The organism is Pseudonocardia sp. ICBG1142 (assembly GCF_020496255.1).
In the GTDB taxonomy this organism is placed as follows: domain Bacteria; phylum Actinomycetota; class Actinomycetes; order Mycobacteriales; family Pseudonocardiaceae; genus Pseudonocardia.
Window position 1 is genome coordinate 170,391 of the sequence record NZ_JAHLJC010000003.1, and the last position, 56,581, is coordinate 226,971.

The window sequence follows — 56,581 nt, forward strand, 5'->3', positions numbered from 1 at the left end:
CTGCTCGACCGGATGCCCCACCCATCCGGTGCGGCTCCGCTCACCATAAGTGAGGCTGCCCTACGACAGAACACCCCCGTGCGTCACGTCGCCCGCACGGCGGGATGCTCGGCGGGTGTCCACCGAGCCCTCCGCGTCCGGTCCCCCGCCCGTCCGGCCGCGGGTCACCGCGGTCATGGTCAGCTCCGCCGACGGTGCCGTGAGCGCGGGCGGGTCCGGCTCCGGCGGCCTGTCCACCCCCGCCGACCGGGACCTGTTCCGCGCCCTGCGCCGGTCCGCCGACTGCGTGCTCGTCGGGGCGGGCACCGCACGGGACGAGGACTACCGCGGGGTCCGGCCGCGCCGTCCCGAGCCGGACGGGCGCCGGCCAGGGCCGCCACCGCCGGTCGTCGTCGTGACCGGGTCGGCCGGGCTGGACCCCGGCGCACGGCTGTTCACCGACACCGTCACCGCACCGGTCGTACTCACCACGGCCGCCGCCCCTGCCGACCGGCGGGCCGCACTCACCGCCGCGGGCGCCGACGTCGTCCTGCTCGACGACCTCTCCCCCACCACGCTGCTCACCGCCCTCGCCCGCCGCGGCCACACCTCCGTGCTGTGCGAGGGCGGGCCGACCCTGCTCGGCGCGCTGGTCGGGGCCGACGTCGTCGACGAGCTGCGCCTCACCCTGGTCCCGGTGCTGGTCGGGGGCCCCGAGAGGCGGATCGCGACCGGGCCGGACCCCCTCCCCGTACCGCGTGCGCTGCGCCTGGCCGGCCACGAGGCGGCGGCCGACGGGACCCTGCTCCTGCACTACGTCCGCGCCGCCGCCGCCATCCCGGCTGAGCCGAACGGGTGAACCGCCGTGAGGGAGGTCCGGGGACGGGCATCTCACGGGGGACATCACACGCACCGCGGCGGGCCCCCACCCGGGGCCGGCCCGTGAGAGGAGCACCGATGACCTCCGGCACCCCGACCACCACCTCCGCCTCGACACCGGCCGCGACACCCGCGGGACGCCTCGCCGAGGGCACCGGTCAGGGCCGCACCACCATCGCCCCGTCCGTCGTGCAGAAGATCGCCGGCATCGCCGCCCGCGAGGTCTCCGGGGTGTACGCGATGGGATCCGGCGCGTCGCGTGCCTTCGGTGCGCTGCGCGAGCGCATCCCCGGCCGCGGCACCAGCGGCGCCTCGACCGTCGCGGGCGTGGCGGTCGAGGTCGGCGAGAAGCAGGCCGCGATCGACCTGGACGTCGTCGTCGAGTACGGCGTCGCCATTGCCGACCTGGCCGCGGCCGTGCGCCGCAACGTCATCGGCGCCGTCGAGCGGATGACCGGGCTGGAGGTCATCGAGGTCACCATCTCGGTGAACGACATCCACCTGGCCGGCGAGGACGACAGCCGGGACGAGGCCCCTGCGGCTCCCGCCCCGACCGGCCGCGTCGTGGAGTGACGGTGCCGGAACGGAGCCCGGCCGTCCTGGCCGAGCTGGTCGCCGAGACGGTCGCCGCGCACCCGTCGGTGGTGCGGCTCGACGGCGGCGCGTTCGGCACCGTCGCGACCTGGCTGCCCGGACGACGGCTGGTCGGCGTCGGGATCGGCCGTGCCGACGATCCGGTCGAGATCGGGGTGGTGCTGCGCCTGGACCGGCCGATCCCGGCTACCGTCGCGGCGCTGCGGGCGTCGGTCGCGCCGTTGGTCGACGGGGTCCCGGTGGACGTGACGGTGACCGACGTGGAGGTCACCTGAGGTGGAGGTGGGAACGGGATGGTCGAGCCGGACCCCGGCGCGCACGGGGGCCTGACCCCCGAACAGCGGTCGGCCTACCGCTCGTTCGTCCGTACCCACCACCCCGACCGCGGGGGTGACCCGGAGGTCTTCCGCGCCGGGCTGGCCCGCTTCCGCGCCCTGGCGGCCGACCCGCGCGCCGGGGCGGCAGACCTCGACGACCCCCGCTACGACGCACCGATCGAGATCGTGCGCGACCTGCCGCTGCCGACCCGGGTCCTGGTGGCCCTGATCCGCACCGTCCGACGTCGCACGCACCCCCGGGTCGACCGGCCCGGCCGGCACTCACCCCGCCCCACCCGTCCCGGAGAGGACATCTCATGAACGCCACCCAGACCGGCCTGCTCGCGGGCCTCCTGCTGGGCGTCGCCGGTGCCACCGGCGGCTTCCTGGCCTTCGTCATCACCCTGGTGCTCGGCATCATCGGCCTGGTGGTCGGCCGGGTCCTCGACGGCGAGCTGGACCTGTCCGGCCTCGGCCGGGGCCGCGACCGGTGAGCACCCTCCCCGACCCCGCCGAGCGCGGCGTCCTGGAGATCGACCCGGCGGTGCTGCGCAAGATCGTCGAGTACGCCGCGGACACCGCACCGGCCACCCGGCACCGCGCCCGGCGGGTCGCCGGGCTCGACGTCGGCGAGTCCGGACCGACCGCCCGGGTGACCCGGCGGCCGGGTCCGGCGCGGGGCACGGTCGGGGTCACCAGCGGCGACACGACCGGCGACGCCGGCGAGGTCGACGTCCGGCTGCGGCTCACCCTGGCCCACCCCGGGTCGGTGCGGGCCGCCGTCGCCGAGGTCCGGGAGCGGATCGACGCCGACCTGCGTCGCACCACAGGGCACCGGCTGCGCGGCCTGACCGTCGAGGTCGAGGCCCTCCGATCGGGGGACGCCGGGCCGCGCCCGGCGTCCCCCCGCGTGCAGTAGACGTGCAGTAGAACCGTCGGACCCGTGACCGAGTCGGAAGAGGGAGGCCGGACCCCGTGCGTGTCCTGCTCCGCGTTCTCGCGCCGCTGCTGAGCCTGGTGGTGGCCGCGATCGGCGCGCTCGTCGTCGTCGAGGTGGTGGCGGCCTGGGTCGGCCGGGTCTCCGGCCCCGGGCTGCTCGTCCCCTGGCGGGACTGGCGCACCACCGTCCAGAACACCCTGTGGACCGCGCAGCCGGTGCTCTGGGTCGCGGTGGGGGTGATCGTCGTCGGGGCCGTGCTGCTGCTCGTCGGGTTGCTCGCCCGGCGCCACGACGTCGCACTCGACGCGCCGTCGCCCGGGCTCACCGTCGCCACCGCGCCGCGGGTGCTGGCCCGCCTGGTCGGCACCCGGGTCCGGGCCGCGGACCCGGTGACCGCAGCCTCGGTGACCGCGTCGGCCCGCTCGGTCGTGGTGAACGCCCGCGGCCGGGGGGACCTCGACGTGCTGCGCGAGGCGGCCCGCGACGCCGCCTCCGGCGTCCTCGACGCGCTTCCCCTGGCCCGGCGGCCGCGCCTGACCGTGCGCGCCACCCCGGACCAGCCGGGCTCGAAGGGAGTGCAGTGATGACCGACGACGCGAGCTCGACCGGGATCCCGGCAGGAGGCTCGCCGGCACCCGCCCTCGCGAACCCGCGCCGCGCGGCGCGGACCGCGCGGCGCGCCCAGTACCGCTCCGCGGGCGGTGCCCGCACCGGCCTCGTCCTCCTCGGCGGGCTGCTGCTCGCCGTCGGCGTGCTCACCGTGCTCCTGGTGACCGGGGTCTTCGGGCGGGGCCGCCCGCAGCGCCCGCTGCTGGAACCGGTGGTCGAGCAGTTCCTGCTGGCCAACGGCACCGCCGCCCGGGTGGTCGCCGTGCTGGCCGGGCTCGTGCTGGTGCTGCTCGGGCTCTGGTGGACCGCCCGGTCGCTGCGTCCGGAACCCCGCCCGGAGCTGGTCCTGGACGGCGGACCGGACACCGAGATCCGGATCGGCGCCTCCGCCGCGGCCGACGCCGTCGCCGACGGCGCTGCCACACTGCCCGGGGTGACCCGGGCCCGCGCCCGGATGGTCGGCAGTGCCGCCGCGCCGGCGGTGCGCGCCACCGTGTGGGTCGACGAGGACGTCGCCGACGGGGAGGTCGCCGAGATCTGCCGCCGCCTCGACGCCGAGATCCTGCCCGCGATCCGCGACGCGCTGGGGATGGCGGACCTGCCCGTCGCGGTGCGGCTGGAGCTGGACGCGGCCCGTCGCGACGACCGCCCACGGGTCTCCTGACCCACCGGCCGGGTGCGTGACCCGGCTCACAGGAGCCGGGCCGGTCGGCGTCCGTACGGTCGTCGGCATGAGTGCAGTGCTGGACGACAGGACGGCCCTCGTCACCGGGGCGGGCAGCGGGATCGGGGCCGCGGTGGCGCGCCGGCTCGTCGCCGACGGGGCGCGGGTGTACGCGGTGGACCTCGCCGAGGACCGGGTGGCCCCGCTGGCCGCCGAGAGCGACCTGGTCACGCCGCTGGGGTGCGACCTGTCCGACCTCGACGCCGTGGAGCAGCTGCCCACCGACGTCGACATCCTGGTCAACAACGCCGGCCGCCAGCACGTCTCGCGACTGGAGGAGTTCGACCGGGTGATGTTCTCGAACATCCTGCGCCTGATGCTGGAGTCGCCGTTCCGGCTGATCCGCCGGTCGCTGCCGCACATGTACGCCCATGGCTGGGGCCGGGTCGTGAACATCTCCTCCGCGCACGGCCTGCGGGCCTCGCCGTACAAGTCCGCCTACGTCTCGGCCAAGCACGGCCTCGAGGGCCTGTCGAAGGTCACCGCGCTGGAGGGTGCCGAGCACGGCGTGACCAGCAACTGCATCAACCCCGCCTACGTGCGCACCCCGCTGGTCGAGGCCCAGATCGCCGACCAGGCCCGCACACACGGGATCTCCGAGGACGAGGTCGTCACGAAGATCATGCTCACCCCGGTGGCGGTGAAGCGGCTGATCGAGCCCGCCGAGACCGCGGAGCTGGCCGCGCTGCTGTGGGGACCGGCGTCGGCGTCGATCACCGGGACCTCGCTGTCCCAGGACGGCGGCTGGACGGCGCGGTAGGAGACCGCTCACCGCGGCCACACCCCGGTGCGGGCATGATCGGTGCTCGTGCGGCGGTGGAGTGTGCTCGGGGTCCTGCTCGCCGCGGTGCTGCTCGCCGGGTGTGCGGTCGGGCCGTCGCAGCGGCCACCGGTGGCGGTACGCGGCGAACAACTGCCCGCCGCTCCCCCGACGTCGGCCGCGGGCCCGCCCGCCGACCCCGACCTGCTGCCGGACTCCGACCCGGTCCGCACCACCGGGTTCACCGACTGCACCGCCGACACGGCCGCGGCACTGACCACGGCCGGCACCCCGCTGCCCGCCGGGCGCCCCCTGACGGTCGGCTGCGCCCGGCTCACCGTGCCCGCCGACCGGGACCGGCCCGAGCTGGGCCCGGCCCGGCTCGGTCTGACCCGGGTCACCACGCCCGGCGCACCGGACGGGCGGCCGGCGCTGGTCGTGCTCGGCGACACCGGCACCGACGGGTCCGCCCGGGCCGCGGTGAGCCTCGCCGCCCGGCTGCCCGCCACGGTGCTCGACCGCTACCAGGTGATCGGCATGGACTGCCGCGGCACCGGGGAGGACCTGCTCGACTGCGCCCCGGTCGACGCGCGAGCCACCCTGCTCGGCGCCGGACCGGACCGCCGCGACGAGGCCGCCATGACGGCACTGCTGGAACGCGCCCGCGAGGTGGTGCAGGACTGCAACCTGCTGCTGTCGGGGACGCTGACCAGCTACCGCGCCGCGAGCGGCGCCGACGACCTGGAGTCGCTGCGGTCCGTGCTGGGCGCGGCCCGGCTGGACCTGCTCGCCGTCGGCGACGGCGCCGACGCCGCGGCCGCCTGGATCGGCGCGCACCCGGGCTCCGTCGGGCGGGTCGTGCTCGACGGCCCCGGTGACCCCACCCTCGACGAGCCCGCCCGGACCGAGAGCACGACCGCGGCCGCGGAGAAGGCCTTCGACGCCTTCGCCGTGGCCTGCACCGCCTCGCCGGCCTGCCCGCTGGGCCCCGACCCGCGCGGCTACGTCGACGAGCTGGTGTTCCGCCTGTCCCGCACCGCCCTGCCGGCCGGCGACGGCGACGCCGTCACCGCGGGCGCGACGCTGCGCGCGGTCCGCTCGGTCCTGTCCCAGCCCGCCCGCTGGCCGGAGCTGCAGTCCGCGCTGGTCGCAGCCGGGGACGGCGACCCGGCGGGTCTGGTCCGCATCCTGGCCCCGCTGGGAGGCCCGCAGGGCCGCTACGACGCCACCCTGGCGACCCGCTGCAACGACAGCCGGGTGCGGGTCACCCCCGGTGAGGCCGCCGACCTGGCCGGGCAGTGGGCGCAGCGCTTCCCGCTGTTCGGCGTCGCGGCGGCGCAGGACCTGGTGGCCTGCGGGCCGTGGCCCTCGGGCGGGCCGGTCACCCCGGCGGTGCCGCAGGGCGCTCCCCCGCCCCCGGTCCTCGTGATCGGGACCGCACAGGACCCGCGTTCGCCGCAGAGCGGCGCCGAGCGGACCGCCCAACAGCTCGCGACGGGGCGGCTGGTGCGCTGGCAGGGCAGCGGGACCGGGGCGTATCCGCGCACCCCGTGTGTCACCGGCCTCGTGGACCGGGCGCTGCTGACCGGCCGGGCGCCCTCCCAGCCCGTGGTCTGCCCGCCGTAACCGCGTGCTCCGGGCGGCTCACGCTGGGTGGAGCCGGACCGCGACGAAACCGGCGCAGAAGGTCACGATTGCGTATCCGCCGCTTTCCGGTGCGGTTGCGGGAACAGCGATGCCGCCCATCCCCACCTGCGACGACGGTGGCACGAAACGTTTCCGGAATGCCGACGCCATCGGCCCGGAACGGTCCGCTCGACTTACCGCCCCCACCGTTCTGCGGCTAGGCTCCGTCGGGCGAGCGGGAGGCCGCAGGTCATGCCCACCGCACCGGTGGGCGCACGCGAACTCCCGGTCACGTCGTTCGGGTGGGTGTAACGCCGAACGGACCCGACGACGAGTGGTGCGGAAGGACCGTGTCCCTGCCCCGAGCGGCGGACACGGCCCCCGGGCGGAAGGAGCACGGTGGATTTCTTCACCTATGTCGGCACCCAGCTGAACCAGTTGGTGTTCTACGGCCAGCAGCATTTCCTGCTGGTCGCGATCTCGGTCGGAATCGCGGTCGTGATCTCGTTGGTGGCGGGCACCCTGCTGCACACCAATCGTCTGACGCCCGAGTCGTGGAGCCGCCCGATCCGCGCGGGCTCCCGCGAGGCACTGCTGATCGTGTTCTCCGCCGCGCTGACGATCCCGTCCCTGGCACTGTTCGGCCTGCTGCAGCCGATCCTGGGGCTCGGCGTCACGCCGTCGCTGACGGCCCTGACGATCTACGCGATCTACCCGGTGCTGCGCAACGTCGTCGCCGGGCTCTCCTCGGTGGACGACGCCGTCCTCGAGTCCGCCCGCGGGATGGGGATGGGCTCGGTCCGCCGGATGGTCACCATCCAGCTGCCGCTGGCCTGGCCGGTGATCCTGTCCGGCATCCGGGTCGCGGTCCTGATCATCATCGGTATCGCGGTCGTCGCCGGCGCCATCAACGGCCCTGGCTTCGGCTCCTCGCTCTTCCTCGGCCTGCAACGGCTGGGATCGGTCAACTCGTTCAACCAGGTTCTGGCGGCCACGCTCGGCTGCCTCGTCGTGGCTGCGGTCTACGAGGTCGTCTTCTGGATCGTGCAGCGCTTCACCACCCCGAGGGGGATCCGTGTCTGATTCCGGCAAGCCGATGATCGCTCTCGAAGGCATCAGCAAGACCTATCCGAAGTCCACCACCCCGGCCGTGCAGGAACTCGACCTGCAGGTGCCCGAGGGCACCATCTCGATGTTCATCGGGCCGTCCGGCTGCGGCAAGACGACCACGCTCAAGATGATGAACCGGCTCATCGAGCCCACCACCGGTCGCATCCTGCTCGACGGCGACGACGTCACCGACGTCAACGCCGACGAGCTGCGCCGCCGCATCGGCTACGTCATCCAGCAGGTCGGCCTGTTCCCGCACTTCACGATCGGCGACAACATCGCCGTCGTCCCGAAGATCCTCGGGTGGGACCGCAACCGGATCGCCGCCCGGGTCGACGAGCTCCTGCACCTGGTCGGGCTGGAGCCCAAGGACTACCGCGACCGCTACCCCCGCCAGCTCTCCGGCGGCCAGCAGCAGCGTGTCGGCGTCGCCCGCGGACTCGCCGCGGACCCCTCGGTGATGCTGATGGACGAGCCGTTCGGCGCCATCGACCCGATCACCCGCGAGCGCATCCAGGACGAGTTCCTGGAGCTGCAGCAGCAGATCGCCAAGACCATCTGCTTCGTCACCCACGACCTCACCGAGGCGGTCAAGCTCGGCGACCGGATCGCGGTGTTCGGGCCCGGCGGCACGCTGCAGCAGTACGACACCCCCGACATGATCCTGACCCACCCCGCCAATGAGTTCGTCGCCGAGTTCGTCGGCGCCGGCGCCGCGGTCCGGCGGCTGTCGCTGCTGGAGCTGTCCCGCCTGGAGCTGCAGCCGGTCGACCTCGACGGCACCGCCGCCCGCAACGGCTCCCCCACCTACGAGGCCGACGCGCAGGGCCGCCCGGTGCGCTGGGCCTACCTGCCGGGCACCGCCGACCTGCCCAAGCTGGTGACGGTGCCGCGCACCGGGACCGTCTACGACGCCGTCGACGTCATGCTCGACTCCCAGACCGAGCTGGTCGGGGTGGTCGACGAGCAGCAGAAGCTGCAGGGCGCGCTGTGGTGGCGCGACCTGGTCGAGGGCCTCAAGACGAAGGCCGGTTCGTGAGCGCCCCCGCCGCCGAGGAAACCGGCGCCGGCGCGCCGTCCGGGTCGTCCTCGGCCGAGCCGGTCGTCCGCCGGACCCGGCGGCTGGACCGGTCGCTGATCGTCAATCCGCTCATCGCCGTCGTCGGTGTGGTGCTGGTGCTGCTCTACGCCGCCTCCCAGGGCCTCGACGACGTCGAGGCCTCGGTGATCAACGCGAGCGCGCTCGGGGAGCGGCTCGGGGAGCACCTGGTGCTGACCGGGCTGTCCACCCTCGTCGTGATCATCGTGGCGATCCCGGCCGGCATCGCGATCAGCCGCCCGTCCGCCCACCGGCTCCAGCGCCCGATCCTGGCGTTCACCGGGTTCATGCAGGCCCTGCCCGCGTTCGGCGTGATCGTCCTGCTCGCGTTCTCCCCGCTCGGGCTGGGCCTGCCCACCGCCGTCGTCGCGCTGGCACTGGCCGCGCTGCTGCCGGTGCTCACCAACACCGTCGTCGGGCTCCAGCAGGTCGACAAGGCGCTGATCGAGGCGTCCCGCGGCATCGGGATGTCGGCGCGGCAGACGCTGCTGCGGGTCGAGCTGCCGCTGGCGACACCGGTCATGGTCGCCGGCGTCCGCGTCGCGCTCGTGCTGAACGTCGGCACCGCGGCCCTGGCGACCTACGTCGGCGCCGGCGGTCTCGGCGAGCCGATCAAGGGGATGCTGGAGCTCGGCCGCCCCACCGGAACCCTCGTCGCCGCGACCATCGTCGCCGCGCTGGCCCTGATCGTGGACTGGCTCGCCGGTCTCGCCGAGTACGCCGTCCGCCGCAACGCCGGCTGACGCGGGCCCCCGCTCGCCCCCGAATCCCCGCAGTACCGCATTCCCTGGAGGACACGTGAAGTTCGGACGATCCCGGCGTCTCGCCCTGACGGCGATGGCCGCCGCGGCGGCGCTCGCCCTGGCGGGCTGTGGCGGCCTGAGCGGCAGCGGCCCGTCGGCCTCCGGCGGCTCGCTGGCCCAGGCCGGCGACCTGAGCGGACAGAACTACGTCGTCGGCGGCAAGAACTTCGACGAGCAGCTGGTGCTCTGCCAGATCACCGTCGCAGCGCTCGAGTCGGCCGGCGGCAACGTCACCGACCGCTGCAACACCGGTGGCACCGACGTCACCCGCCAGGCGCTGCTGGCCGGGGACATCAACATCTACTGGGAGTACACCGGTACCGCCTGGGCGTCCTTCTTCAAGGAGACCCGCCGGATCACCGACGACAACGAGCTCTACAACCTCGTCGCCCAGCGCGACCTGGAGCAGAACAAGATCCAGTGGCTGGACAAGGCCAACTTCAACAACACCTACGCCTTCGCCATGACCGAGGCGAAGTCCCAGGAGCTCGGCATCACGACGCTGTCGCAGATGGCCGACTACATCAAGTCGGGCCGGGCACCGGCGGGTTCGATGTGCGTGGAGACCGAGTACAACTCCCGTGACGACGGCCTGCGCGGCCTGGAGAAGACCTACGGCTTCACCGCCCAGAACCCGCAGGTGCTCGCCACCGGCGTGATCTACCAGGCCACCGCGGACAACAAGTGCCTGTTCGGCGAGGTCTTCACCACCGACGGCCGCATCCCCGGCCTGAAGCTCAAGGTCCTCGACGACGACAAGCGCTACCACGTCACCTACAACGCGGCACCGACCATCCGGGCCGACGTCTACAACGCCAACCCCGCCGTCCGGCAGGTGCTGGCGCCGATCGCCCAGGCCCTGGACTACAACACCATCCTGGACCTGAACGGCAAGGTGTCCTCCTTCGGCCAGAACGAACGCGACGTCGCGCGTGAGTGGCTGACCCAGAAGGGCTTCATCGGCTGAGGTGTCCCCCGGTACGCCCGCCGCGACCCCGCCCCGGCTCCACCGGGTGCGGGGTCGCGGTGTCCCGGTGTCGCGGGTCGATCACCGTGCGCGCGTGAACGTTGCGCCGGGGGACGGTTCGTGATCGGCTGACCGGACCATGCCCTCCCGGCGAACCAGGACGATCCCGTGAGCCCCTTCCCCGGCCGCAGGCTGCGGACGCTGGTCCCGGCCCTGCTCGCCGTCGCGCTGCTGGTGGGCGGTTGCACCGGCCTGGCCGGCGGCGGGCCACGGGCGTCGGCCGGGTCGCTCGCCCGGGGCGTCGACCTGTCCGGGCGGACCTACGTCGTGGGGTCGAAGAACTTCAACGAGCAGCAGATCCTGTGCCAGATCTCGATCGCGGCGCTGGAGTCCGCCGGGGCCTCGGTGACCGACCGGTGCAACATCGGCGGGTCCGACGCCACCCGGCAGGCGCTGCTGTCCGGGGACATCTCCACCTACTGGGAGTACACCGGCACGGCGTGGGCGTCGTACCTGCGCGAGACCCGCACCCTGCCCGACGACCAGGTCCTCGCCGAGCTGCGGCGGCGCGACCGTGTGCAGAACGGCGTGGTGTGGCTGGACCGCGCCCGGTTCGACAACACGTACTCCTTCGTCGTCGACGGGGCGACGGCCGCCCGGCTGAACCTGAACACGATCAGCGACATGGCCGCCTACGTCCGCTCCGGCCAGCCCGGCGACGTCTGCGTCGAGACCGAGTACGCCTCCCGCGCCGACGGCCTCGCCGGGCTCCAGCGCGCCTACGGTTTCGAGCTGCCCGGCGAGCGGCGCAAGACCCTCGACCAGGGCGTCATCTTCCAGTCGACGGCCGACGGCGTCTGCCTGTTCGGCGAGGTCGCCGCCACCGACGGCCGCATCCCGGCGCTGGGCCTGAAGGTGCTCACCGACGACCGCGGCTACCACATCACCTACAGCGCGGTCCCGGTCTTCCGGGCCGACGTGTTCGACCGGGCACCGCAGGTCGCCGACCTGTTCGCCCCGATCACCGCGGCCCTGGACCAGCAGACCGTGCAGCAGCTCAACGGCCGGGTCTCCGCAGGCGGGCAGAGCCCCCGTGATGTCGCGCGGGCCTGGCTGGCCGAGCGCGGGTTCATCGGGAGCTGAGCCGTGGCGCGCCGGCAGGTCGACGAGGTCCGCGACGGGGTGGAGCTCACCAGCCTCGACGCCGAGGCCTTCGACGGCGCCGGCGTCACCAAGCGGGCCCTGCTCGACCACCTCGACGCCGTCGCCGGGCTGCTGCTGCCCGCGCTGGCCGACCGGCCCCTGTCGGTGGTGCGGGCCCGCCCCGGCCAGGCGCCGTTCATGCAGAAGAACCTCCCGCGCGGGGCACCGGACTGGATCCCGACCGTCGACGTGTGGGCGGAGTCCTCGCAGCGCACCGTGCACTACCCGCTCTGCCACGACCGCCGCACGCTGCTGTGGTTCGGCAACCAGCGCGCCGTCGAGTTCCACCCGACCCTCGTGCCGCACGGCGCGACGACCACCGGCGAGCTCGTCATCGACCTCGACCCGCCCGACGGCGCGGGCTTCGACCGCGTCGTCGCGGCCGCGCGCCCGGTCCGGGCGGCGCTGGCCGAGCTGGGCCTCGCCGCTGCGGTCAAGACCAGCGGTGCGACCGGCCTGCACCTGGTGGTCCCGCTGTCCGAGCAGCTCCCGATCGACGACGCGTTCGCCGCGACCCGCGCGGTGTGCGCCCGCGCCGCGGCGCTGGCCCCCGACGTCGCGACGACCGAGTTCATCCGGGACGACCGCGGCGGGCGGGTCTTCCTCGACCCGACCCGGGCTGGCGGGGCCACCCTCGCCGCGCCCTACAGCCCGCGGGCCCGCCCCGGCCTGCCCCGTGTCGTTCCCCCTCACCTGGGACGAGCTGGACGGGGCCTCGCCCGCCGACTTCACGGTGGGCACCGTGGCCGGTCTGCTCGACGGGCGCCCGACCTGGTCGGAGCTGCGGCCCGCCCCCGCGTCCCTGCCGGAGGTGCTGCTCACCGAGGGCCGGGCGATCCCGGTGCCGCGGGTCGCGGCCATGCACGAGGGGAAGCGCCGCAAGCGCGCCCGCGAACGCGACGGGTGATCACCGGTCGTGGCGGATCCCGCCCGGCTCACGGACGCTGCGCTCCACGACCGTGATCACTCGTCGACGTCGTCGCGGGCGCTCCGGTAGAGCCAGCGGTCGGCGTCGGCGAGCGGTCCGATCAGCACGTAGCCCCTGGGGCCCCCGCCGGGGTCGGACAGCTCGATCGTCCGCGGCGGACGGCCGGTGGCGTCGGGGTCGATGCGCACCTGCTCGCCCGCGTAGGGACCGTCGTCCAGGACCGCGTACATGGCAGGGGATTCTGCCACCGCGCCCGGCCCCCGGGCCGGTGCGCCGACCCGGCCCCGGTGATCTGGACGGTCGTCGGCGTGGCCGCGGTGGGCTACTGCTTGCGTGCCCGGCTGGGCTGCACCCGCAGCGGCTCGCCGGGCATCTTCGGGTACTCCGGCGGGTAGGGCAGGTCCCCCAGGCCGCGCTCGGCCTCGTCCTCGGCGTACCACTCCAGCGCCCTCGCGCAGCTCCCCCGCTCGTCGGCCATCCCGGCGTGCGGGTCCCCGTGGCGTTCCAGCAGACCGGGCACGGTGCGCAGGGTGAACGCCGCGGGGTCGACCTCGCCGAGGTCGTCCCAGGTGACCGGCATGGAGACGGTCGCGGCGGGCAGGCCGCGCACCGACCAGGCCGAGGCGATGGTGCGGTCACGGGCCGCCTGGTTGTAGTCGAGGAACACCCGCTCGCCGCGTTCCTCCTTCCACCAGTCCACCGTGGCCAGCTCCGGGATACCCCGACAGACGCGCCGGGCGATCGCGATGACGGCGTGCCGGACCTGCACGAAGTCCCACTCGGGCCGGATCGGGCAGGCGACGTGCACGCCCCGCCCACCGGAGGTCTTGGCCCACCCGGTCAGTCCGGCCTCGGTGAGGACCTCGCGCAGCGTCTGCGCGACGACGACGGCGTCGCCGAAGTCGGTGCCCGGCTGCGGGTCGAGGTCGATGCGCAGCTCGTCGGGGTGGTCGGTGTCGGCGCAGCGGACCGGCCACGGGTGGAAGTCGAGGGTGTTGAGGTTGGCCGCCCAGGCGATCGTCGCCGGCTCGGTGATCGACACCGACTCGGCGGTGCGGCCGCTGGGGAAGGTCACCGTGCAGGTCCGCACCCAGTCCGGGGCGCCCTTCGGGACGCGTTTGACGAAGAACGGCTCGCCGTCCACCCCGGAGTTGAACCGCTTCAGGTTGGTGGGGCGGTCACGCAGCGCGGACGCCATCGGCTCCCCCACCGCGACGTAGTACTCGACCACCTCGCGCTTGGTGATCCCGAGCTCGCCGAACACCACCTTGTCCGGGCTGGTCAGGCGGACCTCACGCGGCCCGTCCGGCCCGTCGACCTGCAGCATCACGACCTCACGGCTCGCCACCCGGCGAACCTACCCCCGGTGACTATCGTGTGCCCATGAGTTCCGACCGGTCCCCCCGGTTCGACGACGACCTGCTGGGCCTCGACCCGGAGGACCCGGAGGCGCGGGAGTTCGCCGCGCACCTGGACCGCATGCAGCGGCTGCCGTCGTGCTCGGTGGAGGGCTACATCCGCGGTGTCGGGGACTTCGCGGAGTCGGCGAACCGGCTGCGGGGCCCCCGGCGGGCCGCCGCGGTCGCGGTGACGGTGCTGCTGCTGTTCGTCGCGGCGTGGGTCATCGCGAACGCGGCCGGGTTCGTGGTCGCCACCTGGGTCTGACGAGCCACCCGGGTCCGACGACCGGCGGCGCACGACCGATCAACGGGTTACCGTGGATGCATGGGTCTGTTCAGCCGCAACACCACCGCCTCCGGGTCCGAGCTCCCGGCCCCGAAGGTGCAGAAGTCCGACGAGGAGTGGCGGGCCCAGCTGAGCCCGGCCGAGTACCAGGTGCTCCGCAAGGCCGGGACCGAGCGCCCGTTCACCGGTGAGTACACCGACACGACCACCACCGGCGTCTACCGCTGCCGGGCCTGCGGGGCGGAGCTGTTCCGCAGCGACTCGAAGTTCGCGTCGCACTGCGGGTGGCCGTCGTTCTTCACCCCGCTCGCGGGCGACGCCGTCATCGAGCGGGTCGACTCCAGCCTGGGCATGACGCGCACCGAGGTGCTGTGCGCGAACTGCCACGGCCACCTCGGCCACGTGTTCGAGGGCGAGGGCTACGGCACCCCGACCGACCTGCGCTACTGCATCAACTCGGTCTCGCTGACCCTGGAGCCCACCGAGGGCTGACACCGGTGCGGGGCCGTCGCGCGACGGCCCCGCACCCGGCTCACGGCAAGGACGCGACGAGGTCGCCGACCTCGACCCGCGGGCCGGTGTAGAACGGGATCTCCTCGCGCACGTGGCGGCGGGCCTCGGTGCCGCGCAGGTGCCGCATGAGGTCGACGATGCGGTACAGCTCGTCGGCCTCGAAGGCGAGGATCCACTCGTAGTCGCCGAGGGCGAAGGCCGGGACGGTGTTGGCACGCACGTCCGGGTAGTCGCGGGCCTCCATGCCGTGGTCGGCCAGCATCTTCCGGCGCTCCGCGTCGGGCAGCAGGTACCACTCGTAGGACCGGACGAACGGGTAGACGCAGACGTAGCGCTTCGGGTCCTCGCCGGCCATGAACGCCGGGACGTGGCTCTTGTTGAACTCCGCCGGGCGGTGCAGCGCGGTCTGGCTCCAGACCGGCACGCTGGCCCGGCCGAGCGCGGTGGTGCGGCGCAGGTCGGAGTAGGCGGCCTGCAGCGACTCGATCTCCGAGGCGTGCCACCAGATCATGTAGTCGGCGTCGTGCCGCACACCGGCGAGGTCGTACACGCCGCGGACGGCGACGTCCTTGTTCGCGAGCGCGTCGAGGTACTCGGTGGCCTCGCGGGCGGCGGGGGCACGGTCGTCGCCGAGGCGGCCGGGCTCGACCCGGAAGACCGACCACATGGTGTAGCGGATGGTGTCGTTGATCGCTTTGACGTCCACGCGGGCCATGTCGGGCATGGTACGCGGCCGGTGAGGGTGCCCTCAGCGACCGGTCGGTGCGGGGGGCAGGGCCGCGGCGACCCGCTCGGCGGCGGACCGCGCGGTCGCCACACAGGCGGGGACCCCGACCCCGTGCAGCATCGACCCGGCGACCTCCAGGCCCCCGACGGTGGCGACGGCCGACTCCAGCGCGTCGACGACCGCGCCGTGGCCGACCCCGTACTGCGGCAGACCGCCGCCCCAGCGCTGCACGACCGACGCGACCGGGACGGCGTCGACCCCGTCGAGGACGGCCAGGTCGGCGCGGACGCGGTCGACGAGCTCGGCGTCGTCGACCTGCAGGCTCGCCTCCTCCCCGAACCGGCCGATCGAGGCCCGGATCCGGACCAGACCGTCCGCACCGAGGTGGGCCCACTTCGTCGACGCGTGGGTGACGCCCTTGACCGACAGCGGCTCGTCCGCGGCGACCAGACAGCCGGAGGTGCCGGGCAGTCCGGTGACGTCGGCCGCCCGGTAGGCGAGCGCGACGACCGCGGAGGAGGCCAGCTCGATCCGCCCGGCCGCCGCGGCCGCGGCCGGTACGACCGGCTCCAGCAGCCGACGCGCAGCGGGCGCGGGGACGGCGAGGACGACGGCGTCGACGTCGAGCGCCTCCGGCCGCGGGACCGGGCCGAGGACCAGCCGCCAGCCGTCGGGGCGGCGGTGCAGCTCCCGCACGGTGACACCGGTCCGCACCCGGGCCGCCGACGCGGCGACGAGTGCGGCGACCATCTCGCGGTAGCCCCCGCGCACGGCACCGAAGACCGGTCCGGCGGCCACCGGCTGTGGCACCGCGGCGGGATCGGCCCCGGAGCCCCCGGCGGCCGGCGTCCCGGCGGCGAGGGTGCCGCTGCGCTGGCCGGACGCGGCCATCCCGGTACTGGCCGCCTCGGTGAGCGAGCCGGCCCCCGCGTCGAGCGCGGCGGCGAGCGCCGGGACCGTGGCGCGCAGGCCGAGCCGGTCGACCCGGCCGGCGTAGACACCGCCCAGCAGCGGGTCGGCGATCCGGTCGACGACCTCCGGGCCGAACCGACGGCGCAGCAGCGCCCCGAGCGCGACGTCGGTGCCGGGCTCCCACTCCAGCGGCGTGGACGGCTCGGCGGCGACCGCGGCCCGTCCGGCGTCGGACAGCACTCCCCCGAGGTCGGCGTCCCGGCCGGGCACGCCCATCAGGGTGCCGCGGGGCAGGCCGACGGTGCGGCCCCCGGCGCGGATCGTCGCCGTCGCCGCGGTGGGGTGGGTGAGCGCGCCCGCCAGCCCGATCTCGGCGAGCAGTGCGGGGACCTCGGGGCGGCGGGCGAGGAAGGCCTCGGCGCCGACGTCGAACGGCGCGCCCGCGAGGTCGACGGTGCGCAGCACCCCGCCGAGCCGGTCACGCTGCTCCAGCACGACGATCTCGGCCGACGGGCCGAGCAGCGTCCTCAGCCGGTGCGCGCACGCCAGCCCGGAGACCCCGCCGCCGACGACGGCGACGCGGGTCATCGCGCCGGACGCTCGCCCGTCGGCCCGGACACGGGCTGGGCGTGCACCGTCTCGACGGTCCGGGTGATCACGTCCGGGTCGGTCGCCGGCAGCACACCGTGGCCGAGGTTGAACACGTGCCCGCGGGTGCGGGTGCCCTCGGCCGCGATCCGCACGACCTCGGCGTCGACGGCGTCCTGGCCGGCGAACAGCACGGCCGGGTCGAGGTTGCCCTGCACGGGCACTGCTCCCCCGGCACGGCGGGCCGCGACGTCGAGCGGGGTCCGCCAGTCGACGCCGATCACGTCGGCGCCGGCCTCGGTCATCGCGCCCAGGAGCTCCGCGGTGCCGACCCCGAAGTGGATCCGCGGCACCCCGGCCCCGGCGAGCGCACCGAGCACGGAGGCGGAGTGCGGCAGCACGAACTCGCGGTAGTCGCGCTCGGAGAGCGCGCCCGCCCAGGAGTCGAAGAGCTGGACCGCGTCCACCCCGGCGGCGACCTGCTGCTGCAGGAACGTGCCGGTGAGCACGGCGAGCTTGCCGAGCAGGGCGTGCCAGACCTCGGGGGCGGAGCGCATGAGGGACTTGGTCCGCTCGTGGTTGCGGCTCGGGCCGCCCTCGATGAGGTAGGAGGCGAGGGTGAACGGGGCGCCCGCGAACCCGATCAGCGGGACCCGGCCCAGCTCGGGCAGTAGCAGACCGATCGCCTCGGTGACGCGCGTCACTTGCTCCGGCGCCAGCTCGGGCAGGGCCGCGACGTCGGCGGCGGTGCGGACCGGCGAGTCCACGACGGGGCCGGTGCCCGGAACGATGTCGATCCCGATGCCCGCCAGGTGCAGCGGCACCACGATGTCGGAGAACAGGATGGCCGCGTCCATGTCGTGACGGCGGACCGGCTGCAGGGTGATCTCGCAGGTCAGATCCGGGGTGAGGCACGCCTCGAGCATCTCGTTGTCCCGGCGCAGGGCCCGGTACTCCGGCAGCGAGCGACCCGCCTGACGCATGAACCAGACCGGCAGCCGCGACGGCGTCGCGCCGCGCACTGCATCGAGGAACGGAGCGCCCGCGAGGTCGCGGCGGGCGGGGGGCGCGGAGACGATGCCTGCAGTCATGACCCCCGGATGATCCCACGCGGACGGGGCCGGTACGCGGGCGCCCCGGCGCGCCTGCCAGGTACGACCGGTATCGCACCCTAGAGTCCGACGCCGTGCCGGACCCGAACTCACCACCACCAGCAGCGTTCCGCAGCGCGGTCCGCTCGCTCGCGTCGGTCCGACCGCGCCCCGAGCTCGTGGTGCGGCCGCTCGAGGCCCCACCCCGGCTCGCGCCGTACAGCTGGGCGACCAGCGTCGAGGCCGACATCGGGCACCGCGGCGACGGGACCGACGACCTCGACGAGCCGGACACCTCCGGACGGCTGATCCTGCTCCACGACCCCGAGGGTCAGGAACGCTGGGAGGGCACCTTCCGGCTGGTCTGCTTCGTGCAGGCCCGGCTGGAGCCCGGCCAGCTCGGCGACGACATGCTGCCGCGCATCGGATGGTCCTGGCTGACCGACGCGCTCGACCACGCCGGGGCGGGCTTCACCGCCCTCGGCGGGACCGTCACCCAGACCTCGTCGGTCCGCTTCGGCGGGCTCAGCGCGGACGGTGGCGGCCCCGGCGACGCGCCCCCGCGGGAGGACGACGTCGAGCTGCGCGCCTCCTGGTCCCCCACGGAGAGCGACGGCGATCTGTCCCGACACGCCGTCGCGTTCGCGTCCCTGGTGTCGACCGCCGCGGGTCTGCCGCCGATCGGCGCAGTGCCGTTGAGCCGATCACCCGGCTGAACGTCGCAGGTCAGCGGCATGCGTCGGAGATCTTTCACCCGGAGGGGTGGGACCGCGCCCACACGCATGTAACTTTCCGAGCCGGAAAGACGAATGCACACCAGACGTTAGGCCGCATGGAGGGATACCATCTCTGCCATGGCACCCGCCCGGGCGGCCGAGCGCCACTCTCCGTCCCTCGGGTTCCGGTGTTGGTCGGGGGCGTACGACCGACTCCAGGAAGGTTGACGACGTGGCTGTACTTGGCCAGCAAGTGCCGGCGCAGAGTTCCGGCAACACCACCCCAGGTGGCGCTCCGATCGGTGGAGCAGTGCTCTCACCTGGGATCGTCCCGCAGCCGCGGGCGGAGCTGTTCACGGTTCTCGTCGTGGACGACCACCCGCTGCTCCGGGAGGCGATCGCCGGGCGGCTGCGCTCCATGGGAGCGGGCACCGTGCACGAGGCCGCTTCGGTGACCGAGGCGCGGGCACGCGCCCACGCGGCGGGCCCCTGCGACCTCGTGATCCTCGATCTGACGCTGCCGGACGGCAGCGGGCTGGACCTGGTCAGCGAGCTCCGCTCGCTCGGCTGGAACCGGCTGGTCGTGCTCGCCTCCTCCGACGACCCGTACGCGGTCCGCTCGGCGTTCCAGGCCGGCGCGCAGGCGTACCTGCTCAAGTCGGCGTCGCCGTCGGTCGTGACCGACGGCGTCAAGCGGGTGCTCGACGGCGGCGTCTACGCCGACCCGACGGTCGCCCCGCTGCTGGCCACCGGGTCCCGCGTGCCGGGCACCGACAACACCCCGCGGGAGCTCTCGGCCCGCGAGGTCGAGGTGCTGCAGCTCGTCGCGGACGGCCAGTCCAACAAGGAGATCGGTGAGGCCCTGAACCTCTCCGCCCTCACGGTGAAGAGCCACCTCTCCCGGATCGGCCGCAAGCTCGGCACCGGCGACCGCGCCCAGATGGTCGCGCTCGCCATGCGCGCGGGGGTCATTCGCTGAATCCCGGGACCGGCGCCGCCGGCGGTACGGACACGACCCGGCCGCCGGTCTCGGCGACTCCGGACGGTTCACCCGATCCGGTACCGCTGCTCCGTCCCGCCGACGGCCTCCCCCCGGTCACCGAGACCCCCGACGACCTCGCCCGCGTGGCGGCGGCGATCGCCGGGGGCACCGGTCCGGTCGCCGTCGACGCGGAGCGTGCCTCCGGCTTCCGGTACTCCCAGCGCGCCTACCTGGTGCAGCTGCGGCGTGCCGGGGCCGGGTCCGCGCTGGTGGACCCGATCCCGCTGCGCGGCGAGCTGGGGCCGCTCGCCGAGGCCCTCGACGGGCCGGAGTGGGTGCTCCACGCGGCCTCGCAGGACCTCCCGTGCCTGGCCGAGCTGGAGCTGCGCCCGGCGTCGCTGTTCGACACCGAGCTCGCGGGCCGGCTCGCCGGGCTCCCCCGGGTCGGGCTCGGCCCGATGGTGGAGAACCTGCTGGGCCTCGGCCTGGAGAAGGGGCACGGCGCCGCCGACTGGTCGCGTCGCCCGCGGCCCGAGGACTGGCTGGTCTACGCCGCGCTGGACGTCGAGGTCCTCATCGACCTGCGGGACGTCCTGACCCGGATGCTCGACGAGCAGGGCAAGCTGGAGTGGGCCCGCCAGGAGTTCGAGGCGGTCCGCACCGCACCGCCGCCCGCGCCGCGCGCGGAGCCCTGGCGGCGCACCTCCGGCATCCACAAGGTCCGCCGCCCCCGGCCGCTCGCCGCGGTCCGGGAGCTGTGGCTGGCCCGCGACGCGCTCGCCGCCGAGCGCGACATCGCCCCCGGCCGGGTCCTGCCCGACGCCGCGATCGTCGACGCCGCGGTGCGCAACCCCGACTCCCCGCAGGCACTGGCCGAGCTGCCGGTGTTCCGCGGACGCTCCCAGCGCAGGCTGGCCCGGTACTGGTTCGACGCGCTGCGCCGGGCCGCCGAGCTGCCCGAGTCCGAGCTGCCGCGTGGCGCCGCGACCACCGACGGCCCCCCGCCGGTGTCGCGCTGGGCCGACCGGGACCCCGACGCCGCCGCCCGGCTCGCCGCCGCCCGCGCGGCACTGGGCACGGTCTCCGAGCAGCACGACGTGCCGGTGGAGAACCTGCTGCAGCCCGACCTGCTGCGCCGGGTCTGCTGGACCCCGCCCACCGACGGCGACCTCCCGGCCGCCCTGCGCGCCGGCGGCGCCCGCCCGTGGCAGGTCGAGCTCCTGACCCCGGTGCTCGAACCGGCCCTGGCCACCCGCGCCGGCTGAGCCCGGACCGGGCCTGCCCGCCGGTCAGCGGGCCAGCGCCGGGGCGCCGCCCGAGGGCACGGGGGCCGTCGTGTCGTCGGGCAGCGCGACGTGCACCGCCAGTCCCCCGCCGGGGACCGCCTCGGCGTGCACGGTGCCGCCGTGCGCGGTCGCGACCGACCGCACGATCGACAGCCCCAGGCCGGATCCGCGGGTGTGGGCGGTACGGGCCACCGGGCCCCGCCGGAACGGCTCGAACAGCTCGGCCACCTTGTCCGGGGCCAGCTCCGGCCCCGACGACGCGACCCGCAGCACGACCTCCGACCCGGGCGTTCCGGTGCCGCAGCCGACCTCGATCCAGCCGCCGTCACGGTTGTGCCGCACCGCGTTCTCCAGCAGGTTCGCCACCATCCGGCGCATCAACGGCTCGTTGCCCCGGGTCGTCGCGGGCCGCGGGTCGGTCCGCACCACCAGTCCGCGGACGGCGACGTCCCCGGTCACCGCCGCGAGCTCCGCGGCGACGAGCGCGGCCAGGTCCACCGGCACCCGGTCCGAGTCCTGCAACGCTCCCCCGGCCTCGGTGCGGGCGAGCAGCAGCAGCCCGCTGACCAGCTCGTCGCAGCGACGGCCCGCCTCCCGGACCACCCCGGCCATCCGGCGCAGCTCCGCGGCGTCGGCGTCGGGGTCCTGGAGCGTCACGTCGATCTCGGTGCGGAGCACCGCCAGCGGGGTGCGCAGCTCGTGCCCGGCGTTGGCGACGAACCGGGACTGGGCGTCGAACGCGGCCTGCAGCCGATCGAGCATCGCGTCGACGGCGGCGGCCAGCTCGGCGACCTCGCCGCGGGCCCCGGCGAGTGCGACCCGCTCGTCGAGCGAGCTCGCCGAGAGGCGTGACGTGGTCTCGACGACCCGGCGGAGCGGGTGCAGCACCCGCCCGACCAGCACCCAGGACGCGACCGCACCGGCCGCCACGACCAGGGGGAACGCGATCAGCCCGGCCCGCAGCACCTCGGCGCGCGCCGAGGCGGCGACCGCGTCGCGGGCCGTCTCGGCAGGCACCGCGACCCCGCCCACGAACACCGTCCCGGGCAGCGCCGGGGTGCCCGCGATGACCGCACCCACCAGCATCCAGCCGAGCAGGAGCAGCAGCGCGGCGACGGCGGCGACGAGCGCCGTCGCGAGCAGCGTCAGCCGCGGCCGGAGGGCGCCCACCGCGTCACGCCGTGGGGGTCCCGTCGGCGGGCACCCGGTACCCGGCACCGACGACGGTGTCGATCAGACCCGGCGCGCCGAGCTTCTTGCGCAGGGTCATGACGGTGACCCGCACCGTGGTCGTGAACGGGTCGGCGTTCTCGTCCCAGACGCGTTCGAGCAGCTCCTCCGACGACACCACGGCACCACCGGCGGCGAGCAGGACCTCCAGCACGCCGAACTCCTTGCGGGTCAGCTCGACCGGGCGCCCGGAGCGCAGCACCGTGCGCCGGGCCGGGTCCAGCACGACGTCGCCGGCCCGCAGCGTGGGCGGCACCGCCGGGGTCGCCCGACGGCCGAGCGCCCGGACCCGGGCGACCAGCTCGGGGAAGTCGAACGGCTTGGCCAGGTAGTCGTCGGCGCCGCGGGACAGGCCCTCGACCTTGTCGGCCGGGGTGCCCGACGCGGTCAGCATCAGCACCCGGGTCAGCCCGCCCGCGGCGACGAGTTCGTCGCACAGGTCGTCGCCGCTGCGGCCGGGCAGGTCCCGGTCGAGGACGGCGACGTCGTAGCGGGTCACCGACAGCTTCTCCGAACCCTCGTCGCCGTCGTAGGCGACGTCGACGGCCATCCCGTCCCGGCGCAGGCCGCGCACGACGGCGTCGGCCATCGCCGGCTCGTCCTCGACGACGATGACGCGCGTCAGCGGGTGCGCTCCCGCCCGGGAACGGCCCCCTCGGGGGTCGAGGGAACCGCCGCGGCCGCCCACTCGGTGATCCGGCGGGCCATGTCCTGCTCGGTCAGCCCGCAGGTGGCGAGCACGTCGTCGCGGCTGCCGTGCTCCAGGTACTCCTGGGGCAGCGCGAGGTCGCGCTGACGCACGTCGACCTCGGCGGCGCGCAACGCGTCCGACAGCGCGGAGCCGAACCCGCCGTGCGTGCCGCAGTCGGAGACGGTGACCACGAGCTGGTGGTCGGCGGCCAGGGTGAGCAGCTCACGCGGAACCGGCAGGACCCACCGCGGGTCGACGACGGTGACGTCGACGCCCTGGTCGGCGAGCCGCCGGGCCACGGCGACGCCGGACTCGGCGAACGGCCCGACGCAGACGAGCAGCACCTGGGAACGCCCGTCGGACGGCTCGTGCAGCACGTCGACCCCGGCCCCGCCGTCGAGGCGGCGCAGCGCGGGGACCGAGCCGATCACCGAGCCCTTGGGGTAGCGCAGCGCGGTCGGGCCGTCGGTGACCGCGACGGCCTCCCGGAACTCCTCGCGCAGGGTCGTCTCGTCGCGCGGGGCGGCGACCCGCATGCCGGGCACGATGCCCAGCAGCGACAGGTCCCACATCCCGTTGTGCGACGGGCCGTCGCTGCCGGTGACCCCGGAGCGGTCCAGCACCAGCGTGACGCGCTCGCGGTGCAGGCCCACGTCCATCAGCAGCTGGTCGAAGCCCCGGTTGAGGAACGTCGAGTACAGCGCGACGACGGGGTGCCGCCCGGCCCGGGCCAGCCCGGCGGCGGTGGTCAGCGCGTGCTGCTCGGCGATCCCGACGTCGACGATGCGGTCCGGGTGAGCCGCCGCGAACGGGGCGAGACCGGTCGGGCCGAGCATCGCCGCGGTGATCGCGACGACGTCGGTGCGCCGTGTCCCGAGCGCCACCATCTCCTCGGCGAACACGTCGGTCCAGCCGGTCACCGGGGTGCCGGTGGGCAGACCGGTCTCCGGGTCGAACGCGGCCGGGCTGTGCATCTGCTCGGCCTCGTCGTTCTCCGCGGGCGGGTAGCCGTTGCCCTTGCGGGTGACCGTGTGGACGATGACCGGCCCACCGAAGCGCTTCGCCCGGCGCAGCGCGGACTCGAGCTGGCCGATGTCGTGGCCGTCGACCGGGCCGAAGTACTTGAGCCCCAGGTCGGAGAACAGCTCCTGCGGGGACAGGGCGTCCTTCACCCCGGCCTTGAACGCGTGCAGGCCCGCGTAGAGCGCGGGCCCGACGACGGGGGTGCCGCGGACGGTGCGCTTGCCGGCCTCGAGCACGCGCTCGTAGCCGGGCTGCAGCCGCAGCGACGCGAGCCGGTCCGCCAGCCCGCCGATGGTCGGCGAGTAGGAGCGGCCGTTGTCGTTCACGACGATCACGACGTTGCGGTCCGCACCGGCCGCGATGTTGTTGAGCGCCTCCCAGGCCATCCCGCCGGTCAGCGCACCGTCGCCGATCACCGCGACGACGTGCCGGTCGACCCCGGTCAGCGCGTGCGCGCGGGCGATCCCGTCGGCCCAGGACAGCGACGACGACGCGTGGCTGGACTCCACGTGGTCGTGCTCGGACTCGGCGCGGCTCGGGTAGCCCGACAGCCCGCCGGTCTTCTTCAGCCGGTCCCAGCCCTCCTGACGGCCGGTCAGCAGCTTGTGCACGTACGCCTGGTGGCCCGTGTCCCAGATCAGGGTGTCCTGCGGGGACTCGAAGACCCGGTGCAGGGCGATGCTGAGCTCCACCACGCCCAGGTTGGGCCCCAGGTGACCGCCGGTGCGGGACACCGCCTTGATGAGGAACCCCCGGATCTCGGCCGCGAGCGAGGCCAGCTCCTCGGGCCCGAGCCCTCGCAGATCGGCCGGGCATCGGATCGCCGAGAGTCCCCGGTTCGTCGTCACGTACTGCCTCCTCGCCGCCGGCCCCGTTCGGGAGTCCTCCACGGCGGAGAGACCGCAGGGAGGACCGGCATCGACTCGGGGTCCCACTCTACGGACAGGTGGCCGAGGGGACTCGATGGCGCTGCCGGGCGCGGCGGGCGACAGTCGTCACCCGGACGACTGACCCGCCACGACCCGTGCGGCCACCTCGGCACTATCGCATCTCACCACTCCCAGTTGCGCATGATTCCAGCCCCCTTTCCGACATGAGCCGATATTGATCGGGGCGCACACACCGGTATCGCCCGCACCACTGATCACCACTCCCAGTTACGCACGTGAGCACCCCCTTCACATCACTGCTCTGCACGTGGGGGCACGTGACGGCACTTGACCGGCACGCAACAACCCACTCACCGTCGAGCGCTCTTCCGCCGATTTCCGCCCGCCGCAGAAAGGATTGACGAAGCGCCCTGCGCGAAACAATCCAGCGGACCCCATTGCGATCACGACAATGGTCATCCTCAGCACCGCTGCCTACACACAGTGATCGCCTTGCATGATCGGGCAGCAACGACACGGTCTCGGAGACGTATCGATCACTCCCTGCAATCATCTGCGGCTAGGATCACGGAGGGGGAAACGCCCATCACGCCCGCTGTCGAGGCAAGATCGGGTGCGATGCACACCGGTGGAGGGGAGGACGACGTGTCTCCTGCGCCACCTCGGTGGCATCAGGTCACGCGCTGGCCCCTCTGGTCGATCCCCACCCGTCTGCTGGGACCGGTGCTGGTCGTGGAGCTGCTGGCGCTCCTCCTGACTCTCGCCGCGCTTCTCGTCCCACCCCGACTCGACCACTCCACATGGGGGCTGTTCGCCACGCTGACCGTCGCCGGAGTGCTACACACCGAGTTGGTGGCTGGCGTGGAGCGGCTCCGGCGGTACAGCGCGGACACCCACCACGTGAACCTCACCTCGGTGTGGACGTTCGCCTCGGCACTGCTGCTGCCTGCGGCGCTCGGCGGCCTGATGGTGATGGTGGTCTACGCGCACCTCTACCTCCGGGTGCAGCGGCCGGTCCCGCCTCCCGACCGGCATCCCGCCTATCGCCTGGTCTACAGCGGAGCGACGGTGCTACTCGCCGTGTACGCGACGGCGGGGGTGCTGGCCGCAACCCGTCAGGGCGAGGTGTACTCCGGTCTGCCCGACGCCCTCGAACTGCCGCTGGCCCTGCTCACGTACACCGTCGTCAACACCTGCCTGGTGCTCGGTGTGGTCGCGGTGGCCAGCCCGGACACCCGGGTGGTGCGGATCCTGTTCGGCGGCGACGAGCTCACCCTGGAGCTGGCGACCCTCTGCCTGGGGGCGCTGACGGCGGGCGCGCTGGCCGCGAGCGGCCCGTTCGTCGCGCTGCTCGCGGTGCCGCCGATCCTCGCGCTGCACCGCACGATCCTGGTCCGCAAGCTGCGCGAACGTGCCGACACCGACTCCAAGACCGGGCTGCTCAACCACGCGGCCTGGCACCTGCGCGGCACCCACGAGCTGACCATCGCCGAACGCGAACGGCGGCCGGCGGCGCTGCTGATCCTCGATCTGGACCACTTCAAGGAGATCAACGACACCCACGGCCACCTCTACGGCGACCAGGTCCTCGCCGCCACCGCCCGGGTGCTGCGCGAGGAGCTGCGCGACCACGACCTCGTCGGCCGGTTCGGCGGGGAGGAGTTCGTCGTGCTGCTCCCCCGGCTGTCCGGGCACGACGGTCGCGAGGAGGTCCGGCAGATCGCCGAGCGCCTGCGCAGGCGGATCGCGGGTGAGTCCGACCCGGCGGCGACGGTGGACGGGGTCCCCGCACAGCGGCTGCCCGCACCACCCCCGGACGCCCCCGGGACCGACGGCCCTCCGTCCCGGACCGGGATCACCGTCTCGATCGGCGGGGCGCTGTTCCCCGACGACGGCCACGCCCTGACCGGGCTGCTCGAGGTCGCGGACTCCGCCCTCTACGCCGCCAAACGTGCCGGGCGCGACGCCGTGCGGATCGGGCGGCACACCTTCCCGGCCGAGCCCGAGCACGCCTGACCCGCACCCTCCTGCCGCCGCCGCGACACCGGGGCCCACCGCCCGGGCTCAGTAGCCGGGGCTCAGTGGCCGGGGACGCTCCCGTCGCGCCCGATCCGGACCTGGTCGCGTCCGGCACGCTTGGCGGCGTAGAGGGCGTGGTCGGCGACCTGCAGCAGGTCGTCGAGGGACTCGCCGTCGCCGCCGGTCACCGCGACCCCGACCGACACCGACAGGTCGCGGATGGTGATGCCGCCGCCCGGACCGTCGACGTGCACCGTCAGCGACCGGATGGTCCGCCGGATGCGCTCGGCCGCGCCGTGGGCGAGCGCGCACCCCTCCGGCCCCACCGGCAGCCCGGCGAGGAGGACGACGAATTCCTCCCCACCGAAGCGCCCGACCGGGTCGACCTCGCGGACCTGGGCCTTCAGCGTCGCGGCGACGGCGGTGAGCACCTCGTCGCCGGCGAGGTGGCCGTAGCCGTCGTTGACGGCCTTGAAGTGGTCCAGGTCGAGGATCAGCACCGCGACGGCACCGCGCTGGCGCCGGGCCCGGGTGAGCGCCCGGTGCGCCCGGCCCCGCCACGCGACCGCGGTGAGCAGGTTGGTCTTGGCGTCGGTGTTCGCCCGCTCCTCCAGCTGCCGGATCAGCACCGCCCGGTGCAGCACCAGCAGCGGCGGGAGGACCAGCAGCGCAAGGAGCACATGGCGCTGCACCGCGAGCGCGGCCAGCACCGCCAGGCAGAGCGTCGCGCCCTCGAGCACGTGGTCGTCCCAGTCCCCCATCAGGCGTCGCCAGTCGGGACGATCCGGCGAGGTCAGGGCCAGCGCGGTCGCGACGAGGACCTGGTTGACCAGCCCGTAGACCGCCATGGCCAGCAGCAGCGACAGGTAGCCGACCACCTGGCTCGCGCCGCCGAGCCCCGCCGCCGCGGTGAGCGAGTCGGACGAGACGAGGACCGAGGCGGCCATCGCGGCGAGCACGACGGTCGCGGTGGTGTAGACGTGCCGGTACAGCTTCGCCCCGGCCGGGCGCCAGACCCGCCACCACAGGTGGCCGTAGACCGCGACGACCACCAGGCCCGCCACCCCCGGCGGCAGCAGTAGCGCGGCCGCGAAGGTCCAGACCGTCGACAGGTCGAAGTAGGTGACCTGCGCTCCGCGCCGGCGCACCCGGTCGATGCCGGACGCCATCTCGGTGTGCAGCGCGCCGAGTGCGGCGAGACCGAGGGCGCCCAGCGCCAGCATGCCGGTGGCGCGGTCCCACGGCAGCCGCGCCACGTCGGTCACGACGAGCACCACCGCGGTGAGCTCCACCAGCACCAGCACGGCGAGTACCCGGGCCGGCAGCCCGCGCGAGGGCCAGCGGGGTCGTTCGGCGTCCTCACCCCGGATCGCGGTCACCGGTGCCTGCCCGAACGAACGGGGCCGATCGTGCCGTCGGGACCGTGCGGCGCCGGTGACGTCGTGCGCGACCGAGGCCGGTGACCACCGGGAACCACACCTGCCGGGGTCATGCGACCGCCCCCGGACCCGCCGGCCGGGCGCATCCGGACGGCGCCGAGGGCGAGCGGGCGCAGCGCGCGGACGTCGCGGACGTCACGGGCCGGGAAGGCGCCACGCGCGGTGGGAGGACCGGCGGGAGCGGGGACGCGACGTTTGTCGTCCCGCGTCCCGGAGCGTCTACGGATCTCTGACACTTATGGACACCCGAGTGGATGTCTGTCGGTGTGAGTGATCGGTAGTCACACGGGTGTTTCGGCAGGTCAGGGTGACTTGCTTCTTCTGGTCCGTGCCCCGCGGCGACGCTTCAGCGCGGGTGATCGTCGGCGTTGTGGCTGGTGTAGTGCGGCGAACTCTGCGGTGTCGCCGTCGCTTGGGAGTGGGAGTTGTTTTATCCCGGCACCGGATGACTGGCCTGTGTTGTTGCCGGGTTACCCGTTGACGCTGAGATCCTCGGCGCCGCGTAACCCGCTCGGCAGCTAATGCGCGTTTCGCAGTGTTCACCGCGCCGACGTCATCTCGATTGACCGTAAACATGCACGTGGCGCATGCTGCGCTGTGGTATCCCCCTGGTCGACTAACGAGGTTATCACATGTTGGGCAATTTGCCGATGTTCCTCGGGGTGGGACATCCACGACAGTGAGACCATCGCGGGTCGCGATGTGTTCGATCGCGTTTGCGGCGACGCGACGCGCTGATTGAGCTACTGTGTTGTTGACATCTTTACCCAACCCTCGGGCCTCTAGAGTGGCAAGATCTTCCAGTGCAATGATCGATGCACCGGAGGCTCGGGCGATTACCGTGACATACTGCGCGGCCAGATAAGCTAAATCTCGATTGATGCGTGCCCGTTTCTGCCCACAGGAGAGCATTTCTGCCTGCAGCGCAGACATCTTCCCCTCAAGGCGCTGTCGCGTGGGTATCGAGGCTTGAGGAATAAGCTGTTCAAGACGAGCGATTTTACGGCGGAGGAACTGTCCTTGTCGCTGAAGTCGAGCTAACTTGACGGAGAGTCCATGGTCATCGAAACGGCGCCCGCGAAAATCGCTGCACATGGCGTTGCTCTGAGTGTCACGAACTACAGTCGCCGCAACGACCATATCCTTAGGTGACCAATCAACCCCGACTGCAGACGCTGCGTCCGCAACGGTCGGTGGCCGAGGCACTGTTTCAGCGAAAGCGAAACGGAATAGTGCCCCGCGCCGATCAAGGGTCACCTCGGGGAGATGCCATCCGGTGATTGACCGATGATGTAAATGTTGAGGAATCGGGATATCGAGTTGAACCCAACGCCAATCGGTCCGAGAATCTGGATGTTGACGTACAGGAAGTTTGATCCGCAGTGTCAGCTCGGTGGCCGTACTGGTAACAAGCGTCGCCAGCTGGGCGTCAACGGCTCCGAGACGGACCCGGCGAGCGACAGATGGAACGGGTTGGAGCGTCGTGATCCGCAAGCCTGCCGGATCGACCCCGGGATGCAAGCGCACCCACCGAGCGATCTGCCTATGCACATTCCTCGCGAACGCACCCCCGAGGCCCGCAGTGCCGTCTGACGCACCACCGGACACCTCTGCTGCAATGGCGGCATCCCGAGAAGCCAAGGTTCGCAACGTTGATATCACCTGTGCCGTCACGATCCGCATCACACGAGATGGAACGTACATATCCTGCGGAAACTGAGGTCGCCATCCGCAACGCTGCCCCACTACCGCTGCAGCCGCAGGCAATCGACGGCCGCCCCCATCCACACCGGAATGTATACGGTCAAAAGTTTCCGGAACCCACAACTCGGAGAGCAGATCGCGTGCGGCGCCCTCCACAATGTCGAGCAGCCAACGCACCCGCTCCGTCAAGTCATCTCGCGACACGACAGCACCAGACACTTCACACACTGCTCGTGAAGCTCGAGATGTCGTTGAAGACGTCAATACATTGGATTTCTGCCAACCCGTCACGTCGGAGGTCCCTGCTCCTGCAGGCGTGCCTGCGCGGCATCAAGCAGTCGTTTCTGATTCGTCTTTGACCGCAACTGATAGAACCGACCAGAAAAGGACGCAAGTAACGCCATGAAGTCATCCATCAGCTCTTCAAGCAGCGACTTGTCCGCATGAGCATGAACAGTCTCAACTGCAACTCCGACCTGCGCCAGATACCGCTCAATTATAGGCGACACCAAACCGAGCCAGTCGGTCACGCCACACTACGCGAACTACCGTGAACCGCCCAGCAGCGGCGTCATCAAGTAGCCGAGTCAACCCCTTCCGATTTTCTCGCAAACCGGACGCGCGATCACGATACACTCGGAATACTGTCCCCCTGGACGTCTCCCGCAACACCGATTCCTGGTTCGCCAACGACGACTCCTGACCCGTCGAACCAGAAACACGGCAATACAACGCCTCAACCCGCTCCGCCGCTTCCGGCTGAATCGGTTCGCGCCCAAGGAAGACATCAAGATCAGCACGATCAAACAAACGCTGACCAGAGGCTGAAACTCGACACGGCAGCCGACCCTCTCGGGCAGCCTTCCGAACACCCACCACCGACATGCCCATGTACTCGGCAGCTCGCGCTATACGCATCTAAAGCAGTATGAGCTAGTACCGGATACTTTGTCAACAGTCGATGAGCCTCCGCGCTCGGCCATCGGCGTGCGGTCCCTTCGGAGTCCGTAGGTGGCCCGTGCCGGGATCCGGCACCCGCCCTGGACGGGGCCCCACGACCTCGGCATCGTCGTCGGGCGGAGACGCAGCCGAGCGTAGGTACAGCCCGCCCGCTCGGCGTCCTGGATCACCCGTCCGAAGCCGGGCGGCGTAACGACGGCGGCGAACGGCGTACGAGCGGGGGCACACGTCCATCACGTGCGCCTCCGTCCACGGCAAACGGTCGACGGCAAGCGGTCGACGACCGTTGCGCAACGGTCGGCGGTGGGAGTCAGAGCAGGTCCGCGACGTGGGCGGTCTCGTTCACCGTCGCGACCTTGCGCATCCCGTCGCGTGCGCACACCACCCGTGAGACGCCGACGTAGTCCAGGGGGAACGGCAGGTCCCGTCCGATGCCCAGCACCTCGGCGAGGTAGGTGTTGACCACGCCCGCGTGGGCGACGACGACCACCGTCGCCCGGCCCGGGTGTGCCGCGACGACGTCCTCGATCCCGGCACGCACCCGGGCCCGGAACGCGGCGCCGTCGACGTGGTCGGGCAGGTGCCCGGCTCGCATCCGCGCCCATGCCGCCGGGTCGGCCTGCGCCATCCGGGCGACCGGGACGTAGAGCGAGCGTTCTGCGTCGTACTCGCGCAGGTCGGACCGGGTGTGCGGGGTGAGGCCGCGCTCGCGCGCGAGCGGCTCCGCGGTCTGGACCGCCCGGAGCATCGTGCTGGTGTACAGCGCGTCGACCGGGGTGCCGGCCAGCGCGTCGACCAGCCGGGCGGCCTGCTCCAGGCCCTGCGGCGCGAGGCCCGGGTCGGCGTGCGTGCCGTCGTCGTGCTCGACGGCCTCGGGCAGCGCGTGCCGGACGAGCAGCAGGTGCACCCGCTCAGCCCGGGACGTGCGCGTCGTGTCCGGCGGCCCGCAGCGCCGCGCGCAGGGCCTCGGCGTGCCCGTCCTGCTCGGCGCCGTCGACGGTGGCGGCCGCGTTCGCGAAGTCGAAGGCCCGCATGTCCCACGCCGGGAACACGTGGACGTGCAGGTGGGGCACCTCGAACCCGGCGACCAGCAGACCCACCCGGGGCGGCGACCAGATCTCCCGCACCGCGAGCCCGACGGTCCGTGCCACCCCGGTGAGGTGGGCGACGAGGCCGGCGTCGGCGTCGACCCACTGGTCGATCTCGGCGCGCGGCACGACGAGGGTGTGCCCCGGGCCGAGCGGGTTGATCGACAGGAACCCCACGCACTGCTCGTCGGCCCAGACGAACCGGCCCGGGATCTCGCCGCTGATGATCTTCGTGAAGACGGTGGCCACGGATCCGGACCCTAGTGGCCCGCGGCGCGGGGTGAGGAACGGCGGGCGCGGGGCCCCCGGCCGCCCTAGGATTCCGGGCATGCCCCGCACCATCGCCCGCAGTGACCGCGTCGACCGGGACGAGCTGCTCGAGTTCGTCCATCCCCGGCACCACATGGTGCTGATGACCACCCGTTCCGACGGCGGTGTGCAGGCCTCCCCGGTCACCGGCGGCGTCGACGACGAGGGGCGCATCGTCATCTCCACCTATCCCGAGCGCGCCAAGTCGGCCAACGTCGCGAGGGCCGGCAGGGCCGCGGTCGTCGTGCTGAGCGAGGAGTTCGACGGCGCCTGGGTGCAGGTCGAGGGCGACGCCGAGCTCATCACGCTGCCCGACGCGCTCGAGCCGCTGGTCGACTACTTCCGCGCCGTCTCCGGGGAGCACCCGGACTGGGACGAGTACCGCCGGGCCATGGCCGACCAGGGGAAGGCCCTGATCCGCATCACCCCGACCCGGTGGAGCCCTGTCGCCACCGGCGGCTTCCCCGCCCGGCTCGCCGACTCCTGACCGCCCCTGGGACGATCGACCGCCCCCGTCCGCAGCAGCTGCGGACGTGACGGTGATGTGGCGTGGGCCGCCGGCGGCCCCGTCCACCATGCGGCAACGGAGCCCGCCCTACACAGTGTGAGCGTGCCAGCGGCCTGCGGCCGGGGGTACGCGACGAGAGGACACAGACCATGCAGGCCTGGCCCGGGCACGCCTATCCGCTGGGTGCCAGCTACGACGGCACCGGCACCAACTTCGCACTGTTCTCCGAGGTCGCCGACGCCGTGGAGCTGTGCCTGTTCTCCCCCGACCCGGGCGCGCCCGGCGGACTCGCCGAGACCCGGGTCCCGCTGACCGAGGTCGACGGCTTCGTCTGGCACGGCTACCTGCCCGGCATCGAGCCCGGCCAGCGCTACGGCTACCGCGTGCACGGACCCTACGACCCGGCCCAGGGTCTGCGGTGCAACCCGAACAAGCTGGTCATCGACCCCTACGCCAAGGCCCTCGACGGCCCGGTCGACTGGGACGAGGCCGTGTTCGGCTACAACTTCGGCGACCCGGACTCGCGCAACGACACCGACTCCGCGCCGCACGTGCCGAAGTCGGTCGTCGTCAACCCGTACTTCGACTGGGGCTCGGACCGCCCGCCGAAGATCCCCTACAACGAGACCGTCGTCTACGAGGCGCACGTCAAGGGACTGACGATCCAGCACCCGGACGTCGAGGAGGAGCTGCGCGGCACCTACTCCGGCGTGGCGCACCCGGCGATGATCGAGCACTACAAGCGGCTCGGGATCACCGCCGTCGAGCTCATGCCGGTGCACGAGTTCGTGCAGGACCACCACCTCACCGAGAAGGGCCTGTCGAACTACTGGGGCTACAACACCATCGGCTTCCTGGCCCCGCACCACGCGTACTCGTCGGGCTCGATCCGGTCCGGCACCCAGGTCGCGGAGTTCAAGGCGATGGTGCGCGACCTGCACGACGCCGGCATCGAGGTCATCCTCGACGTGGTCTACAACCACACCGCCGAGGGCTCGGACATGGGCCCGACGCTGTCCATGCGCGGCATCGACAACCACGCCTACTACCGGCTGGTCGACGACGACCCCCGCTACTACATGGACTACACGGGCACCGGGAACTCCCTCAACGTCCGCAACCCGCACACCCTGCAGCTGATCATGGACTCGCTGCGGTACTGGGTGACCGAGATGCACGTCGACGGCTTCCGCTTCGACCTGGCCTCCACCCTGGCCCGCGAGTTCTACGACGTCGACCGGCTGTCGACCTTCTTCGACCTCGTCCAGCAGGACCCGGTGATCTCGCAGGTCAAGCTGATCGCCGAGCCGTGGGACGTCGGCCCCGGCGGCTACCAGGTCGGCAACTTCCCGCCGCTGTGGACCGAGTGGAACGGCAAGTACCGCGACACCGTGCGCGACTTCTGGCGCGGTGAGGCGGGCACCCTGGGCGAGTTCGCGTCGCGGATCACCGGCAGCTCGGACCTCTACCAGGCCGACGGCCGCCGCCCGTTCGCCTCGATCAACTTCGTGACCGCGCACGACGGGTTCACCCTGGCCGACCTCGTCTCGTACAACGAGAAGCACAACGAGGCCAACGGCGAGGGCGGCAACGACGGCGAGAGCCACAACCGGTCCTGGAACTGCGGCGTCGAGGGTCCCACCGGCGACGAGACCATCGTCGAGCTGCGGGCCCGCCAGCAGCGCAACTTCCTGGCGACGCTGCTGCTGTCCCAGGGCACCCCGATGCTGCTGCACGGCGACGAGGCCGGACGCACCCAGGGCGGCAACAACAACGTCTACTGCCAGGACAACGAGATCGCCTGGCAGGACTGGGAGCTCGCGGGCAAGCACGACGACCTGACCACGTTCACCGCGGGTGTCGCCGCGCTGCGGCACGCCCACCCGGTGTTCCGCCGGCGCCGGTTCTTCGCCGGCCGCCCGATCGGCCGGTCCTCCACCAGCGAGGACGTCGCCGACATCGGCTGGTTCACCCCCGCCGGGCGGGAGATGACCGAGGAGGACTGGGACAACGACCTGGGCCGCTCGGTGGTCGTGTTCCTCAACGGCAGCCAGATCGCCGACGTCGACCAGCGCGGCCAGCGGATCGTCGACGACTCGTTCCTGCTGTGCTTCAACTCCTTCTGGGAGGACATCGACACCACGCTCCCGCCCACCGAGTTCGGGCAGGCGTGGGAGATCGTCGTCGACACCCACTCGGGCGAGGTGCACCCGCCGAACGCCGCCGGCGTCACGGGGACCGACCTCGACCCGGTGTCCGCGGGCTCGGTGCTGACCCTGCCCGCCCGTTCCCTGCTCGTCCTGCGATCGAAGGGCTGAGGCGTGACCCGCCTTCCGGGATCGACCTACCGGCTGCAGCTCTCGGCGGAGCAGACCTTCGCCGACGCCGCCGCGCTGACCGGCTACCTGGACCGGCTGGGGGTCGGGGCGCTCTACGCCTCACCCCTGCTGGAGTCCACGGCCGGGTCCACCCACGGCTACGACGTGACCGACCCGACCCGGGTGTCGGGTGAGCGCGGCGGCGAGCAGGGGCTGCGGTCGCTGCTCGCGACGCTGCGCGAGCACGGCCTGACGATGCTGATCGACATCGTGCCCAACCACGTCGGCGTCGCGAAGCCCGCGGAGAACCCGTGGTGGTGGGACGTGCTCACGCACGGACCGTCCTCGCGCCGGGCCCGGCACTTCGACGTCGACTGGGGCGCCGGGCCGATCCTGCTCCCGGTGCTGGACGCCGACGAGGAGAAGGCCCTGGCGGAGCTGTCGGTGGTCGACGGGGAGCTGCGCTACTACGAGCACCGCTTCCCGCTCGCACCCGGCACCGGCGAGGGCACCCCGCAGGAGGTACACGACCGCCAGCACTACCGGCTCGTGTCCTGGCGGCGCGGCGCCGCGGAGCTGACCTACCGGCGGTTCTTCGACGTCAGCGACCTCGCCGCGGTCCGGGTCGAGGACCCGGAGGTCTTCGCCGACACCCACCGCACCGTCCTCGACATCGTGCGCTCCGACGACACCGTCGTCGGGCTGCGGGTGGACCACCCCGACGGCCTGTCCGACCCGGGCGGCTACGCCCGCCGGCTGCGCGCCGAGCTCGGCCCGGGCAAGTGGCTGCTGGTGGAGAAGATCCTGGGCGTCGGCGAGGAGCTGCCGATCTCCTGGCCGGTCGACGGCACCACCGGCTACGAGGCGCTGCGCGAGGTCTGTGGGGTGCTCGTCGACCCCGACGGCGCCGGGCTGCTCACCCAGTTCGCCGCCGAGCACACCGGGGAGAAGCGCTCCGCGCACGCCGGCGAGGACGACGGCCGCCACCTCGTCGTCCGGGAGATCCTGGTCGCGGAGGTGCGCCGGATCGCCGACGCCTTCCGCGCGGGCCCCGGCGCCGACTCCGGCACCACCGGGCTCGACCTCGCCGACGTCGCCGCCGAGGACCTGCACGACGCGGTCGCCGAGCTGCTGTGCGGGTTCCCGGTCTACCGCTCCTACCTCACCCCCGAGATCGCCGAGGGCCGGGCGGCCGCCGACACCGCGGTCGCGGTGGCCCGCACCCGTCGCCCCGACCTGGCCGCGGTGCTGGGTGCGCTGCACTCCGGGCTGGTCCGCGAGCCCGGGTCGGAGTACGCGACCCGGCTGCAGCAGACCTCGGGGATGGTCACCGCCAAGGGTGTCGAGGACACCGCCTTCTACCGGTACAACCGGTTCGTCGCGCTGAACGAGGTCGGCGGCGACCCGGCGCGGTTCGGGGTGACGCCCGAGGAGTTCCACGCCGGGCTCGCCCGCCGCGAGGCGGGACGCTCGCGCACCATGACCTCGCTGTCCACGCACGACACCAAGCGGTCGGAGGACGTGCGGGCCCGGCTGGCCGTGCTGTCCGAGCGACCGGCGGACTGGGCGGCGCGGGTCCGCGAGTGGTCGGTGCGCCACCCGCTGCCCGACCGGTCGCTGGAGCTGCTGGCCTGGCAGTCACTGGTCGGGGCGTGGCCGATCCCGGCCGAGCGGCTCGCCGGCTACCTCGGCAAGGCCTCCAAGGAGGCCAAGCTGGTGACCTCGCACATCGACGCCGTCGCCGAGGTCGACGAGGCGATCGCGGCCTGGCCGGAGCAGGTCCTGGCCGACGCCGAGCTCGTCGCCGAGATCGAGGCGTTCGTCGCGGAGATCGCCGAGCCCGGCTGGTCGAACTCGCTGGCCCAGAAGCTGCTGCAGATGGCCGGCCCGGGTGTGCCCGACGTCTACCAGGGCACCGAGCTGTTCGAGTACTCGCTGGTCGACCCGGACAACCGGCGCCCGGTCGACTGGGACGCCCGCCGGGCGCTCCTGGAGCGTCTCGACGCCGGCGAGCAGCCACCGGTCGACGCGACCGGCGCCGCGAAGCTGCTGGTCACCTCGGCGACGGCGCGGCTGCGGCGGTTCCGCCCCGAACTGTTCAGCGGGTACGGCCGGGTCGACGCACAGGGCACGGCGGCAGAGCACGCCGTCGCCTTCTCCCGTGGCGGGGGCGCGCTCGTCGCCGTCGCGACCCGGCTGCCCGAGGGCCTGGCCGGCCGCGGCGGCTGGGACGACACCCGGCTGCCGCTGCCCGGCGGGTTCGACGACTGGCACGACATGATCGCGAACCGGCCGGTGGACGGGCCGGCGCCCGCGCTGGCCGACCTGCTCTCGCGCTACCCGGTCGCGCTGCTGGTCCGCCCGGCCTGAGCCACGGCCACCGTGCCCCGGCCGCCGTCGGCGACCGGGGCACGCGTGCGTCCGGGACTCAGGGCTCGTCGACGAGGTGCACCGCGGCCTCCTCGGCAGAGGCGCCCGCACCGGCGATGCCGGCGTCGCCCGCCACCAGGTCCTTCTCCCCACCGTCGCTGCCGTCGAAGCTCGCGTCGTCGATGGTGAGGCGCCCGGCGCGGCGGTCGCCGACCTCGTCGTCGGCGAGCAGCTCGCCGTCGGTGCCCGGGGCGTCGCCGAGCAGCCCACCGGTGGCGTCGTCGACGTCGGAGAAGTCCTCGCGGGAGTCCGGGTCACCGACCACACCGGCGGCGCGGGCGTCGTCGCGGTCCTCCGCGTCGGCGGTCGCGTCGAGCTCGGCGGCCCAGGTGTCGGGCTCCTCGTCGGCGAGGCGCTCGTCGAGGGTCTCGTCGTCACGGTCGTTCCAGGGCCGCTCGGGCGGCGAGTACCCCTCGTCGAGCACGTCGGTCACGCCGCCGTACTCCAGGGTGTCCTCGGGCTGGAGCTGCGCGTCCTGGTCGAGGTCGTCGCCTCCGTCGGGGTCGCTCATCAGGGCAGCCTAGCGGCGCGTGACCCGGCCCACCCCCCGCCGGGCGCGCGCCGACCCCACCGGGTGCGGAAGGATCGGCCCCCGTGACGGAGTTCGCCGTATGGGCCCCCGACAGGAACCGCGTCAGCGTGCTGGTGGGTGAGCGGCGCATCGCGCTCGATCCCTCCCCGGGGGGCTGGTGGCGCATCGAGGCGCCCGACCACGGGCACGGGACCGACTACGCGTTCCTGCTCGACGACGACGCCACGCCGCTGCCCGACCCCCGGTCCGCCTGGCAGCCGAAGGGAGTGCACGAGCGCTCCCGCGTCTACGAGCACGACGCGTTCTGGTGGACCGACGACAACTGGACGGGCCGCGCGCTGGCCGGGTCGGTGCTCTACGAGTGCCACATCGGCACCTTCACCGACGGCGGGACGTTCGACTCCGCGATCGACCGGCTCGACCACCTGGTCTCCCTCGGGATCGACCTGGTCGAGGTGCTGCCGGTCAACGCCGTCGACGGGCCGGTGAACTGGGGCTACGACGGCGTCGGCTGGTACGCCGTCACCGAGAACTACGGCGGGCCGGACGCGTTCAAGCGCTTCGTCGACGCCTGCCACGCCCGCGGCCTGGGTGTGGTCCTCGACGTCGTCTACAACCACCTCGGCCCGTCCGGGGCCTACCTGGACCGGTTCGGCCCGTACTTCGCCGGCTCCAACATCTGGGGCCCCTCGCTGAACCTCGACGGGGCGGGCTCCGACGAGGTCCGCCGCTACATGATCGAGAACGCGCTGATGTGGCTGCGCGACTTCCACGTCGACGGGCTGCGGATCGACGCCGTGCACGCGCTGCGCGACACCCGGGCCCAGCACGTGCTGGAGCAGCTCGCCGTCGAGGTGACCGCGCTGGAGGCGCACGTCGGCCGCCCGCTGTCGCTGATCGCCGAGTCCGACCTCAACGACCCCCGGATGATCACCGCTCGGGAGGGCGGCGGGTACGGCCTCGACGCCCAGTGGGCCGACGACGTCCACCACTGCCTGCACACGGTGCTCACCGGCGAGAGCCAGGGCTACTACGGCGACTTCGCCGAGGCGGGCCTCGACGGGCTCGCACACGTGCTCACCCGCGGGTTCCTGCACGAGGGCACCTGGTCGTCGTTCCGCAGGCGCAGCCACGGCGCCCCGATCGACACCGCCCGGATCCCCGGCTCGCGGCTGGTCACCTACCTGCAGAACCACGACCAGATCGGCAACCGCGCCACCGGCGACCGGCTCACCCACACGCTGTCCCCCGGCCTGCTGGCCTGCGGGGCGGCGCTGCTGTTCACCTCCGGGTTCACCCCGATGCTGTTCATGGGCGAGGAGTGGGGCGCGCGGACGCCGTGGCAGTTCTTCTCCCGCTTCGGCGACCCGGCTCTGCAGAAGGCGGTCCGCGACGGCCGGCGCGCCGAGTTCGCCGACCACGGCTGGGACGACGCCGCCGAGGTGCCCGACCCGAACGCCGAGTCGACCTTCGTCGACTCCCGGCTGGACTGGTCCGAGCCCGAGCAGGAGCCGCACGCGACCCTGCTGCGGATGCACCGCGAGCTCATCGCGCTGCGCCGGGCCTGGCCGGAGCTGTCCGACCCGTGGCTGGACCGGGTCGGCGTCGACGTCCACGAGCAGGCGCGGACCCTCGTCGTGGTCCGCGGGCGGATGCGGGTGGTGGTCAACCTCGGGCCGGAGCCGGTGACGCTGTCGCTCGGGTCGGAGATCACCCGCATCCTGCTGGCCTCCGAGCCGACGACCAGTGACGGCTCCTCGTTCACCGTTCCGGCGCAGGCCTTCGCCATCTGCCGCGTGGCGGAGTAGCGAGCCCCTGTCGCGTCACCCGTACGAGTACTGCCGTTCACCTGTTCGCCGGACACGTGACACGGCCGGGCCACACGAGACTGCGAGGGTCTGCGAGGTCGCCGACGGTGCGGCCCCGCGTTCACCCCTGCGACAGACGTGAGGTCACGTGACGTCCACTCCCACCCGGTCCGCCCCGGCGGCGACGGCGCCGGGTACGACCCCGCACCCCCCACCACGGCGACGGCGGCGCTTCACCGCCCGGGACCGGCACGACTTCTGGGTGTTCCTCGCCCTGGTGCTGCCCAACGCGGCGCTGATCGTCGTCTTCGCCTACCGGCCGGTGATCGAGAACGTCCGGTACTCGTTGCTGAACTGGACCCTCGGGTCGCCGTCGGCGACGTTCGTGGGGCTCGGCAACTACGTCACGTTCCTGACCTCGCCGTCGGCGGCGGAGATCCTCTGGACGACGCTGGTGTTCACCGTCGTGACCGTCGGTGGGTCCATGGTGCTGGGCCTGCTGATCGCGCTGGCGCTCAACCGGCGGGTGCCGGGCACCGGTGTCGCGCGGGCCGCGGTGTTCTCCCCGTACGTCCTGTCCGGGGTCGGGGTCGGGCTGGTGTGGCTGTTCGTCTTCGACCCGTCGATCGGGGTGCTCGGCGCGGTGGTCCGGGCGTTCGGCGGGACCGCGCCGGACTTCTTCAACGACCCGTCGATGTCGCTGGCGATGATCTGCATCGTCTACGTCTGGAAGAACATGGGCTACGCCGCCGTGATCTACCTGGCGGGCCTGCAGTCGATCCCGAAGGACCTGCTGGAGGCCGCCGCGCTGGACGGGGCGTCGTCGACGCGGACGTTCTTCCGGGTGGTGCTGCCCCTGCTCTCGCCGGTGACGTTCTTCCTGGTCGTCACCAGCGCGCTGAACTCCCTGCAGGCCTTCGACCTGATCCGGATCATGACCCCGCTCGGCCAGGGGACGACGACGCTGATCTACGAGGCCTACCTGCAGGCGTTCGGGGCCAGCAACCGGGCCGGCTACTCGGCGGCGGTGTCGACGGTCCTGTTCGTGGTGCTGGTCGTCTTCACGCTGGTCCAGCTGCGGTGGATGGAGCGGCGGGTGCACTACGCATGACCACCACCGCTGCGAAGCCCCGGTCGTCGCGCGCCCTGTCGCCGCGGGCCCTGTTCGAGGTCGTGACCAGCGCCTACGTGCCGCTGCTGGTGGCCGTGCTCATCGTGCTGTTCCCGCTGCTGTGGATGACGCTGTCGTCGTTCAAGCCGCTGACCGAGATCATCACCCAGACCCCGGCGCTGCTGCCGGCCGCGCCGACGACGGAGAACTACGCCACCGTCGCCGAGCGCCTGCCGTTCGGCCGGGTGTTCCTCAACTCGGTGCTGGTCACCGTGGTCGGTGCCGTGCTCAAGGTGGCGCTGGCCGTGTTCACCGCCTACGGGCTGGTGTTCGTCCGGTTCCCGTTCAAGAACTGGATCTTCGCCGGGCTGCTGGTGACGCTGATGGTGCCGCCGCAGGTGGCGCTGCTGCCCAACTACACGCTCATCACCGCGCTCGGTGGCGCGGACACGTACTGGGGCATCATCCTGCCCGGTCTCGGGACGGCGTTCGGCACGTTCCTGCTGCGCCAGCACTTCCGCACGCTGCCGCCGAGCCTGCTGGAGGCCGCCGAGCTCGACGGGGCCGGGCACTGGCGCCGGCTCACCCGGGTCGTCCTGCCGGTGTCCGCGCCGACCGTCGCCACCGTCGCGCTGATCACGATCGTCTACGAGTGGAACGACTACCTCTGGCCGCTGGTCATCATCTCCAGGCCGGAGATGATGACGCTGCCCGTCGGGCTCACCCTGCTGGCCAACGTGGACAACCGGGCCGCGGCCTACGGCCAGCTCATGGCCGGGTCGGTCGCCGTGATCGTGCCGGTCCTGATCGTCTTCATCGCCCTCCAGCGCCACATCATCGCCGGGCTGACCCAGGGTGCGGTCAAGGACTGAGACCGTCCCCCGCTCCTCCTCCCCTCCCCCCGAAAGGACGCCAGCTGCCATGCACCTCGACCGTCGCGGATTCCTGAAGTTCGCCGGCATCGCCGGCGCCGCCGCGGCACTGGCCGCCTGCGGTGGCCCCTCCACCAGTGGCGGCGGGCCCGCCGACGCCCCGGAGGTCGACTACTCCGGTGTGCAGCCGGCGAAGGAGATCACCTGGTGGACGAACAACCCGGGCAGCTCGGAGAAGGTGTCCCGCCAGATCATCGACGCCTACCAGCGGGCCAACCCGGGCACGAAGGTCAACCTCGTGACCGCGGGCGCGAACTACGAGGAGATCGCCCAGCGCTTCCAGACCGCGCAGGCCGGCGGCGGCTCCCAGCTGCCCGACCTCGTCGTGCTCTCCGACGTCTGGTGGTTCCGCTACTACATGCAGCGCTCCATCGTGCCGATGGATCCGCTGATCGCCGCGACGGGCATCGACACCGCCGACTACCGGCAGCAGCTGATCGAGGACTACCGCTACGACGGCAAGCTCTGGGCGCTGCCCTGGGCGCGTTCGACGCCGATCTTCTACTACAACAAGGCGCACTGGCAGAAGGCCGGCCTGCCCGACCGCGCGCCCGCGACCTGGGCCGAGATGGCCGAGTGGGGGCCGAGGCTGCAGGCCGCGGGCACCGGCGCGCAGAAGGCGTACCAGCTCCCCGCCCTGGCCGACTACGCCGGCTGGTCGTTCCAGAACAACCTCTGGGGCGAGGGCGGTGCCTGGTCGAACGAGTGGGACGTCACCTGCGACTCCCCCGAGGCCGTCCGGGCGATCTCGGCCCTGCAGAACGCGGTGACCTCGGGCTGGGCGGGCGTCGCCGCGACCGACAGCACCACCGACCTGGGTGCCGGGGCGGTGTCGGCGACGGTCGGCTCGACCGGTTCGCTGGTCACCGTGCTCGACGCCGCGCAGTTCGACGTGGGCGCCGGGTTCCTGCCCGCGGGCCCGGTCCCCGGCCCGGTGTGCCCGACGGGTGGCGCGGGCCTCGGCATCCCGGCCGCGATCCCGCCGGAGCGTCAGCTCGCCGCGGCGGCCTTCGCAAAGTTCCTGACCAGCCCGGAGAACACGGTGCTGTTCTCCCAGGCCACCGGCTACCTGCCGATCCGCACCTCGGCGAACACCGGGCCGCTGCTCGCCCAGACGCCGCTGCGCAAGGTCGCGATCGACCAGCTCGACCGGACCCGCACCCAGGATCGGGCGCGCGCGTTCTTCCCGGGTGCCGACCAGGAGATCGCGCGGACCTGTGCCAACATCCTCAACCAGCGGGCCGACGTGCAGAGCGAGCTCACCACCCTCAAGGGCACGCTGACCCGGATCTTCGACACCGACGTGAAGCCCAACATCTGACGGCGGGACGCTGACATGGCAACGGTCACCTACGACTCGGCGACGCGGATCTACCCCGGGTCGGACACCCCCGCCGTCGACGGGCTGAACCTGGAGATCGCCGACGGCGAGTTCCTCGTGCTCGTCGGGCCGTCCGGCTGCGGGAAGTCGACGTCGCTGCGGATGCTCGCGGGTCTGGAGGACGTCGACGCCGGCGCCATCCGGATCGGCGACCGCGACGTCACCGACGTCCGGCCCAAGGACCGCGACATCGCGATGGTGTTCCAGAACTACGCGCTCTACCCGCACATGACGGTCGCCGCGAACATGGGCTTCGCGCTGACCAACGCAGGCCGGCCGCGCGACGAGATCGCCCGCCGCGTCGCCGAGGCGGCGAAGATCCTCGACCTGGAGGGACTGCTGGACCGCAAGCCGCGTGCCCTGTCGGGCGGGCAGCGCCAGCGGGTCGCGATGGGCCGCGCGATCGTGCGCGAGCCCGCCGTGTTCTGCATGGACGAGCCGCTGTCCACCCTGGATGCGAAGCTGCGGGTGTCCACCCGGACCCAGATCGCCTCCCTGCAGCGGCGCCTGGGTGTCACCACCGTCTACGTCACCCACGACCAGGTGGAGGCGATGACGATGGGCGACCGCGTCGCGGTGCTGTCGGGCGGGGTGCTGCAGCAGTGCGCCGCCCCGCGCGAGCTGTACGAGCGCCCGGTGAACGCCTTCGTCGCCGGGTTCGTGGGGTCACCGGCGATGAACCTGGTGACGGTGCCCTCCGGCACTGACGGGTCGGTGTCCCTCGGCGGGGTGCGGATCCCGGTGCCCGGCGGGTCGTCGGACACGGTCACGGTCGACATCCGGCCGGAGGACCTGCGCCCGGCCGGGGCCGGGGACGGGCTGGAGGTGACCGTCGACGTCGTCGAGGAGCTGGGGGCCGACGCCTACGTCTACGGCACCCTCACCGAGGCCGCGGGACACGACGGCGCCGGGACGACGCTCGTGGCCCGGGTCGACGCCCGCACCCCGCCGGAGCGCGGGACCCGCCTGCGTCTGGTCCCCGACCCGGACCGCACCCACCTGTTCGACGGCGACACCGGCGCCCGCCTGAGGTGACCCAGCCCGGGCAGTCCCCCCGCTCCCGCGCGGTGATCCGCAGCTCGCGCGGTGATCCGCCTCCCACGCGGTGATCCGCTGTTCGCGCGGTGATCCGCCTCCCACCCGGTGATCCGCGGCTCGCGCGGTGATCCGCTCGGCGCGCGTGTCCGGACGCGCGCGCGGCGCGGATCACCGCGCGGATCGGCGATCACCGGTGCGCCGGGTGGCCGACGCCGGGCCGGCGGAGGGCCGGCGGGGACGGCTCCGGACGCACCGCGGCCCCGCACCCGTGACGGGTGCGGGGCCGCGGTCGGTGTGCGGTCGGCTCAGATGAGGCCGAGCTTGGCGACGGTGTCGCGCTCCTCGACCAGCTCCGCGACGCTCGCGTCGATCTTCCCGCGGGAGAACTCGTCGATCTCCAGGCCCTGGACGATCTTCCACGCGCCGTTCTCAGAGGTGACCGGGAACGAGGAGATGATGCCCTCGGGGACGCCGTAGGAGCCGTCCGACGGGATCGCGGCGGAGGTCCAGTCGCCGGCCGGGGTGCCGTTGACCCAGTCGTAGACGTGGTCGATGGCGGCGTTCGCGGCCGACGCGGCCGAGGACGCGCCCCGGGCCTCGATGATCGCGGCGCCGCGCTTGGCGACGGTCGGGATGAAGTCGTTCTCCAGCCACTCCCGCTCGACCTGCTCGGCGGCGATCTTGCCGCCGACCTCGGCGTGGAAGAGGTCGGGGTACTGGGTGGCCGAGTGGTTGCCCCAGATGGTCAGCTTGCTGATCTCGTCGAGGCCGACGCCGAGCTTCTTCGACAGCTGCGCCAGCGCGCGGTTGTGGTCGAGGCGGGTCATCGCGGTGAACCGCTCGGCCGGGACGTCCGGCGCCGCGGCCTGGGCGATCAGGGCGTTGGTGTTGGCCGGGTTGCCGACGACCAGGACGCGCACGTCGTCCGCGGCACCGGCGTTGATCGCCTTGCCCTGCGGGCCGAAGATGCCGCCGTTGGCCTCGAGCAGGTCGCCGCGCTCCATGCCCTTGCTGCGGGGACGGGCACCGACGAGCAGCGCGACGTTGGTGCCGGAGAACGCGGCGTTCGCGTCGTCGAAGATGTTGATGCCGCGCAGCAGCGGGAAGGCGCAGTCGTCGAGCTCCATCGCAGTGCCCTCGGCGGCCTTCACGGCCTGCGGGATCTCCAGCAGGTTCAGCGTGACCGGGGTGTCGGGCCCCAGCAGCTGCCCGGAGGCGATCCGGAAGAGCAGCGCGTAACCGATCTGGCCAGCGGCTCCGGTGACGGTAACGGTAACGGGGGTAGCAGACACGCCCCGGACCCTAGCCCTGTTCGCGCCTGCGTACCGCGACGGGGAGCACACCCACCGCCATGCGTGGCACGAACCACACCGCCGGTAGCGTGCGGGCGATGCGTGACGTGCCGGTGACCGGTCGTGCACCGGCGCCGGACCTGGCCCGCGGCGCGGCGCTGCTGCTGATCGCCGTGGCGAACGTGCACACCTTCGTCACCCACCGGGGCATCGGGGTGCGCACCTACCCGCTCGACCCGACCGGCGTCGACGCCTGGCCCGCCGCGGCGCAGCTGACCCTGGTCGACGGCCGGGCCTACCCGCTGTTCGCGCTGCTGTTCGGCTACGGCATCGCCGGGCTCGCCCGCCGCGCGGCCCGCGCCGGTGCCGGGCCCGACCAGGTGCTGGCCCTGGTCCGGCGCCGGGGCGGGGCACTGTTCGCCGTCGGGGGCCGCGCACGCGGTGCTGCTGTGGCACGGGGACTTCGTCGCCGCCTACGGGCTGATCGCCGTGGTGCTCGCGCCGGTGCTGGTCCGTGGGTCGACCGCGGTGCTGGTGCTCACCGGGGTGGCCGCGACGACGCTGCTGGCGGTGCTCTACGCCCCCGTCGCGCTGACCCGGTCCGACGCGGCGTCGGCGTCGCCGTCGCTGGTCGCACCGGACGTGGTGTCCGCGGCGGTGGAGCGTTTCGGCGAGTGGCTGTTCGGCAACCTGCTGATCAGCGCGGTCGGGCTGGCGGGAGCCGCGGTCGCGGGGGTCCTCGTCGCCAGGGCCGGCTGGCTCGACGACCCGGCCCGGCACCGTCGCGCGCTGCGCCGGGTCGCCGTCGCGGGGATCGGGGCCGGGGTCGTGGGCGGCCTGCCGCTGGGGCTGGTCGCCGCGGGGGCGTGGACGCCGTCGGAGCCGGTCGCGCTCGTGGTCGGGGTGCTGCACGCCGTCACCGGCTACGCCGCGGGCGCCGGGTACGCGGCGCTGGCCGGGCTGGTCGTCGCGCGACGGACACGGTCCGCCGGTGCGGCGCCGGACGGTCCGGGGGCCGTGTACCGGTCCCCGGGCGACGCAGGACCCGTGCCGGGCGGGTGGGTGACCCGCGCGCTGGTCGCGTTGGGGCGGCGCTCGCTGAGCGGGTACCTGGCGCAGTCGGTGGCGTTCGTGGCCCTGTTCCCGGCCTGGACGCTCGGGCTCGGCGCGGGCCTGCCGCTGTGGGCGGCGACGCTGTGCGGGGCCGGGGTGTGGCTGGTGACCGTCGTCGTCGCCGTGGTCGCCGAGCGCCGAGGCCACCGCGGCCCGGCCGAGGTGCTGCTGCGCCGGCTGACCTACGGCCGCACCCCGGCTCCCGCACACCGCCCCGCCGGACCATGATCGCCGGGAGTGGAGCGCCGAAGGCACCCCGCTGCGCTCTGCACTCCACTCCCGGCGATCATCGTGGGGCGCGGGCCCGCGGGCGGGTGGCGGTCTAGGCTCCCGACATGAGCGGCACCGACCCCGCCGACCGGCCCGGACCGGACGAGCCGGCGCGGCCGGACGTGCCCGGGGCGGCCGGGGCGACGCCGTCGTGGCAGGGCGCCCCGGGCTTCTCCGGGGTGGCCCCGGTGTCGTCCGGCCCGGTGGAGGTCCCGCCGCACGCCCCGCTGCCCGGCGCGCCGCCGTACCCGCCGGACACCGAGCCGGAGCGGGCCGCGGTCGCCGACCGGTCCCCGCAGCTCCCGGGCGTCGCCACGGTCCTCCCCCGCTGTGTGGCCGCGACCGCCGGCTGGGTCGCGGTGGCGCTGCTGCTGGCCCTGGTCACCGGGGTCGGGTCGTGGCCGCTGCGCGGGCTCGCGCTGCTCGTGCCGTGGGGGCTCGCCGCCCTCGCGCTGGTGTTCCCGGCCCGGCGCGGGGTCGGCCCCGGCGGGCTCGTGGCACTGGCGTTCGCCCCGTTCTGGCTGGTCCACGCCGTCCTGGTCGGTCTGCTCGGCTGGTGAGACCGGCCCGGCCGTCGTCCGGCGACCCCCTCTCCCGAATGGCGCCGGGCGCTGCGCCACGCCATGATGCCGATCATCCACTCCCCACGGAGGAGGTCCTCGTGGCCGATCACGACCCGCAGGTGCTGCCGTTGGCCGACGTCGCCGATCGGTGGGTGGTGCGGTGCGACTGCGGGTGCGGGCTCCTCACCCAGTATGCCTCCCGGGACGAGGCCGAGGACGCGGCGGCGCAGGCCCGGGAGGAGGCCGGCCCCCCGACCGCGCGGGAGCAGGCGATCGAGGAGGTCGTCGAGGACGACGGCGAGCGGGCCCCCGAGCGGATCTGACCGGCGTGCCCGCGGGCGGGGTCAGTCCCGGCGCCGCGAGGTGATCACACCGGTGTCGAAGCCGGCCAGGTGCAGGCCGCCGGCGAAGCGCGCGTGCTCCACCTTGAGGCACCGGTCCATCACCACGGTCAGGCCCGCGGCCTCCGCGCGACGGGCGAGCTCCTCGTCGAACAGGCCGAACTGGAGCCAGAACGTCGACGGCGTCGGGTCCAGGGCGAGGACCTCGTCGAGCACCCCGCCGAGGTCCTCGGGACGGCGGAAGACGTCGACCAGGTCCGGCACCACCGGCAGCTCCGCGAGCGAGGGGTACACCGGTCGCCCGAGGATCTCCGGCGCGTTCGGGTTGACGAAGTACACCTCGAAGCCGGTCGAGGCCAGCAGGTAGGTGGCGACGAAGTTGCTGGCCCGGGCCGGGTTCGGGCTCGCCCCGACGACGGCGACGGTGCGGGTGTCGCGCAGGATCTGCTGGCGCCGCCACGCGGGCGGGTTCTCCCAGGTCACGAGCTCTCCTTCTGCGAGGCGGCCAGCGCCTGGTCGAGGTCCCAGACGATGTCGTCCGGGTCCTCCAGACCGACCGAGATCCGGATCATGTCCTCGGGGACGCCCGCCTGCTCCAGCTGCGCAGGAGTGAGCTGCTGGTGGGTGGTGGACCCGGGGTGCAGGACGAGGGTGCGGGCGTCGCCGACGTTGGCGAGGTGGCTGCACAGCTGCACCGCCTCGATGAACCGCGCCCCGGCGGCCCGGCCGCCGCGCACCCCGAACGCGAACACCGCGCCCGGCCCCGCGGGCAGATACCGGCGAGCCCGCTCGTGGTGGCGGTGCGACGGCAACCCGGGGTAGGTCACGTACTCCACCCGCGGGTCCGCCTCGAGCCACTCCGCGACCTTCTGCGCGTTCGCCACGTGCGCCTCCATCCGCTGCGGCAGCGTCTCGACGCCCTGCATCAGCAGGAACGCCGAGTGCGCCGACAGCGTGGCGCCGACGTCGCGCAGCTGCTCGGCACGCAGCTTGGTGAGGAATCCGAGCTCCTGGAAGTTCCCCCACCAGGTGAGCCCGCCGTAGGACGGGACCGGCTCGGTCATCCCGGGGAAGCGGCCGTTGCCCCAGTCGAAGCGGCCGGACTCGATCACCACGCCGCCGAGGGTGGTGCCGTGCCCGCCGAGGAACTTCGTCACCGAGTGGATCACGATGTCCGCGCCGTGCTCCAGCGGCCGGCACAGGTACGGCGTCGCCAGCGTCGCGTCGATGATCAGCGGGAGCCCGGCCGCGTGCGCGACCTCGGCGAGCCCGGCGATGTCGGCGACCTCGCCGCCCGGGTTGGACACGACCTCGGCGAACACGAACTTGGTGTTCTCGCGGATCGCGGCGGCGTAGTCGGCCGGGTCGGTGCCCGGCACGAAGGTCGTGTCGACGCCGAAGCGGCGCAGCGTCACGTCGAGCTGGGTGATGGTGCCGCCGTAGAGCCCGGCCGCGGCGACGGCGTGGTCCCCCGCCCCGGCGAGGGCGGCGAAGGTGAGGAACTCGGCGGACTGCCCGCTGGCCGTGCACACCGCGCCGATGCCACCGTCCAGGCTGGCCAGGCGCTCCTCCAGCGCCGACACCGTCGGGTTGGCGATCCGGGAGTAGATCAGCCCGTACTTCTGCAGCGCGAACAGCGCCGCGGCGTCGTCGGTGTCGCGGAAGACGTAGCTGGTCGTCTGGTGGATCGGGACCGCCCGGGAACCGGTCGCGGCGTCCGGCACCGTCCCCGCGTGCACCGCCCGGGTGCGGAAGCCCCAGGCCCGATCCGGTCGGTCGCCGCGCGGTCCCGACGGTTCGCTCGCAAGCTCGCTCACGTCCCCATCCTCCCCCGCCTACAGGTGGTCGCGCAGGAAGGCCCGCACCCGCTCCGTCGCGTCCGTCGCCGAGGGTTCGTGGTACTCCGCGTGCAGCGGCGTCCGGCGTGCCACCGCACCCTTCGCACCCGGCGTGCGCGTCATGAACGAGTGCCCGGCCTCGGGGTAGACGACGACGTCGTGCGGGATCCCCCGCTCCGCCAGGTCCGCCTCCAGACGCTGCGGGTACCCGTCGGCGAACTGCAGGTCCCGCCCGCCGAAGCTCGCGACGACCGGACAGACCGGCTCCACCGCGACACCCGCGCGGCCGTAGAACGGCACCGCGACCCGGTACAGACCGGTCTGGGACAGCAGCAACGCGAACCCGCCGCCCATGCAGAACCCCATGACACCGATCCGGTCGGCGTCGACGGTGGGCTGGTCGGCCAGCCAGCGCCGGGCGGACTCGCAGTCCCCGAGCGCGGCGCCGCGGCCGGTGGCCATCGTCGCCAGCGTCGAGGCGATGCACAGCGGCTTCACCCGGCCGCGGGCGAACAGGTCCGGGATCAGGACGGTGTAGCCCTCGCGGGCCAGCTCGCGGGCGATCCGGCGCATCTCCGGGGTCATCCCGAAGATCTCGTAGATCATCACGATGGCGGGGCCGGGCGTGTCGGTCTCGGGGCGGGCCAGGAAACCGGGGAGCCTCCCGCCGTTGACACTGGTCAGTGAGACCTCGGACTCGACGGTCACGGGCGGGGGTCCTTCCGGTCGCGGGGGACCCGGACGAGCCCCTCCTGCATGGTGGTGGCGACCAGGCGGCCGGCGGCGGTGAAGAAGCGGCCGCTGGCCAGGCCACGCCCACCGGAGGCGGCCGGTGAGAAGCACGAGTAGAGCAGCCACTCGTCGGCGCGGAACGGCGCGTGGAACCACATCGCGTGGTCCAGGCTCGCCATCTGCAGCCCGGTGCGGGGTACGTCGTGGCGGGCGACGACCGAGCCGAGCAGGGTCAGGTCGCTGGCGTAGGTGAGCAGGCAGACGTGCAGCAGCGGGTCGTCGGGCAGCTCGCCGTCGGCGCGCAGCCACAGCCGCATCGGGTCGTCGGACGGACCGGTGTGGTCCTGCGACCAGGACGGCTCGTCGATCAGCCGGATGTCCAGCGGGCGGGGCAGGCCGGCCATCCAGCCGCCGTCGCCGCGGGCGGCGCGCGTGCCGAGGTCGTCGACCGCCTCCGGGGCGGGGACGTCCGAGGGCATCGGCTGGGAGTGCTCCAGGCCGTTCTGCGGCAGCTGGAACGACGCCGACAGCGAGAAGATCGGCTCGCCGCGCTGGATGGCGAGCACCCGGCGGGTGGTGAACGACCGGCCGTCGCGGACCCGCTCGGTCTCGTAGACGATCGGGATGCTCGGGTCCCCGGGGCGGATGAAGTAGGCGTGCAGCGAGTGCACGTGCCGGTCGGCGGACACGGTCCGCCCGGCCGCGACGAGCGCCTGGCCGGCCACCTGGCCGCCGAACACCCGCGGCAGCGAGACCGGTGGGCTCACACCGCGGAAGAGGTTGTCCTCCAGGCGCTCCAGGTCGAGCAGCGCGACCAGGTCGTCGAGGACGGCCTGGCCGCGCGGTTCACCGTCGGCTGCGGTCTCGGGCACTGTCTCGGGTGCGGGTACGGGGTCGGCACTCACGCCCGGGAGTATGCCCGGCGCCGGTCAGGCGTGGTCGTCCTCGCCCAGCCGGTGGACCCGGATCAGGTTGGTCGAGCCGACCGTGGAGGGCGGCGAACCCGCGACGACGACCACGAGGTCACCCGGCTTGAACCGGCCGATGGACAGGATCGCGTGGTCGACCTGGCGGATCATCGCGTCGGTCGAGTCGACCCGGTCGACCAGGAACGTCTCGACGCCCCAGGTCATCGCGAGCTGGCTGCGGACCGCGGGCTCCGGGGTGAACGCCAGCAGCGGGAGCCGGGTGTGCAGCCGGGCCAGGCGCCGCACGGTGTCCCCGGACTGGGAGAACGCGACCAGCGCGCGGGCGGAGAGCCGCTCGCCGATGTCGCGGGCGGCGTAGGACAGCACGCCGCGCTTGGTGCGGGGCACGTGGTTGAGCGGCGGCACGTCGGCCGGGCCCGCCTCGACGGCCTCGACGATCTCGGCCATCGTCCGCACGGTCTTGATCGGGTAGCGGCCGACGCTGGTCTCGCCGGACAGCATCACGGCGTCGGTGCCGTCCAGGACGGCGTTCGCGACGTCGGAGGCCTCGGCGCGGGTCGGGCGCGAGCTGGTGATCATCGAGTCCAGCATCTGGGTGGCGACGATGACCGGCTTGGCGTTCTCCCGCGCGATCTGCACGGCGCGCTTCTGCACCAGCGGCACGTTCTGCAGCGGGAGCTCGACGCCCAGGTCGCCGCGGGCGACCATGATGCCGTCGAAGGCGAGCACGACGGCCTCGAGGTTGTCGACGGCCTCGGGCTTCTCCAGCTTCGCGATCACCGGGACCCGACCGGCGCCGGTGTTGTCCATGATCTTGTGGACGAGGTCGATGTCGGCGGGGCTGCGCACGAACGACAGCGCGACGACATCGACCCGCAGCGACATCGCGAACTCCAGGTCCGCGACGTCCTTGTCCGACAGGGCGGGCACCGAGATGTTCATCCCGGGCAGCGACAGGCCCTTGTTGTCCGAGACGGGGCCGCCCTCGGTGACCCGGCAGACCACGTCGTTGCCGTCGATGGCGACGACCCGCAGTCCGACCTTGCCGTCGTCGACGAGCATCCGGTCGTCGACCTGGGCGTCCTGGGCGAGGCCCTTGTAGGTGGTGGAGACCCGGTCGTGGGTGCCGGGCACGTCGTCGACCGTGATCCGCACCTCCTCGCCGGTCGCCCACTCGGTGGGCCCGTCGGTGAAGCGGCCGAGCCGGATCTTCGGGCCCTGCAGGTCGGCGAGGATGCCGACGGCGCGCCCGGTCGAGTCGGCGGCGTCGCGGACCATCTCGTAGACGCGCTTGTGGTCGGCGCGGTCCCCGTGGCTGAAGTTGAGCCGGGCCACGTCCATGCCCGCCTCCACGAGGTCACGGATCCGGTCCGGGGTCGCCGTCGCCGGTCCGATGGTGCAGACGATCTTGGTTCGACGTGTCACGGCTATCAGGGTAGCGGTGTCTGGAACGATCAGGACGACGGGAACCCGGCCTGTCGGTGTCCGGTTCGACGGTGTTCATCCGCAGGATCGGCGGTGGAGCAGACTGGGGGCGTGCGCGTCCAGCCGTTCGTCCTGTCGGTCCTGTTGAGCCTGGTCATCCTGTTCACCCCGGCGTCCGGGGTCCCGACGGCACCTCCGGGCACCGACAAGCTCGTCCACCTGCTGCTGTTCGCGCTGCTGGCGTGGACCGGGCGGGCCGCCGGGATCCGGGTGTGGCCGCTGCTGGGCGGGCTGGTCGCCTACGCGGCGGCCTCGGAGGTCGCGCAGGCGCTGCTGCCGATCGGGCGCAGCGGCGACGTCCTCGACGCGCTCGTCGACGTCGCCGGGGCGGCGCTCGGGCTGGGGCTGACCGTGCTGGTGGCCCGCCGACGACCGGGCCGCGAGACGTCGTCGCGGCTCTGAGGCGGGCCGGTCCCTTCCTCCGACGGTCCTGCGCCGATGCTCCGGGCGCGCCGGGCCCCACGGCCGCGGCCCCGGGTCAGCGCCGCGGGAGCTCGCTGGGGCCGACGTGGTCGTCGAGCCACTCGGTGACCGGGCGGGTCGCCCGCCACACCCTGCGGACCCGGTCACGGGCCCGCGGGCCGTGCAGCACGTCGTCCGGCGGCCAGTGCCGCGCCACGTAGAGCCCCGTGTGCCGCAGCAGGTCCAGCCGCGGGTGGTCCGGGTCGGTGCCGCGCGGCCGGGTCTTCAGGGTCGCGCCGTCGACGGTGAGCCCGGCGGCGCGGGCGGTGTCGAGGCGGGCCCGCAGGTCCTCGCCGCGGCGCTCGTCGTCGACGCTCTCGCGGTAGCGGGCCAGCTGGTCGGACGCCAGGTGGTAGTAGCCGCCGGCCGCGAGCATCCCGTCCGCGGACACCTCGACGTAGAACGGCTCGGCGAAGCCGCCGCAGTGGGTCTTGTACGGGGTCTTGTCCGCGGCGAAGCGCACGTCGCGGTAGGGGCGGAACACCTTCCCCGCCCCGAACTCCGGTTCGAGGTCGGCGAGCAACGCCAGCATCGGGCCGCGGACGTCGTTCTCGTAGACCGCACGCTGGTCGGTCCAGTACGCACGGGAGTTGTCGGCGAGCAGGCCGTCGTAGAACTCGACGGCGCCCTCGCCGAAGCCCGCGAACGCGCTCACGCGTCCTCGCGCTCCTGGGGTCTGCCCTGCTGCCCGGGCCCGGCGGTGTTTGCCGGCTCGGGGGCGACGTACTCCTCGCGGCCGCGACGGGCGAACGCGACGTAGAGCACGGCCCCGATGAACACCACCGCCGCGACGACGACGTTGATCCGGACGTCGCCGAACACCCGCGTCGCCGGGTCGGTGCGCATGAGCTCGATGAAGAACCGGCCGAGCGTGTAGCCCGCGACGTACAGGCCGAAGACCCTGCCGTGGCCGAGCCGGAACCGGCGGTCGGCCAGCACGATCAGCGCGGCGACGACGAGGTTCCACAGCAGCTCGTAGAGGAAGGTGGGGTGCACGACCGCGATCGGCGTCGGGTCGAGTGCCACACCGCCGAGCGGGTCGTCCAGCCCCGTCGCGGGGTCGACCCGCCGGTAGATCTCCAGCCCCCAGGGTAGGGTGGTCGGGCCGCCGTAGAGCTCCTGGTTGAACCAGTTCCCGAGTCGTCCGATCGCCTGGGCGACGATGATGCCGGGGGCAACCGCGTCGGCGAACAGCGGCAGCGGGACGCCGTGCCGGCGGCAGCCGATCCAGGCCCCGACCCCGCCGAGCGCGATGGCGCCCCAGATGCCGAGCCCGCCGTTCCAGATCTCCAGCGCGCCCCACGGGTTGCCGCCGGGGCCGAAGTAGGTCCGCCAGTCGGTGGCGACGTGGTAGAGCCGCCCGCCGAGCAGGCCGAACGGTACCGCCCACACCGCGACGTCGAGCACCGTCCCGGCCCGCCCGCCGCGTGCCTGCAGCCGGCGCTCGCCCCACCACAGGGCGACCGCGATGCCGGCGATGATGCACAGCGCGTACGCCCGGATCGGGATCGGGCCGAGATGCCAGACACCCCGGTCCGGGCTGGGGATGGACGCCGGGAGCGCGCCGGGCAGTGCGGAGGGCAGAGCGGTGGCGAGCGTGACGAGCACCGATCAGCCGCCGTTCCGGCTGCAGGACGGGTGGAACCCGGCCGCGACCAGACCGCGGACCGCGGCCGCCGGGTCCCCGCTGGTCACCAGGCCCTCGCCGACCAGCACCGCATCGGCGCCCCATCCCGCGTAGGTGAGCAGGTCACCGGGGCCGCGGACGCCGGACTCGGCGACCTTGAGCACGTGCGAGGGCAGGCCGGGCGCGATCTCACCGAAGACCGACCGGTTCACCTCGAGGTTGTGCAGGTTGCGGGCGTTGACACCGATCAGCGTGGCGCCGGCCTCCAGGGCGCGGTCACACTCCTCCTCGGTGTGCACCTCCACCAGCGGGGTCATCCCGAGGGACTCGATACGGTCCAGCAGCGAGGCGAGCACCGGCTGCTCCAGCGCGGCGACGATCAGCAGCACGACGTCCGCGCCGTGCGCGCGGGCCTCGTGCACCTGGTACGGCGTGACGACGAAGTCCTTGCGCAGCAGCGGGGTGTCGACCCGGGCGCGGACGGCGTCGAGGTCGGCCAGGGAACCGCCGAAGCGGCGCTGCTCGGTGAGCACGCTGATCACCCGCGCACCGTTGGCGGAGTAGGCCTCGGCGAGATCGGCCGGGTCGGGGATGTCGGCGAGCGACCCCTTCGACGGGCTGGCCCGCTTCACCTCGGCGATGACGCCGACGCCCGGCTCGCGCAGGGCCGCCATCGCGTCCCGCGGGGGCGGCGCGGCCGCGGCCCGCCGCTTGATCTCGGCGAGGTCGACGACGCTCTCGCGCACGGCGAGGTCCTCCCGGACCCCGTCCACGATGGCCTCGAGGACGCTGGGTACGCGACCCGGAGTCCCGTTCGGGTGTCCGGTCGTACCGGCAGTGCCCGTAGTGCTCACAGGACCGACTCCTCCTCCGCTCGCGCGTCGCCCGGACGTCGAGGTCATGCTAGTTCTCCCCCTCACGCGGACCGACGGTCGGGTCGCCGCCGGCGTCGAGCCGTTCCCAGGCCGCCCGGTCGGGGTCGGTCGGTGTCGTGGCCGCCCGTGTCCCCGGTGCGGCGTAGCGGGCACCGAGCCGCGGCAGCCGCGGTTCGCGCACCACCAGCAGCACCGCAGCGGCGAGTGCGACGACCCCGCCGGCGACCGCCAGCCAGGGCCACGGCGTCGCCGAGACCGCGCCGGAGCCCGCGGGGGCGTTCGGGGCGGTCAGCCCGGAGCGGGCCGAGGCCAGCTCCACCGCCGACGGCGGCACGGCGACCAGCCGCAGGGTGAGCACCACCGCGGCCACCCCGGCGAGCCCGACCAGCACACCGAGCACCCGGCGGGCGATCCCCGACAGCGCGACCAGCGCGGCGACCGCGGCGACCAGCAGCGCGGCGACCGCGGTGACCACGGGTTGCAGCTGCGCGCCGGTGGCGCCGAGCTCGACGGTGCCGCGGGTGGCGGTGGGCACCTCCAGCACGAACCAGTCGGCGGACCCGGCACCCCACAGGGCCCCGGCGCCGAGCAGCATGCCGAGCAC

At 73.4% G+C, this 56,581-nt stretch carries 58 protein-coding genes and 1 pseudogene (1 of these 59 running past the window's edge); 34 read left to right on the forward strand and 25 right to left on the reverse strand.

Annotated elements, in window-relative coordinates; genetic code table 11:
* Positions 1 to 115: 115 nt before the first annotated feature.
* The 16 genes and pseudogenes from KPL59_RS01020 (at position 116) to KPL59_RS01095 (ending at position 12,517) form a co-directional block, all read left to right on the forward strand.
* Positions 116 to 838, forward strand: a complete 723-nt coding sequence (locus tag KPL59_RS01020; protein WP_226359620.1) for a dihydrofolate reductase family protein — start codon at positions 116 to 118, stop codon at positions 836 to 838.
* A 98-nt stretch (positions 839 to 936) separates the two neighbouring features.
* The gene (locus KPL59_RS01025; RefSeq protein ID WP_226359621.1) at positions 937 to 1,431 is read left to right on the forward strand and encodes an Asp23/Gls24 family envelope stress response protein; all 495 of its coding nucleotides are present in this window, start codon (positions 937 to 939) and stop codon (positions 1,429 to 1,431) included.
* A gap of 2 nt (positions 1,432 to 1,433) precedes the next feature.
* Positions 1,434 to 1,727, forward strand: coding sequence for a hypothetical protein (locus KPL59_RS01030; protein ID WP_064485611.1), 294 nt, complete (start codon positions 1,434 to 1,436; stop codon positions 1,725 to 1,727).
* An 18-nt stretch (positions 1,728 to 1,745) separates the two neighbouring features.
* Complete coding sequence (locus tag KPL59_RS01035) at positions 1,746 to 2,090, forward strand: hypothetical protein (RefSeq protein WP_226359622.1); 345 nt, start codon at positions 1,746 to 1,748, stop codon at positions 2,088 to 2,090.
* Entirely contained in the window at positions 2,087 to 2,263 is a 177-nt protein-coding gene (locus tag KPL59_RS01040) for a hypothetical protein (protein WP_020622970.1), read from the forward strand. The genes KPL59_RS01035 and KPL59_RS01040 overlap by 4 nt, the downstream gene beginning before the upstream one ends.
* Entirely contained in the window at positions 2,260 to 2,688 is a 429-nt protein-coding gene (locus tag KPL59_RS01045) for a hypothetical protein (protein ID WP_226359623.1), read from the forward strand. Before KPL59_RS01040 ends, KPL59_RS01045 begins: the two co-directional genes overlap by 4 nt.
* Positions 2,689 to 2,744: 56 nt before the next feature.
* Positions 2,745 to 3,293 (forward strand): DUF6286 domain-containing protein, encoded by a 549-nt coding sequence (locus KPL59_RS01050; RefSeq protein ID WP_075305690.1) that lies wholly within the window; start codon positions 2,745 to 2,747, stop codon positions 3,291 to 3,293.
* Positions 3,293 to 3,982, forward strand: coding sequence for an alkaline shock response membrane anchor protein AmaP (locus KPL59_RS01055; protein ID WP_226359624.1), 690 nt, complete (start codon positions 3,293 to 3,295; stop codon positions 3,980 to 3,982). The genes KPL59_RS01050 and KPL59_RS01055 overlap by 1 nt, the downstream gene beginning before the upstream one ends.
* A 67-nt stretch (positions 3,983 to 4,049) precedes the next feature.
* Entirely contained in the window at positions 4,050 to 4,802 is a 753-nt protein-coding gene (locus KPL59_RS01060) for an SDR family NAD(P)-dependent oxidoreductase (RefSeq protein WP_226359625.1), read from the forward strand.
* Between the two features lie 48 nt (positions 4,803 to 4,850).
* On the forward strand, positions 4,851 to 6,428 hold the full coding sequence (locus tag KPL59_RS01065) for an alpha/beta hydrolase (RefSeq protein ID WP_226359626.1): 1,578 nt from the start codon (positions 4,851 to 4,853) through the stop codon (positions 6,426 to 6,428).
* A gap of 399 nt (positions 6,429 to 6,827) precedes the next feature.
* Positions 6,828 to 7,511, forward strand: a complete 684-nt coding sequence (locus KPL59_RS01070; RefSeq protein WP_060712497.1) for an ABC transporter permease — start codon at positions 6,828 to 6,830, stop codon at positions 7,509 to 7,511.
* 13 nt (positions 7,512 to 7,524) lie between these two features.
* Complete coding sequence (locus tag KPL59_RS01075; protein ID WP_226359627.1) at positions 7,525 to 8,577, forward strand: ABC transporter ATP-binding protein; 1,053 nt, start codon at positions 7,525 to 7,527, stop codon at positions 8,575 to 8,577.
* Entirely contained in the window at positions 8,574 to 9,380 is an 807-nt protein-coding gene (locus KPL59_RS01080) for an ABC transporter permease (RefSeq protein WP_226359628.1), read from the forward strand. Before KPL59_RS01075 ends, KPL59_RS01080 begins: the two co-directional genes overlap by 4 nt.
* 55 nt (positions 9,381 to 9,435) lie before the next feature.
* Positions 9,436 to 10,407 carry a glycine betaine ABC transporter substrate-binding protein gene (locus KPL59_RS01085; protein ID WP_226359235.1) on the forward strand — a complete coding sequence of 324 codons (972 nt, stop codon included), beginning with the start codon at positions 9,436 to 9,438 and terminating at the stop codon, positions 10,405 to 10,407.
* 168 nt (positions 10,408 to 10,575) lie between these two features.
* A complete protein-coding gene (locus tag KPL59_RS01090) occupies positions 10,576 to 11,550 on the forward strand; it encodes a glycine betaine ABC transporter substrate-binding protein (protein ID WP_226359629.1) in 975 nt (324 codons plus the stop codon).
* Positions 11,551 to 11,553: 3 nt separating this feature from the next.
* Positions 11,554 to 12,517 (forward strand): annotated as a pseudogene (locus KPL59_RS01095) (DNA polymerase domain-containing protein).
* Between the two features lie 56 nt (positions 12,518 to 12,573).
* Here the strand turns inward: KPL59_RS01095 and KPL59_RS01100 are convergent.
* Together KPL59_RS01100 and ligD are read right to left on the reverse strand one after the other, a co-directional pair.
* Positions 12,574 to 12,768, reverse strand: a complete 195-nt coding sequence (locus tag KPL59_RS01100; RefSeq protein ID WP_075305685.1) for a hypothetical protein — start codon at positions 12,766 to 12,768, stop codon at positions 12,574 to 12,576.
* Between the two features lie 92 nt (positions 12,769 to 12,860).
* On the reverse strand, positions 12,861 to 13,886 hold the full coding sequence (gene ligD, locus KPL59_RS01105) for a non-homologous end-joining DNA ligase (protein WP_369804831.1): 1,026 nt from the start codon (positions 13,884 to 13,886) through the stop codon (positions 12,861 to 12,863).
* A 35-nt stretch (positions 13,887 to 13,921) separates the two neighbouring features.
* On the opposite strand from ligD, the gene KPL59_RS01110 reads away from it, so the two are divergent.
* Positions 13,922 to 14,203: a hypothetical protein gene (locus tag KPL59_RS01110; protein ID WP_226359630.1), complete on the forward strand. Its 282-nt coding sequence runs from the start codon at positions 13,922 to 13,924 to the stop codon at positions 14,201 to 14,203.
* 60 nt (positions 14,204 to 14,263) lie between these two features.
* Complete coding sequence (gene msrB / locus KPL59_RS01115; protein WP_020625557.1) at positions 14,264 to 14,716, forward strand: peptide-methionine (R)-S-oxide reductase MsrB; 453 nt, start codon at positions 14,264 to 14,266, stop codon at positions 14,714 to 14,716.
* A 40-nt stretch (positions 14,717 to 14,756) separates the two neighbouring features.
* Here msrB and hemQ read toward each other — a convergent pair whose 3' ends face one another.
* Genes hemQ through hemE form a run of 3 tightly spaced genes read right to left on the reverse strand, consistent with a single transcriptional unit; the run spans position 14,757 to position 18,055 of the window.
* Positions 14,757 to 15,452 carry a hydrogen peroxide-dependent heme synthase gene (gene hemQ, locus KPL59_RS01120; RefSeq protein ID WP_043280124.1) on the reverse strand — a complete coding sequence of 232 codons (696 nt, stop codon included), beginning with the start codon at positions 15,450 to 15,452 and terminating at the stop codon, positions 14,757 to 14,759.
* Positions 15,453 to 15,485: 33 nt separating this feature from the next.
* Positions 15,486 to 16,964 (reverse strand): protoporphyrinogen oxidase, encoded by a 1,479-nt coding sequence (gene hemG, locus KPL59_RS01125; RefSeq protein ID WP_226359631.1) that lies wholly within the window; start codon positions 16,962 to 16,964, stop codon positions 15,486 to 15,488.
* The gene (hemE, locus tag KPL59_RS01130; protein WP_226359233.1) at positions 16,961 to 18,055 is read right to left on the reverse strand and encodes a uroporphyrinogen decarboxylase; all 1,095 of its coding nucleotides are present in this window, start codon (positions 18,053 to 18,055) and stop codon (positions 16,961 to 16,963) included. Before hemE ends, hemG begins: the two co-directional genes overlap by 4 nt.
* 95 nt (positions 18,056 to 18,150) lie before the next feature.
* Here hemE and KPL59_RS01135 point away from each other — a divergent pair, with 95 nt between their 5' ends.
* The 3 genes from KPL59_RS01135 to KPL59_RS01145 all read left to right on the forward strand — a co-directional run bounded on the left by KPL59_RS01135 (position 18,151) and on the right by KPL59_RS01145 (position 21,018).
* On the forward strand, positions 18,151 to 18,771 hold the full coding sequence (locus tag KPL59_RS01135; RefSeq protein ID WP_226359232.1) for a DUF3000 domain-containing protein: 621 nt from the start codon (positions 18,151 to 18,153) through the stop codon (positions 18,769 to 18,771).
* 325 nt (positions 18,772 to 19,096) lie between these two features.
* A complete protein-coding gene (locus KPL59_RS01140) occupies positions 19,097 to 19,750 on the forward strand; it encodes a response regulator transcription factor (RefSeq protein WP_226359785.1) in 654 nt (217 codons plus the stop codon).
* Positions 19,751 to 19,836: 86 nt separating this feature from the next.
* On the forward strand, positions 19,837 to 21,018 hold the full coding sequence (locus KPL59_RS01145; protein ID WP_226359786.1) for a ribonuclease D: 1,182 nt from the start codon (positions 19,837 to 19,839) through the stop codon (positions 21,016 to 21,018).
* Positions 21,019 to 21,042: 24 nt separating this feature from the next.
* Here KPL59_RS01145 and KPL59_RS01150 read toward each other — a convergent pair whose 3' ends face one another.
* From KPL59_RS01150 to dxs, 3 genes are read right to left on the reverse strand one after another with little or no spacing between them, the layout of a single operon-like run.
* Positions 21,043 to 22,209, reverse strand: a complete 1,167-nt coding sequence (locus tag KPL59_RS01150) for a cell wall metabolism sensor histidine kinase WalK (protein WP_226359632.1) — start codon at positions 22,207 to 22,209, stop codon at positions 21,043 to 21,045.
* Positions 22,210 to 22,213: 4 nt separating this feature from the next.
* Complete coding sequence (locus KPL59_RS01155) at positions 22,214 to 22,894, reverse strand: response regulator transcription factor (RefSeq protein ID WP_226359787.1); 681 nt, start codon at positions 22,892 to 22,894, stop codon at positions 22,214 to 22,216.
* Complete coding sequence (gene dxs / locus KPL59_RS01160; protein ID WP_226359633.1) at positions 22,891 to 24,831, reverse strand: 1-deoxy-D-xylulose-5-phosphate synthase; 1,941 nt, start codon at positions 24,829 to 24,831, stop codon at positions 22,891 to 22,893. The genes KPL59_RS01155 and dxs overlap by 4 nt, the downstream gene beginning before the upstream one ends.
* Positions 24,832 to 25,596: 765 nt before the next feature.
* Here dxs and KPL59_RS01165 point away from each other — a divergent pair.
* Complete coding sequence (locus tag KPL59_RS01165) at positions 25,597 to 26,889, forward strand: diguanylate cyclase (RefSeq protein ID WP_226359634.1); 1,293 nt, start codon at positions 25,597 to 25,599, stop codon at positions 26,887 to 26,889.
* 62 nt (positions 26,890 to 26,951) lie between these two features.
* Here the strand turns inward: KPL59_RS01165 and KPL59_RS36635 are convergent, their stop codons facing one another.
* From KPL59_RS36635 to KPL59_RS01195, 6 genes are all read right to left on the reverse strand, one after another.
* Entirely contained in the window at positions 26,952 to 28,271 is a 1,320-nt protein-coding gene (locus KPL59_RS36635; protein WP_226359635.1) for a GGDEF domain-containing protein, read from the reverse strand.
* A 279-nt stretch (positions 28,272 to 28,550) separates the two neighbouring features.
* The gene (locus KPL59_RS37365; protein ID WP_374111585.1) at positions 28,551 to 30,035 is read right to left on the reverse strand and encodes a zinc ribbon domain-containing protein; all 1,485 of its coding nucleotides are present in this window, start codon (positions 30,033 to 30,035) and stop codon (positions 28,551 to 28,553) included.
* A gap of 287 nt (positions 30,036 to 30,322) precedes the next feature.
* The gene (locus KPL59_RS01180; RefSeq protein WP_226359636.1) at positions 30,323 to 30,565 is read right to left on the reverse strand and encodes a hypothetical protein; all 243 of its coding nucleotides are present in this window, start codon (positions 30,563 to 30,565) and stop codon (positions 30,323 to 30,325) included.
* Complete coding sequence (locus KPL59_RS37370; RefSeq protein WP_226359637.1) at positions 30,528 to 30,953, reverse strand: recombinase family protein; 426 nt, start codon at positions 30,951 to 30,953, stop codon at positions 30,528 to 30,530. Before KPL59_RS37370 ends, KPL59_RS01180 begins: the two co-directional genes overlap by 38 nt.
* A gap of 352 nt (positions 30,954 to 31,305) precedes the next feature.
* Positions 31,306 to 31,902, reverse strand: coding sequence for a histidine phosphatase family protein (locus tag KPL59_RS01190; RefSeq protein WP_226353590.1), 597 nt, complete (start codon positions 31,900 to 31,902; stop codon positions 31,306 to 31,308).
* A 4-nt stretch (positions 31,903 to 31,906) separates the two neighbouring features.
* Complete coding sequence (locus tag KPL59_RS01195) at positions 31,907 to 32,332, reverse strand: HIT family protein (protein ID WP_075305677.1); 426 nt, start codon at positions 32,330 to 32,332, stop codon at positions 31,907 to 31,909.
* Positions 32,333 to 32,411: 79 nt separating this feature from the next.
* Here KPL59_RS01195 and KPL59_RS01200 point away from each other — a divergent pair, with 79 nt between their 5' ends.
* The 3 genes from KPL59_RS01200 to treY all read left to right on the forward strand — a co-directional run bounded on the left by KPL59_RS01200 (position 32,412) and on the right by treY (position 37,588).
* On the forward strand, positions 32,412 to 32,879 hold the full coding sequence (locus KPL59_RS01200; protein WP_226359638.1) for a PPOX class F420-dependent oxidoreductase: 468 nt from the start codon (positions 32,412 to 32,414) through the stop codon (positions 32,877 to 32,879).
* Positions 32,880 to 33,049: 170 nt separating this feature from the next.
* The gene (gene glgX / locus KPL59_RS01205) at positions 33,050 to 35,218 is read left to right on the forward strand and encodes a glycogen debranching protein GlgX (protein ID WP_226359639.1); all 2,169 of its coding nucleotides are present in this window, start codon (positions 33,050 to 33,052) and stop codon (positions 35,216 to 35,218) included.
* Positions 35,219 to 35,221: 3 nt separating this feature from the next.
* On the forward strand, positions 35,222 to 37,588 hold the full coding sequence (treY, locus tag KPL59_RS01210) for a malto-oligosyltrehalose synthase (protein ID WP_226359640.1): 2,367 nt from the start codon (positions 35,222 to 35,224) through the stop codon (positions 37,586 to 37,588).
* 58 nt (positions 37,589 to 37,646) lie between these two features.
* Here the strand turns inward: treY and KPL59_RS01215 are convergent, their stop codons facing one another.
* Positions 37,647 to 38,159, reverse strand: a complete 513-nt coding sequence (locus tag KPL59_RS01215; protein WP_226359641.1) for a DUF5709 domain-containing protein — start codon at positions 38,157 to 38,159, stop codon at positions 37,647 to 37,649.
* An 83-nt stretch (positions 38,160 to 38,242) separates the two neighbouring features.
* Between KPL59_RS01215 and treZ the strand changes: the two genes are divergently transcribed.
* From treZ to KPL59_RS01240, 5 genes are all read left to right on the forward strand, one after another.
* Positions 38,243 to 39,988: a malto-oligosyltrehalose trehalohydrolase gene (gene treZ / locus KPL59_RS01220; RefSeq protein WP_226353586.1), complete on the forward strand. Its 1,746-nt coding sequence runs from the start codon at positions 38,243 to 38,245 to the stop codon at positions 39,986 to 39,988.
* Between the two features lie 148 nt (positions 39,989 to 40,136).
* A complete protein-coding gene (locus tag KPL59_RS01225) occupies positions 40,137 to 41,099 on the forward strand; it encodes a carbohydrate ABC transporter permease (RefSeq protein ID WP_226359642.1) in 963 nt (320 codons plus the stop codon).
* Positions 41,096 to 41,971: a carbohydrate ABC transporter permease gene (locus tag KPL59_RS01230; protein WP_226359643.1), complete on the forward strand. Its 876-nt coding sequence runs from the start codon at positions 41,096 to 41,098 to the stop codon at positions 41,969 to 41,971. The genes KPL59_RS01225 and KPL59_RS01230 overlap by 4 nt, the downstream gene beginning before the upstream one ends.
* A gap of 49 nt (positions 41,972 to 42,020) precedes the next feature.
* On the forward strand, positions 42,021 to 43,352 hold the full coding sequence (locus tag KPL59_RS01235; protein WP_226359644.1) for an ABC transporter substrate-binding protein: 1,332 nt from the start codon (positions 42,021 to 42,023) through the stop codon (positions 43,350 to 43,352).
* Between the two features lie 15 nt (positions 43,353 to 43,367).
* A complete protein-coding gene (locus KPL59_RS01240) occupies positions 43,368 to 44,447 on the forward strand; it encodes an ABC transporter ATP-binding protein (protein ID WP_226359645.1) in 1,080 nt (359 codons plus the stop codon).
* 308 nt (positions 44,448 to 44,755) lie between these two features.
* Here the strand turns inward: KPL59_RS01240 and KPL59_RS01245 are convergent, their stop codons facing one another.
* Positions 44,756 to 45,742, reverse strand: coding sequence for a malate dehydrogenase (locus KPL59_RS01245; protein WP_226359646.1), 987 nt, complete (start codon positions 45,740 to 45,742; stop codon positions 44,756 to 44,758).
* 441 nt (positions 45,743 to 46,183) lie between these two features.
* On the opposite strand from KPL59_RS01245, the gene KPL59_RS01250 reads away from it, so the two are divergent.
* From KPL59_RS01250 to KPL59_RS01260, 3 genes are all read left to right on the forward strand, one after another.
* Entirely contained in the window at positions 46,184 to 47,083 is a 900-nt protein-coding gene (locus KPL59_RS01250; protein WP_226359647.1) for a DUF418 domain-containing protein, read from the forward strand.
* Positions 47,084 to 47,190: 107 nt separating this feature from the next.
* Positions 47,191 to 47,685: a hypothetical protein gene (locus KPL59_RS01255; protein WP_226359648.1), complete on the forward strand. Its 495-nt coding sequence runs from the start codon at positions 47,191 to 47,193 to the stop codon at positions 47,683 to 47,685.
* Positions 47,686 to 47,786: 101 nt separating this feature from the next.
* Entirely contained in the window at positions 47,787 to 48,011 is a 225-nt protein-coding gene (locus tag KPL59_RS01260) for a hypothetical protein (RefSeq protein WP_226359649.1), read from the forward strand.
* 21 nt (positions 48,012 to 48,032) lie between these two features.
* Here KPL59_RS01260 and KPL59_RS01265 read toward each other — a convergent pair whose 3' ends face one another.
* The 5 genes from KPL59_RS01265 to pyk are packed head-to-tail and all read right to left on the reverse strand — an operon-like array spanning position 48,033 to position 52,953.
* Positions 48,033 to 48,512, reverse strand: coding sequence for a CoA-binding protein (locus KPL59_RS01265; RefSeq protein WP_020627508.1), 480 nt, complete (start codon positions 48,510 to 48,512; stop codon positions 48,033 to 48,035).
* Complete coding sequence (locus tag KPL59_RS01270) at positions 48,509 to 49,846, reverse strand: O-acetylhomoserine aminocarboxypropyltransferase/cysteine synthase family protein (RefSeq protein ID WP_020627507.1); 1,338 nt, start codon at positions 49,844 to 49,846, stop codon at positions 48,509 to 48,511. The genes KPL59_RS01265 and KPL59_RS01270 overlap by 4 nt, the downstream gene beginning before the upstream one ends.
* Positions 49,847 to 49,864: 18 nt before the next feature.
* Complete coding sequence (locus KPL59_RS01275) at positions 49,865 to 50,575, reverse strand: dienelactone hydrolase family protein (RefSeq protein WP_226352989.1); 711 nt, start codon at positions 50,573 to 50,575, stop codon at positions 49,865 to 49,867.
* Entirely contained in the window at positions 50,572 to 51,504 is a 933-nt protein-coding gene (locus tag KPL59_RS01280) for an acyl-CoA thioesterase (RefSeq protein WP_374111579.1), read from the reverse strand. The genes KPL59_RS01275 and KPL59_RS01280 overlap by 4 nt, the downstream gene beginning before the upstream one ends.
* A gap of 24 nt (positions 51,505 to 51,528) precedes the next feature.
* Positions 51,529 to 52,953 carry a pyruvate kinase gene (pyk, locus tag KPL59_RS01285; protein ID WP_020627504.1) on the reverse strand — a complete coding sequence of 475 codons (1,425 nt, stop codon included), beginning with the start codon at positions 52,951 to 52,953 and terminating at the stop codon, positions 51,529 to 51,531.
* Between the two features lie 93 nt (positions 52,954 to 53,046).
* On the opposite strand from pyk, the gene KPL59_RS01290 reads away from it, so the two are divergent.
* The gene (locus KPL59_RS01290; RefSeq protein WP_051050429.1) at positions 53,047 to 53,415 is read left to right on the forward strand and encodes a VanZ family protein; all 369 of its coding nucleotides are present in this window, start codon (positions 53,047 to 53,049) and stop codon (positions 53,413 to 53,415) included.
* Between the two features lie 76 nt (positions 53,416 to 53,491).
* Here KPL59_RS01290 and KPL59_RS01295 read toward each other — a convergent pair whose 3' ends face one another.
* The 4 genes in view from KPL59_RS01295 to KPL59_RS01310 are tightly spaced (at most 49 nt apart) and all read right to left on the reverse strand, a layout consistent with a single transcriptional unit that may run on beyond the window.
* A complete protein-coding gene (locus tag KPL59_RS01295; protein WP_226352991.1) occupies positions 53,492 to 54,130 on the reverse strand; it encodes a DUF2461 domain-containing protein in 639 nt (212 codons plus the stop codon).
* A complete protein-coding gene (gene lgt, locus KPL59_RS01300; RefSeq protein ID WP_308187808.1) occupies positions 54,127 to 55,083 on the reverse strand; it encodes a prolipoprotein diacylglyceryl transferase in 957 nt (318 codons plus the stop codon). Before lgt ends, KPL59_RS01295 begins: the two co-directional genes overlap by 4 nt.
* A gap of 3 nt (positions 55,084 to 55,086) precedes the next feature.
* On the reverse strand, positions 55,087 to 55,956 hold the full coding sequence (trpC, locus tag KPL59_RS01305) for an indole-3-glycerol phosphate synthase TrpC (protein WP_308187809.1): 870 nt from the start codon (positions 55,954 to 55,956) through the stop codon (positions 55,087 to 55,089).
* Between the two features lie 49 nt (positions 55,957 to 56,005).
* Positions 56,006 to 56,581 carry the 3' portion of a Trp biosynthesis-associated membrane protein gene (locus KPL59_RS01310; RefSeq protein WP_226352992.1) on the reverse strand. It continues 75 nt past the right edge of the window, so the window shows 576 of its 651 coding nt (coding positions 76-651); its start codon lies off the right edge, out of view — the gene reads right to left on this strand; the stop codon is at positions 56,006 to 56,008.

Bases quoted from the DNA above. Each gene is read 5' to 3' on its own strand.
- KPL59_RS01110 (WP_226359630.1), top strand. From the start codon at position 13,922: ATGAGTTCCGACCGGTCCCCCCGGTTCGACGACGACCTGCTGGGCCTC.
- KPL59_RS01060 (WP_226359625.1), top strand. From the start codon at position 4,050: ATGAGTGCAGTGCTGGACGACAGGACGGCCCTCGTCACCGGGGCGGGC.
- KPL59_RS37370 (WP_226359637.1), bottom strand. From the start codon at position 30,953: ATGCGTATAGCGCGAGCTGCCGAGTACATGGGCATGTCGGTGGTGGGT.
- KPL59_RS01240 (WP_226359645.1), top strand. From the start codon at position 43,368: ATGGCAACGGTCACCTACGACTCGGCGACGCGGATCTACCCCGGGTCG.
- KPL59_RS01025 (WP_226359621.1), top strand. From the start codon at position 937: ATGACCTCCGGCACCCCGACCACCACCTCCGCCTCGACACCGGCCGCG.
- KPL59_RS01040 (WP_020622970.1), top strand. From the start codon at position 2,087: ATGAACGCCACCCAGACCGGCCTGCTCGCGGGCCTCCTGCTGGGCGTC.
- KPL59_RS01230 (WP_226359643.1), top strand. From the start codon at position 41,096: ATGACCACCACCGCTGCGAAGCCCCGGTCGTCGCGCGCCCTGTCGCCG.
- KPL59_RS01075 (WP_226359627.1), top strand. From the start codon at position 7,525: ATGATCGCTCTCGAAGGCATCAGCAAGACCTATCCGAAGTCCACCACC.
- hemG (WP_226359631.1), bottom strand. From the start codon at position 16,964: ATGACCCGCGTCGCCGTCGTCGGCGGCGGGGTCTCCGGGCTGGCGTGC.
- KPL59_RS01200 (WP_226359638.1), top strand. From the start codon at position 32,412: ATGCCCCGCACCATCGCCCGCAGTGACCGCGTCGACCGGGACGAGCTG.
- hemE (WP_226359233.1), bottom strand. From the start codon at position 18,055: ATGACTGCAGGCATCGTCTCCGCGCCCCCCGCCCGCCGCGACCTCGCG.
- hemQ (WP_043280124.1), bottom strand. From the start codon at position 15,452: ATGGCCCGCGTGGACGTCAAAGCGATCAACGACACCATCCGCTACACC.
- glgX (WP_226359639.1), top strand. From the start codon at position 33,050: ATGCAGGCCTGGCCCGGGCACGCCTATCCGCTGGGTGCCAGCTACGAC.
- KPL59_RS01100 (WP_075305685.1), bottom strand. From the start codon at position 12,768: ATGTACGCGGTCCTGGACGACGGTCCCTACGCGGGCGAGCAGGTGCGC.
- KPL59_RS01055 (WP_226359624.1), top strand. From the start codon at position 3,293: ATGACCGACGACGCGAGCTCGACCGGGATCCCGGCAGGAGGCTCGCCG.
- KPL59_RS01215 (WP_226359641.1), bottom strand. From the start codon at position 38,159: ATGAGCGACCCCGACGGAGGCGACGACCTCGACCAGGACGCGCAGCTC.
- KPL59_RS01035 (WP_226359622.1), top strand. From the start codon at position 1,746: ATGGTCGAGCCGGACCCCGGCGCGCACGGGGGCCTGACCCCCGAACAG.
- KPL59_RS37365 (WP_374111585.1), bottom strand. From the start codon at position 30,035: ATGTACGTTCCATCTCGTGTGATGCGGATCGTGACGGCACAGGTGATA.
- msrB (WP_020625557.1), top strand. From the start codon at position 14,264: ATGGGTCTGTTCAGCCGCAACACCACCGCCTCCGGGTCCGAGCTCCCG.
- KPL59_RS01255 (WP_226359648.1), top strand. From the start codon at position 47,191: ATGAGCGGCACCGACCCCGCCGACCGGCCCGGACCGGACGAGCCGGCG.
- KPL59_RS01235 (WP_226359644.1), top strand. From the start codon at position 42,021: ATGCACCTCGACCGTCGCGGATTCCTGAAGTTCGCCGGCATCGCCGGC.